Genomic DNA, 48,094 nt, shown 5'->3' on the forward strand with positions numbered 1-48,094 from the left:
CCGCCCCCACCAGTCATCACCAGATAAAATTGGGATAAAACAATGAACCGTAGGGGCGGGTTCACCAACCATCTATGGAAAAAATTAATAATCTCCTAAACCCGCCCCCACCAGTCATCACCAGATAAAATTGGGATAAAACAATGAACCGTAGGGGCGGGTTCACCAACCATCTATGAAAAAAATTAATAATTTCGTAAACCCGCCCCCACCCGATCGCAAATACAAATCTACCCTTAATTTATGGGATAAAATGTTGATGTAAAATTGGGCGTTGGAGGGCGGGTTTATCAGATTGTTTGATTTGTGTTAAAGATTTCGGTGAACCCGCCCCTACAGAGATTGCGGTTTTCAATATTCCCATTTACGTTTCTGTTTCTGTTTCAAATCCCACACCTTCATACAAAAGTGCGATCGGCAAATCAAACTCAATGCTTGATAAAGTGATAATCTCCCCAGCCGTGTAAGAATAGTACAGCCACATTCTCCCCTCTCCCCGACAGTAACGCTCAACAAAAATCTTTTGTGAATCAATCAAGATATACTCTTGCAAAGTCGGAATTTTTAGGTAACAAGTGAATTTTTCATCCCGATCTTTAGCACTTGTACTGGGAGAAAGAACTTCCACAATGATTTTAGGATTCTGAATGAAGTTGCGGGAATTTAAGTCTTGAGGGTCGCAACTGACTATCACGTCGGGGTAGTAGTAACGGCTTTGAAAACTGACTTGCAATTTCACATCTGACACGTTCATCCGACAGCCTCTGGAACGTATATGTGGGCGCAATGCAGTGTAAAAGTTGAGTGCCAGATCGTTATGGGGAATTGTACTGCCTGTCATGGCAAAAACTTCGCCGTTGACATATTCGTGGCGAATCTCTTGTTGAGCTTCCCATTCGAGATATTCCTCAACCGTCATTTTTTGTGGTTCTTGCGGAATGGCTATCATAACAAAATTTTTTGTAATGTTACTTTGATTGTAGCATGAGGCCTGGGACAATTGTCAGAAAAACCATAGGTCAAAAATCCCCTTCATCTACTTGGAATACCGTCAATCCCAAGCTTCTCCACATATCAACAACTTGCTGGCGATCGTCTAACACAAATTTAATGTTATACTTCCCATCAATATGCTGCCGATAGAATTCCTCCTTAATCAGAGAATCCTTCCTCATATCTCCCGTTTTCCGCATATAAAGAGCAGCATAATTGACATCGTACTGCTGCAACCATTTTTCAGTTTGAGGCTGACAATCATCTGTGCGGCCCGACACTACAATAATATTAGCGCTGGTTTGCCACTTGCGAACGGTATCTAAAACTGGCGGATTGGGCAAATCGCGATCGCACGTAGAAGCATCAAAAGGATTTCTGCCGTTGAGAAGCGCTAATGTGCCGTCCATATCCACAATAATTGCATCCCGCAAATCCGGGTTATATTCCGGCGGCACAACGGGAACCCGCACGTACTTATTGTACATCTTCACAATCACATCTTTGCCCACCGAATTAAGTCTTTTCAAATCCCGTTTAATACATTCCTCAACCGGAACTTGCAGGAAAGAATCATTAACTTCGACAACAGCTTTACCTTTAACCAACTCCTTGATATGCTCGATGTGAGGTCCAAAATTAGTATCATCAACAATGACGTGCTTGCCGCTTTCCAAAGCCATCAAAATAATCGTATCTCTCAACTGCACAATAAACTTTTCGTTCGCCGGCGACCAATGAGAAGCGTGAGCCATTTCTCGCAGCAAATCTTTATTCGTGCGAACCCATCTAGCAGGTTCAGACAGCAGCAATTCCCTAGCAAATTGAGATTTTCCCGAAGCAGGCAAACCGACAAGGACAATAACTCTTTTCATGCTAATTAATACTTGGTAATTTCGTTCGGTTGCTGAGCGAAGTAGAAACAATTTATTTTACAAACCTAAATGGATGTAATCTAAGCCCAATAATTCCTCCATCTTATTGATAGTAACATCGCGGAGAGCTTCTTTCACTCCCGCAACTCTGCCGGCGCGCAAGGAAAACAAAATCCCGGAATACGGCAAATGTTTCACAGCTAAGGCAAAATCTTTCTGAACTTCAATATGTTTGTGCTGTCGGTAAACCTCCTCGATTTCTTCAACCAAACATTGATATTTTTCCTTAACTTTTTGATACAACTCAGTCCACTCAGGAAAATAAGCTAAAAACTCTTCTCCTTCATTAGTTATAACAATCTCGATCATCCTGCGGGTCGAAAACCCTTCGCGCAGATGGGAAATTGCGACATATTGCGGAGACTTTACTTTAACTCGGTTGAAGTTAGCATCGCAGATAATATACCCTTCCGAATTCATCGGATCTAAATGTTGAGCCGCTTCGATAACTTCTTTCCAGCTAGTTAAAGGATAGGATGCGACCAATTCCCAGCCGTATTTATTAGCCCAAATACTCGGATCGGTTTCTAGCAGCGTTTGAGTGTTGCGAACCCCGTGCAGCACGATTTGATTGTTTGGCTGCTGGACAACTATTCTATTGTAAGGCGTCATCAACTCAAAGATAAAACACTGGTCGGTTTCTTGTGGCAATTGATATCCCAATTCTTGCCAAACTTTCCAAAAAAGCTCTGCAAAAGTGAATCCAAAACCGTTAACTTCGCCGGCGGCGTCGGGAGTGCCGCTAGATTGCACTCTCCATTCTCCCTTGTAAAAATACAGTACAGTCAAAGAACCGTCTAGTTTTTGGTAAACTTTGGCATTTGTCCAATCAATTGCAGCGGCGTGAATTTCTCCGTAATTAAAAAATTTGTCGTAGGGATAAGAAACTATCTGCCAATCTTGAGATGAATCTAAAATAATGCCTCGGCACTGCTGGACTATTTTTTCGCCCAAGGGAGATTCTATCTGCGAGTATTTCAGACATACTAAATCGGGATATTGGCGGTGGCGGGTAACTTTGATATGATAAGTTTCGGACAAGGTTTCCAATCCGTACTGGCGCAAATACTCTTGCAGTTCCACAATCGACTCCTAAATTGCTCGCCTTCTCTATATTATATATAGCAATCCTTGCAGGAGTCGTAAATTTTTTACCCCACCCCAGCCGTCCCCTTAGTAAGGGGAGGGAGTAAAAAATTCACAAATGATTTAGCATCGCTATATGACTTCATATTCTGGCAACTTTGTCAAGACAGTAAAAAAACATTTTTCCCGGAAAAGCGAGTGTTAATTTTGTATTTTGAATTATGGTTGTACATAGGTGAATGCGGTTCGCCGCCCAACTAAACTCTTGGAATATTGAGGGAAAAGACCGTGAAGAAGAAATTATTACTTTTGGCTGCTTCGGCTGGTGTATTGACTGCTTTAGTACCTCTCTCCGTTGTTTTTGGATCTTCGCAATTGTCGCAGCGACAATCGGGAACAACACAAATTGCTCGAGGAGACACTGCGGTTCCGGTAAGTGAAATTTTGCCAAAGTTAAAAGGCAAAACGCAAGTGCCTATTTTTATTCCCAGCAGGATTCCGCTTTCCCAAAAAATGTACTATCCAACTACAGCACAAGCAAACAGCTATGCTATTTCTATCGACTATACAGCAGATTGCGGCGGTACGACTGCTTGCACTTTTGGGTCTATTCAAGGTCAAAAAGGCGGGAAGTTTACTACAAAACTAGAAGGGGTAACTAAGACGTTAAAAAATGTCAAACTTGCGGGCGGACTGAACGGAGTTTTTCATAACGGTTGTGGGGCTTACTGCACGGCAACTCTTCAGTGGAAAAATCAGGGTTTTATGTATACCGTCGCTATTAAGAACGGACGAGAACCTGATTTAATTTTAATAGCAAATTCTGCTATTCAAGCTGGGAAGCGTTAAGTTTTGGTAAGGGCGGGCAAAGATTATTTAAATTTCTCCAACTCCTCTTTCCAAAGCTGGCGAAGCAAGACAAAATGGTTGTGATGTCTACAGGGAAATCAGGATGAGGGGAAGATGGCTATTTGCGGCGATTTTTGCTGGTGTGGTGACTGCTTTTACGATTCCCTACCCTTCGGGAACCCCTGCGGGGAAGGGGATAGCTTCGCTTCACGCACTTTTGACGCCAAACTCAGCGTTAGCAAGGACTCAACTCCCGATTACAGAAATCCGCTGGTTTAATTTTTCCCCTGAAGATAGCTGGCAACCGATACAATTTATTGTACCCGATCGCCACACTGCAAAATCTGGCGGCGGCGGTAAGTTGCGGTTGTACGATGTTCATATTGCCAAGATGTTTGAGATTTCTCATTTTCTGTGCGATCGCGATCGTGCTTCTGAAGGTTACAATTGGTCTTATCAAGCGGAAAATGGCAATATTGAGATGGGACGCTTCAAAATTAGCTGCAATCTTGCCCGTTCCACAGCCAAAGCTTACGGCTTAGGTAAACCTGAAATTACAGTGATTCGCCGCAGCTTCAACCAGAAAAATAGTCGCCCTTCTTTTGCGCTAGAAAAATACTCTATTCCAACTTTGAAGATAGCTAAAAATAGAGTTTTGCAGTGGAGAAATTTTGTGCAAGAGTTTCCCCCACTCCCCGATAATCCAGGTACAAACCAAGCTAACAGTATTTTTCCTGCGAGTAACATCTTTCGGCAAATCAAAGGCAAAACGCGAGTGCCTGTTTTTCTTCCGAGTAGACTTCCTTTATCAGACATTCAGCAAGTTGATTTTGATGTGCAAGCGGGGGCCCACGGTTACATTGTGGGAATGTATTTAGGCAAAGGATGCCGTGCCGGAGCCTGTTATTTCGGCACAATCGAAGCTAAAAGAAATGAACCGTTTTCGCCTCCTTCGCGATTGCCGCAGGATACTTACAGAAGCGTTGAATTGGCCGGCGGATTCAGGGGAATTTATTTCAATAGTTGCGGTGCTTACTGCACTGCTTTTGTTGAGTGGCAAAGGCTGGGGGTGCTGTACCGAATCACCAGGAAAAACGCACGCCAGCAAGAAGTTATCCAGATAGCAAATTCTGCACTTCAAGCAGGACAGCGTTAATACCATTTTAGATTTTAGATTTTAGATTTTAGATTTGGTAATGGCTATCACTAGACTCCTATTGCATTCATTTGCAAACAATCTAGAAATTATCTGCGTTTATCTGTGTTTATCTGCCTTGCATCTGCGCTAGATCGATCGAAGATATATGCAATAAGTCTACTTTTTATGCTAAGCTGTTTGGTGGCTTGAGAAGTACGATCGCACTTTCGATCGCCCTTTTCCCCTCGCCACTACATTTCTCTCCCCAAATCCCCCAACCTTTGAGCTAATTCTTTCTCGCTGCCGCTAAGCTAACTCCTCATGTCAACCAGGTTCATCCGGCTCGACCCTAAGTAAATCGTACATCGCCGGCAGCCTTTGCTTCGGAATGTCGATCGCCCCCATGCCAGCGACTCCCAATGCTGGATGGGAAACATCATCAAGAATCACTGCTACGGGCAGTCCTACCATTTTAGATTTTAGATTTTAGATTTTAGATTGGCAATGGCTTATTATGTAAAGGTTTGGAGCTTGCCTACCGTTGCATCCTTTTTTCAAACAGGCGGTCAAAATCTGGTATGTCTATTTTATCGCCCGAATTATCCCAACCAGCAATTAAAGTCCCCACCTGCGGTACGCTAGATCAGGTGAATATATTGGCTGATTTCAAGCTATCCTCCGATCGATCTTATGTCCCCAACCACATCTGCCCCTTCCCGAACCGTTCGCATCGGTTCCCGCAAAAGCCAACTCGCTCTCGTGCAAACCCACTGGGTGCAAGAACAGCTACAGAAACACTTCCCGCAACACACTTTTGAAGTCCACACCATGTCCACCCAAGGGGACATAATTCTTGATGTCGCCCTCGCTAAAATTGGCGATAAAGGACTTTTCACCAAAGAATTAGAAACGGGAATGATTAACAATGAAACGGACTTTGCCGTTCATTCCCTCAAAGATTTGCCTACCAATTTACCCGAAGGTTTAATTTTAGGATGCGTCACCGAACGGGAAAATCCCGCTGACGCCCTGGTAGTTCACTCCAAGCACAAAGACAAGCAACTAGACACCCTGCCTGAAGGTTCAGTAATCGGCACTTCTTCCCTGCGGCGGCTGGCTCAACTTCGCCATCATTTCCCTCATTTTGAATTTAAAGATATTCGCGGCAATCTCAATACTAGACTCGCTAAATTAGATGAGGGCGGTTACGACGCGATTATTTTAGCAGTTGCGGGATTGGAAAGATTGGGAATGGGCGATCGCATCCACCAAATTATCCCTGCTGAAATCTCCCTTCACGCCGTCGGACAAGGTGCTTTGGGCATCGAATGCCGCGCCGGAGACACAGAAATCATGGCACTGATTAAAGCTCTCGAACACTCGGAAACAGCCCAAAGATGTTATGCTGAACGCGCATTTCTGCGGGAATTAGAAGGCGGCTGTCAAGTGCCGATCGGCGTCAATACCAAAATAGAAAACGGTCAATTAACCTTAACCGGAATGGTATCGAGTCTCGACGGCAAGCAATTCGTCAAAGATAGTGTTTCCGGCGCCGCCGAGACTGCTGAAATGATCGGAATTGACCTCGCTCACCGCCTGCGCCAACAGGGTGCTAGTGCAATTTTGGAGGAAATATTTGTCCAAGTTCAACGTGGTTCATAAAACCGCTCCGCATCTCTTTGTTAATGCTTTTAGACGCGATATATCGCCTTTTGTAAAATAAAAATAACAGGCGGTTTGCTTTGGCAAAACAGGTAGAGTAGCAGTCTGATTGTAGATTTTTGATGGGATTTTAGGTAGGACTTGCGCGATAGATTTCAAAAATATCTAACTAATTTAGGACGATCCGCACGAGTGTTGAGCAACCCGGTTTCTGATGTAAGTCTCGCTGTATAGCCCAAGATTTATGGTAAAAACCGGTTTTTTTCGTAAGTCCTATAATTATTAACATCCCCATCCACAATCTACAATCAAACATCCAAAATTAATCAGCAATTTATTTCAGGTAAAAGTCAAATATGAGCGCTAGAGAAATTCAATTAAAGCTGGAATTGAAAAAGGTTCAGCAACTCTATAGCAAAATGCAAGCAGACCAACAAGCTTTGCAGAAGCAATTGAAAGAGTTCAAAACTCAAGCCGGAAGTTTTTCGGATGTAGTCGAGCAAGTCTTGCCGTCCGTAGTTTCAATTTACGTCATGGATTGGGATACAGAAGAAGAGATTTCTTCAGGAAGCGGGTTCTTTGTATCGCCGGACATAATTGTCACGAACTATCACGTTGTAGAAGATATTGCCGATGAAGATTACTTCTATGAAGAAGATGAAATCGAACAGGTTTTAGTCGAAACTCACGACGGAAAATTGAGATTGGCAGAGGTGGTGTTTACTGGTAATGCCGAAGAAGATTTAGCATTACTCTTAATTAGCGATTTTACCTTCGACCCGAACACAGGCGAACAAGTGGACTCTCCCCAAGAATATCCTCCCCTAGAGTTGTCTTTTGATGTGAAAGTGGGAGATAGAGTAATTGCTGTAGGCAATCCTTTGGGGCAGTTTGCTTCAACTGTAACTCAAGGTATTGTGAGTGCAATTCGCGAACCAGAGGAATATGAAGAAGGCGACGATGAAGAAGATGTTGCTGAGGTGAAGGTGTTGCAAACTGATGCGGCGATTAATCCTGGAAATTCCGGCGGGCCGTTGATTAATATGGCCGGTCAAGTGGTTGGGGTGAATACGTGGGGATTGGAAGATGCCGACAGTATTAATTTGGCGATCGCCTCTGAAGCTCTGGATGATTTTCTAGCGGGATTTGAAGAAACTTTTGAGGAGGATTCTCAGAATTAGTCGGGAGTTGTCGGTAGATTTTATCCCACATTTAACCACCAATGTATGGGCTGGTTCGCCTAGATATTTGACATCACCGACAAATGATAAAAACCCGCCCATACCCCACCCAGAAATTAAAAATTAATTGTATTTAACGGTGGGGGAAATGGTCGATCGGGGTTATTGGTAGGGTGGGGGCGGGTTTATCAAGATTATCGGTGGGTGGCAAATATTTTGGTGAACCCGCCCCTACAGATTTTATTCAATATTTATCATAAAATCGATCGCTCTTTTGTTCGCCGCAGAGCGCCGCCGATAAACACGGATGGAAAAATGGATCTCGCATTCTTGAGTAAAGTGCGATCGCAGCAGCAACTCAGATTTATAGTTGTTTTTGAAAGACGCGTTAATATTGTGCCGCTCGCCATTTAAACTTAATCTAGACTAACAATCTCAAGGAACACAAAAAAATAATGCGTATTTTATTTGTATCCGCCGAAGCATCACCCCTCGCCAAAGTGGGCGGTATGGGCGATGTCGTCGGCGCTTTGCCGAAATTTCTGCGGCGCATGGGCCACGATGTCCGCATCTTCATGCCCTACTACGGTTTCATCCCCGACAAAATGGACGTTCCCAAAAAACCTGTTTGGGATGGGTCTGCCATGTTCCAAAGCTTCTCGGTGTTTGAAACTGTTTTGCCTGGAACCGATGTACCTTTATACTTATTACAACATCCATCTTTCTTGCCGCGCCGCGTTTACGGCGGTGTAGATGAAGATTGGAGGTTCACTTTCTTTGCCAATGCTGCTGCTGAATTTGCCTGGAATCATTGGAAGCCCCAAATTATCCACTGTCACGACTGGCATACGGGGATGATACCTGTTTGGATGAGCCAAGACCCCGATATCAGCACGGTTTTTACTATTCACAATTTAGCTTATCAAGGGCCCTGGCGCTGGCGTTTGGAGCAGATGACTTGGTGTCCTTGGTATATGCAAGGTCACAATACAATGGCTGCCGCAGTACAGTTTGCCGATCGAGTAAATACAGTTTCGCCGACTTACGCCGATCAAATTAAAACCCCAGCTTACGGGGAAACTTTGGAAGGCTTGCTTTCTTACATAGGCGGCAAAGTTTCGGGCATTTTGAACGGAATTGATACAGAATCTTACAACCCAGAAACTGACAAGTACCTCCATCAACAATTCAGTGTCGATACTATTGAAAAGCGCCCAGCTAACAAAATTGCCCTGCAAGAAGAAGTCGGTTTGGAAGTGAATAAAGGTGCCTTTTTAATGGGCATGGTGACGCGGCTGGTAGAACAGAAGGGGCTGGATTTGATAATTCAAATGCTCGATCGGTTCATGGCCTATACCGACGCTCAATTTATTGTACTCGGAACGGGCGATCGCTACTACGAAACCCAACTTTGGCAAATGACAGCCCGCTATCCAGGCCGGATGTCCACCCAATTACTCTACAACGAAGCCCTCTCCCGCCGCGTTTACGCAGGCTGCGACACCTTCCTGATGCCCAGCCGTTTCGAGCCCTGCGGCATCAGCCAAATGCTAGCCCTCCGCTACGGGTGCGTGCCAATGGTTCGCCGCACCGGCGGTTTAGTCGATACCGTTTCCCACCACAACCCGATCGACAATACCGGTACCGGTTACTGTTTCGATCGCTACGAACCCCTCGATTTGTTCACCTGCATGATCAGAACTTGGGAAGGTTTCCGCTACAAAGATAAGTGGAGAGAACTGCAACAGCGCGGCATGAGAGAAGATTTTAGCTGGGATATTTCGGCCCGGAAATACATCAACTTGTACAGCGATATTTTGGGACTGCCACCTGAAGGAACCGCACCGGAACCAGAGGCAGAATTGATCGTTGGTAAAGGTTAATCTTCGTAAGGTGCGTCAGTCGCTGTTTGATTCAACTTACATATTGCACCCTTCTCAAAAACGGGCTCTCCGGCCCGTTCCACAAAAGATAAATTTTCTCGCTTCACAGGCCGGAAAGCCTGTTCCTAAAAGGCTAATTGAGAATGGTGCAACATATGAGATTCAACTGAACCGAAGGGCGGGCTGACGCACCCTACAGCTTAGTCAGCAGTCAGTCAATCAATTTTAGATTTTAGATTTTAGATTAAAGAATTGAAGCATTGACGCCACGGATAAATTCGGGGGCTTGTATCCTGGATGCTTTCAGTCGGTTTTTGATTCAATTTAGTCGATCGACTGACTACTGACTACGGACTACGGACTACTGACTACTGAGAAATTAATCAACGAAATTAATCAACAAATAAATCGAGAGGTAAATGACCGTAAGTGCCAGTAACTCCACCTTCCGAGGAAGATTGACACGAAATCAAAACGCCCCGGTAAGTTCCGGGATAGCCATCAACATAATACGACCCCTTCAAAGTATTGAACTTAATATAAACCGAACCAGCAAAGGTCGAGACAGCATTGGGATCTAAAACAGCTTGATATCCCAAAGCTTTCAAATAAGCTTCTAAAGCTAAAAACCCCTCCTCCGTCGAAGAAGCGCACACTCCCAACATTTGATAATCCGACAAACTTGCTACCAGCAAAATCGCTTGACGCAGCGCCTGTTTTTCCAGAGGCGATGCTACAGATTGCATATCCAGACAAGTGAAATCTTTGAGGATTTGCTGTGCTTCTTCAACAGTTAGGGTAGTCGGGTTTTGAGTAGACATGAATTGCTCTGAATATTTCCCAAAATTACGATCGACCATCGGGCACTCGTCAACGAATTTCTGTCATTGCAACCCTCAATCGACGGCGGTAACACTTGCACAAGTCTTGATTATAGCCCATTGTGGACTCTGGCAATCAATTCGGGCGATCGTCTTCGAGGGCTTGCCCAACGCCGGAAGCGCACAAAAAAGCTAGTAGTTTTTACCCCCGTTTTCAAGTTTAGATCAGTCCGCGTTTTTTCAGCTTTGCTAGCGCATCTTCAGCCGCATTTTTCTCAGCATCTTTTTTGCTTTTGCCTTTACCTTCTCCATAGAGTTTCTCTGCAACATAAACTTTAGCGAGAAATTCCGGCTTGTGGGGTGTGCCTCCTGCTTGGAGTGTCACGTATTTGGGGGGAGTCGTGTCACCGTTGGATTGTACCCATTCCTGAAAGCGATTTTTCGAGTCTACAGTCGATCGAGTTTCCACCACATTTTCGGGAACCGAATCAAACATTTGTTGCACAAAGTTGCGAACTTTGTCCATGTCTTGCGTGTCGAGATAGTAAGCGCCAATAAATGCTTCAAAAGTGCTGCTGAGCAAATTAGGATTAGTAATCCCACCTTCTCGATAAGCTCCTTTTCCGAGCCGCATTTTTAAGTCTAAACCTATTTCAGTAGCAAATCGGGCTAATTGTTTTTCATCTACTAATGCAGAACGCCGGCGAGTCAGTTGATCCTCTCCCATTTCTGGATGACGCTGATAGAGATATTCGCCGCTGAGAAAAGTCAGCAAAGCATCGCCGAGAAATTCTAAGCGTTCGTTGTCTTCTTCGCGGAATGTGGGGTTTTCGTTGACGTAGGAACGATGGGTTAGTGCTTGGCGCAGCAGTTTTTCATTTTTGAATTCGGGAAGGGTCATTTGTATTTCTTTTGTTGGATTAGTTAATTGCATGGGAGGTGGGAATGTTTATTTTTTTTTTGGAGTGGGGTGTTATTATGTGGACATGAAAGAGCCGCAGATGGCGGTTGGTTTGGAGAATCTAGTTTATCAAATAAACTGGATTTTTGCTATCTGCGGCGGGGTGAATGTCTAGGAAGTTTAGGCAGTCAGTTTGTAAGTCTCGATCGACTTTGGCAATTCATCGACAAAGTAAAATCCATCCGCAAGCTTTTTGAGATTGTGACTATCATTACCTTTGCGGGCAACAATTATTACCTTCTTCCCCTTTTCATGCAGCTTGCGAATCAAAATTTCACCGTAGCCGTCTCCAGACACAATAATAAATGTGTGTGGGTATAGGCTACTTGACGCCTCGCTGTAGCACTCGCCAAACAAATTAAAGTCTACAGCACCTGTGATTTTTACCGGTTCATGAACAAATTCAAAATCTAGACAGCGTAAAGTTTCTTTTGCTTCCTTATTTTGTTTTTCCCAATTGTTGTAAACTTTGCGGTTGACGACACATCCCAGTCCACTAGCAAAGAGTAATAAATCTTTGGCTAGTTTGTAATGAGAGATATTCTGATAATCCCAATAAATGGAAACTAAAGGCTGAGACTGGCTTTTTTGTTTGCCTGTGGTTCGATGATTGTCTGTCATTGGAGCGTTCCTAAAAAAGGGTGAGCAGACAGCATCAATAAATTACCCATCTAGCACGAAGTATTGTTTTTGGGTTAGCTCAAAAATGAGATCGCCCATTTAACAAATGGCTCTAGTAACAAACTATGAATTTAGTTTGTAGTTGTTTGGTTAGCGTCTCAGCGATACGATGTGTAAACTTCGGCTAGGGGTTCTAAAAACCCGTTGATATACACATTTAAACAAATGTTGTGCCAGCCGAAATAAACCCATCATCCTCGCTGAGACGACTTAACCAACACTCCTTGCTTTTGAATGAGGGTGTTTATCTCAGCTATACTAATTTGATGCTTGCACATTAATTTTAAAATGTCAATGGGTGATCTGATTTATTTTTTGAGCTTGATTTTATGAACGGGACTTATGCGATCCGACAAAAGAAACCGGGTTTTTTATCGAATCTGCGGGATGCAGCGAAGTATTTTCGCAAAAAAACCCGGTTTCTGGCGAATTGTGGGTAAGTCTCAATTCTCAGCTATAGTCTATTAGGGGAAATATTACACCAAATGGGATGATACCATAATCCTAAAACAGTGTAATTTTTACCCTATGTTGCGAACTTGCAGAACGTCGCGACGCGACAAATGGTTTAGCTGGCTGAGTGAGTCAATGGAAGCTTGGGATTTTTGCCGTCGGTGGTTCCACGCCACACAAGAAGAAGAAAAAGCCAGAGGCTGCAAAGCGCGTTGCAACCTGCTTCTGGTAAAGGTTTTAGGCGTTAATATTGATGCCGTCAAGCGGTGGGGGCCGAGTTTTGAAAAAATGCCAGACCACCACAAGCGTACCTTGTCATACGCTGACACGCTGCGAGAGATGATAGAGGTTGCTGGCAAAAATGAAGATTTTTTGGAGGAGGTACTAGAAAGAATCAAAAACAAATCTAAGAAAATAGGGTAATATTTACACTAAGTTGCTGGTGTCAAGCGGGCTGGGTGTTGTATTTTTTGGATGTAGCACTCAACTAGCAAAAGCCTTTAATCACTGTGACACAAAGTTTTTTATCCAATTCCAGCAGCGACGCCATTCAACTTCCCGCCTCCTTGCTAACTCCCGACGCAGCAAATCCTGAGAAAGAACCCCTCAAACATCTGCTGATAGGTTCTCCCCAAGCTGTCAGGAGTACAATTTACCTACTCCACGCGCGCGGGTACGCTGAGGTTGGTGTCTGGAGTCCCCTGCTACCAACTGCTAAAAGTGGTGAGGTGATGAGTATTTTTGTGAAATACCTTCGCATCTAATAGATTCAGATTGCATGGTGCCCCGGAATTATGCTGTGTGCAAAACAATTAGGGTTTGCTCTTCCGGGGCACTCCAGGCGGAGTGTCACTAGATTTTTGCTATTTTATATTAACTAAAAATTATTTTTCAGACATCCTTCGACCCACGCGCCCTGACCTCAGAAACCCGGTTTCTACGAGATTTTGCGACGAGTCACAAAAAATACAAGAAGAAACCGGGTTTCTCGCCTCCGATGCGCCAGCCCCTCTCCCTGCGGGCCCATCCCGCTGAGTTCCGGCATTTAAACAGTAAATGTAAAAATATGTTGCAAACTTTATACTGCTGTGTTAAGTTTAGTTACATAAGGTTGAAATTAAACGAGGTTTATGGTCATGGAAAACAAAGACGCAAAAGTTGGCTTCACTGAGTTTGCTGAAACCTGGAACGGCCGTTTGGCAATGTTGGGCTTCGTTATCGGCCTCGCTACCGAATACATCACCGGTCAAGGCATTCTCTCTCAAATCGGTTTGATGTAATCAGCTCTTCTGCACACAATAGCTGAAATTCAGTCGATCGACCCCATCACAAGTGTACTCATCCCCCCCGCTAATAAGTCCCCTTCACTTCACACGGAAGGGGATTAGTGCATTTTTTCTCCAAAAATCCCACAGAGGGCACAAACAAAAATCTTTTCAGTCTCAATATTTATCGCGAGACTAGCTCCAGCAAACTAAGCAATTTCTACAGAATCAAAAATCCTCAATTTAGGAGTCAAACTCGCCACCTTCACCAAACCATCGCGTTTGTGATTCCGCACGCTGTTACCTAAAATCATCTCCGACAGATCCGGCATTTCCTGCCAGCAGTGCGAGCAGAACCAATAAACGCGATTGTGGCGAGCGTGGCGGAGCAATTTAGAGGAGCAACAAGGGCAACTATTCATGATATTTTAAACCTTTTTTGAAGATATGGAGCGATAACCCAATCATTAGAGAGATTCACTAAAGCCTGCACATCTCAATTCCAGGCACAACAATCAAAAATCTCTTTCACTCACAGCTTTGAGCGTCGCGCAAGTAGCACTTTTGGAGGCCCAACAGTAACACCACAATCAAAAGCTGAACACTCCAGGGAGCCCAAGAGAAACCCCAAATAAAACAACCCAGCCCGGCCCAAGCCACAAGAACAAAAATATCTTGAGAGGTTTGCCAGTAAACCCAGACGGCTGCCAGAGAAACTATTAGTAGCAAAATGTAAGCTGAGGGCATAGTCGTCTTCTCCCAATGTGTCTGCCAAAAGTCAGGAGCGATCCCTGACGTTCTGCTTAAACATAAAACTAAAACCTGAAGAACTTATGAAGACGAGTGAGTTGTTACAAAAAGTAAAATAATCCTGTCAGCTTATATTTTGCGGATAAATCCACAGGAATACTGAGTTCATGGCTGAGGCAGAATTCGGTTAAATGGACGAACTACCAATAGGGATTTAGGCATCCCTAATTGGTATCAATTTCACCCCAATACCGACAGGATGGAAACTGATACCGGACTGAGGTTTTGAGTCTTAAGCTGACCGGATCAAAGGTGCGGGGTCTAAATTGCTACATATATCCTGTCCGATCGCCCTGATTCGATCTAAGGAACCATACCAAAAAACCATGTTTTTTTAACTCTCTTTGCCTGCAAAACTACTGCTTGGAAAGCTGCACAATTCAAGGCGGGCGATCGATCTATTCTTGCTCCCAGCCCAAAGCCTCAGCGACCTGAGCCGCCAAAAACATCGGTTCAAAAGGCTTAGCAATCACGCTCACCACCCCCAAATCAGCGAACATCCGCCTGTCCCCAGCCAGAGCCTTAGCTGTCAATAAAATTACCGGAATGTGCTGCGTAGCATTATTAGCTTGTAACTGTAGAAAAGTAGTAGGCCCGTCTTGGTCGGGCATCATCACGTCCAATAGAATCGCATCAGGCTGTTCGGCAAGAGCCTTAGCAACGCCCTCGCGGCCCGAACTCGCTGTCATGACTTCCCAGCCCCCCACGAGCTCAAGACTGACTTGAGCTACTTCCCGAATATCTTCCGCATCGTCAATAACCAAGATGCGCTTGGCAGTCAAAATTAACATTTTTTTATGAATGAGAACTGATCGTAGATTAGAGGTTAAATGTGAATATTTTGTAAAGCAAATTATCTTACCCGATCGGACTTTACAGTAAAATTTCAAAACTGTATAGCAAATGTTGAAGGAACAAGGAACAAGGAACAAGGAAGTTACCATTGAGCGACAGGGTTTCACCTAAGAACATCCTAACCGTCTGGCGCGGTTGCCGTACAATATCCCACCCAAAAAAAGCCGCTTTTCGATCTCAAATTGTGCTTTTGGCCCGCAGTCCCCAAACTTCTGAAAAGGCTGAGATTGTTTGATCGAGTCATCGACAAACAATCTGCACAAAATCATTAACTTTGGTTACACCTGGGTAGAAATTAACTTTCAGTTGCCAGCCCCTCCCGCAAGAAGTGGCAGACTTATGAAAAAAGTGCTGCCCTCCCCCACAACACTCTCCACCCACATCCGCCCCCCGTGCTGCTGCACGATACTGCGACAAATAGCCAGCCCCAAACCAGTTCCTCCTTTCTGGCGAGAATCAGAAGCATCAACTTGTTGAAAGCGTTCAAAGACCATCTCCAGCTTGTCTGGCGGAATACCCCGCCCTTGGTCTTTCACAGAAATCACGATGTACCACGAGCTCGAAACTGGCATATGCGGAGGCCGGGCGGCAGGCTCAGGAGACAACAAAGACGGAGACGACACCGACTTGTGGGCTGCTTTTTCGGCCAAATCCAGATTGTGGGTCAACTCCCCGCTCAGCCAAACCGTAGAGCCGGAGGGAGAAAATTTTATAGCATTACTGAGTAAATTTGTCAAGGCTTGAATTAGCCGATCGGGAACAGCTTGCAATTGCGCCCCCACAGGCTTCACCGACAGAGTAACTCCCGCCGGCTTCGCCATTCCCTGCATCTCGTCAGCCGCCTGCAACATCAGCTCAGCCACATTGCAAGTTTGTTTGATAGCAGTGCTGTAACTCGACTCCATCCGCTCTAAATCTAGGATGTCGTTGACCAAGCGCACCAAACGGTCAGTATTACTGACAGCAATCTCCAGCATCCGCTTAGCTTTCTGGGGGTAAGCGTCCAGCAGGCCGCTGTTGAGGAGGCCGAGGGCGCCGTGAATCGAGGTCATCGGCGTCCGCAGTTCGTGGCTGACAACAGAGATGAATTCATCTTTCATGCGCTCGACGGCAAGCTGCTCCGTGATATCTTTAAAAGTCACTACAGCTCCAATAATTTCGCCTTGTTCTCGCATCGGAGCGACAACGTACTCAACCGGAAAACTGCTGCCGTCTCGCCGCCAAAAAATCTCATCGGTGACGCGCCGCGCCTCTCCGTCTTCCAAGGTGGCTAAAATTTGAGAACTTACCCGGTTCGGAAGCCGTTTGCCCGCCTGCTGTGCGGCGCAGTGGGGGACAAGTTCAGAGCCTGAATTGATGTCTGTTGCAGGTGACAGTTGCTCGATCGCCCTTGAGCATTCTTGCTGTGCACGGTGTAAGCTTTCATAAAGCGGTCGATCGATCAATTGCTTCGATTCGCACCCAGCCATTCTCACCGCCGCAGGATTGACAAAAGTTACTTTTCCCTGTTTGTTCAACCCGCAAATTCCTTCTCCTGCGGAGAACAAAATCATTTCTGTTTGGTGGCGGAGTTGTTCAAACGCTTTTTCGACTCGCTTGCTGTCACTGATGTCGCGAGAGATTGTCGAAACGCCCGTTACCGCTCCAGTAGCGTCTTTAATCGGAGAAATCGTGAGGGAGACATCTATCTGTTGGCCATCTTTCCGCAAGTGTACGGTTTCGTAATGGTCGATGGTGGCTCCAGCTCTAATATTTTCCAATATTTGAGGCATTTCCTTGGGGCGTTCGGGTATGGCTAAAATCTCTATAGACTTCCCCTTGATTTCCGCCGCACAGTAGCCATAAATCTTCTCTGCTCCTGTGTTCCAGCTCTGAATTGTCCCGGTGAGGGTTTTGCTGACGATGCCGTCGTCGGAAGACTCGACAATCGACGCTAAGCGGACGAGTTCGTCTCTAGCTTGCTTGTATTCGGTGATGTCGCGGCCCAAAATCACGATACTTTTGCGTCTGCCGTCGGGGTGAAATACGGGTACTTTAATCACGTCGTAGATTTTCACAGTACCGTTTGAGCGGGGAATCATTTCTTCCCCCCTAGAAAGCTTACCTTTTTCCCACGCTTCTCGATCGCTCACCTCGCAAGCCTGTAGCGCCTCGCGGTAAAAACTGCTGAGTTCTCCTAGCTGAAAATCTTTAAGGCCGCGGTAGTCTATTTGTTCTAGCTCGAACACTTCCAATATCGCTTGATTTGCCTCCTGCCACCTGCCTTCGCCATCTTTGAAGCAGACAATATCTGGCATGGCATTCATCAGCAAGTCGAGATAGGAGTTTTCTCGCAGTGCAGTTTCTACCTCGGCCCGCTTGGCGATTTCCCGTTGCAGGTTTTCGTTTGCCGTTTGCAGCGAGTCCTTTAACAAACTTTCTGTAAAAGTCCTTTCTTTAATTATTTCCTGAAGTCTGTGGAGTTCTAGCGACAGCCGCCTGCGGGCCAACAAATTCTCTACCCGCAAGTGCAGTTGGGCGGGTTCTGCTGGACTTGCTATCAAATCGTCTATTCTGCGTTCGAGTTGTTTGGCCGGCAGTGAAAACGGCCGATCGAAAAGACCAGGCGTTTGGGATTTACTAACAAGCAAAAACGGTAAAAATATCGGCTCGGCGGCAGTTTTTAATCCTTCTACCAGCGGCCCGATGCGATCGAAAGAGGCCTCGTCGAGAATGCACAAGTCAAAACCGATTTGGGCAATGGGAAATTCGGAGTTTGGATTTAAAGCGCGATCGAGTAAAATCACCTCATGCTCGGTGTTGAGGTGGGCGATCGGCAAATTAAGTTGTTGGTGGCGATCGACCAATAGTAAAATGCGGCTCATTAGTTTGTTAATTTCCCCATGACTAATGATATGATTTCCGGTAAAATAACTATTACAATAAGGTTTGTAATGATGACTTTATTCCTCTTTTTTGTGAGTAATGAATTCCTCATTACAGACATATTTGATAGTCCTATATCGACCGGAGGCGAGCAAAATTATCAAGGCATTAGGCAGCCAGAGTAGAATCTCCTATTTGATATAATTTGATAATTATTTAATTGTTTGTTGGTTCAAAAAATCACTAATGACTAATGACTAATTCAGGGGGCGGGTTATATTTATTTGAGTTAGCAGTTCTATGAAATCTGGTGAAACCCGCCCCTACAGCCTAATGACTAATGACTTTTTACGGCATTCCGATCGGAATCAAAGAATCGAACGGCATACAGGTAGAGTAACGACTCCCATCCGATAAAACCGCAATCAGCCTCACCTGCCAGTCGGGCATAATCTGCAAATCCGCCCAGGGCACTGCTACCTCCAAACATTTATCCACTCCCACTTGGGCGCGGCTAATGCGGGGCTGCCACCGATCTCCCTCTTCTGCTTCCTGAAACCAAATCGATTTCGTCAGCAAATTAATCTCTAACTGATGGTGGTATCTATAGTTTAGCGGTGCTTCGTCAGGCAAACCGGACAGCGGAATCAGACTGTTGTGCATCGTGCGATCGGGATAAAACCAGAACAAATTTAACTGCTGCGGGCAATCAATTCCCGGCCGCACCCCTACCTTGAAGTCGGCGCGAATGTAAAAATTCAAGTGGTCAACCCCGTACCAAAGGCGCTGAATGGCCGAACTCCGGTGCATCGTACCCCTTGCTCCCCCAACTTCAATCCGGCCGGCTTTGTCCCAATCCTGTTCGTTGCCGATACCGTCAATCACCGGGTGAATAAAGCTCAGCGGCAGGTGGTCGCCTTGAACAGAGTGCACCTCTACTTGCCGCCGCACTTCCGGGGGTACCGGCTCGCCGAGAGCTTCGTAAATACCCGCTACGTGTTCGCGAAATAGCTGGTCGAACATGGCATCTTGGTTCGACGTGTGGCCTTCGCCAAACCACCAGAACCAGTCGGAACCTTCGGCCGCATACAGCGCTTCCCAAGCTTCTGGGTTGCTTTCTTCTGTGGCCTCTGGATGGTTGGCCAGCATTTGTCTGGCGGGCCCTAACAAGTCCCAAGCGCGATTTTTCGCGGGATCGCCGATCCAAGTTGTGAGAGAACCGTCCACCCAGGAACCGGTGTGCAGTTGGGCTGCGGGAATTGTTTCGGTTGCTGGGAATTTGTCGAGAAATTCTGAGACGGTGACTAATTTGATATCTGGATTGTCGCTGAGAGTTTGATAGAGGGATTCTAAGAACGGTTTGCCGTCTTGGGGATAGAATTCCCAGCAATTTTCGCCGTCTAGGGCGATCGTCACTAACCAGGGATTTTCTAAAGCTGTTTGGCCGTCCGACTGTCGGTGTTTGAGAGTTCTGCCGATCGCTTCTAAGTGTCCCACTAAATCTGATGCTGCTTTTTTCGGTTCCATCGAACCGTAGGTAAACCCGATCAAGTCGGACAATCTGTGGTCTCTAAATACTATAGCTAAATCGCCGTCAGGAGTTTCTAAACGGTAAGGGCGATATAAAAATTCTGGTTCGCAGACATTCCCTGTCGCGTCGCGGTTGAAAAAGTGTTTAATTGTCCACCCCAATACTGCTTCGTCCGAGACAATCCATTTAAAGCCTTGTTTGGCAATGTAGGGCAAAATTTCCGGGCTGACTGCTTGTTCCGACGGCCACAAACCGCGCGGTTGGCAATCAAACCGGTCTTCATACATTTCCCAGGCTTTTCTCAGGTGTCGGGGAATATCTTCTTCCCACTGAAACCTGTGTTGTGGCAGCGTCATGTTTGGAATAGCTATGCGGCCGCCGTTGGTGTCGGCAAGCAGCGGTAAAATCGGGTGCGTGTAGGGGGTTGTGGAGACTTCCAACTGTCCCTCAGTTTGCATTTTACGGTGCTGGGGAATGATGCGAGCGAGGATTTCTTTTTGTTTTGAGTAGATGTTTTTTCTGTCTGCCCAACTAAAATTTTGTCCTTGTTTCAGCCACCCTGCAATATCGGGATCGTCCCAAAACATCGGGTCAATCCAAGCTAAATTGTGCCACGCCAGCAAGTCGCTAAAATCCTGCAATTTCCAGTTTGCCAAACACCACTGAATGCCTTTTTCCTGCCGCTGAGTGTAGAGTTTATCGTAGCGGGGGTGCGGCTGAATCAGGGTGTGGTAATTGGCGTCAAAGAAGTGTTCTAAAATGAACTCTTGTTCTTCGATATTTAAAGTTTCTGCTGACTTTAATGTCACCGCCAAGTAAGGGTCTAATGCTCTGTCTGCGATGCAGTCTTCTATCTGCAAAATCAAGGAGGGAACCAAGTTGACGGTTTGATGAAGCTTGGGATATTTTGCCAGGAGGAGCACTAAATCCAAGTAGTCTTTGACTCCGTGCAAGCGCACCCAAGGCAGTCGGTACTGAGCTGCTCCTGCGCTAGCTGATACTCTGGATTTGTAGAGCGGTTGGTGTTGGTGCCAAATGAAGGCTACATAAAGGGGATGAGACATTACTCTAGTCCTTAGTCATTGGTCAGTGGTCATCGATCAGTAGTCCTTAGTCCTCAGTCATTGGTCATCGGTCATTGGTCATTGGTCAGTAATATGATTGATTAGCCATTAGTTACTTTAATTTGCGGTGCTGCTGAATCCAAGTATGATTTTGCCTGATGAGGTAATTCTAAGCTTACGCTGTCAGCGGTGGGCGATCGCGGGGGGATTGCCCCTACAAATTTCCTACCCCAATTCAGCAGCGCCTAATTTGCTTGTAACTGATGACTTCAGACTAATGAATAAATTTAGTCGTTAATTTCCTAATGACTACTAACTAATGACTAATGACTGATGACTAATTACATTACCTGTTCAACTTCGGCAATTTCTGGGATAGCCTCGCGCAGGCGACGTTCAATCCCCATTCTCAGAGTCATTGTGGAACTGGGGCAAGAGCCGCAAGCTCCTTGCAGTCTCAGGTGTACCACTGGGCCGTCGATTTCTACGAGTTCGACGTTGCCACCGTCGGATATCAGGTAGGGGCGCATTTCATCGAGAACTGTTTCGACGTTATCTCTGGTTAGTGCTAGTGTCATATTTCGCCTCTGTGATGATTTTTTGCAGGTGATGAAAGTTCGATTTGACTCAAGGACAGCATTCTCAACCGCGCGAGATTCAAGAAACCGGGTTTTTCGATAAAATACTTCGGCACTCAGGTGAGCCCGCGGCAGGAAACCCGGTTTCTGTCACGCTGATGCTCGCTCCCAATTAGCTCTCTCGTTCGATCGTAGCGTTACTTGCCGCCAAATCAAGTTGATTCTGATACGTTAACCAAAAAAACCCTTTTATTTAAGAAATTGGGTTTTTGAGGGCGCTACACTACTGCTGGTTCTAGCAGTTTGACATTGGAGTAGTTGAACTCGGTTGTTGTCAATTGACCTTTTTCTTTGGCTCGAACTACTTGCTTTGTCATGACATAATAGTCGCCTATCTTCTCAAAGGTATCTTCAAATTCGAGTTCTTTGATGATTTCGTCTGTTTGGGGGTTGCGGAAAACGGCATCGTAGTGCGTAGCCAAAGAACCTTCGGGTGTCTCTAAGCTTTTGTGCGTGTCAATTACGAAAGCCATGCGGCCCATCACCCGGCTGACTTGACAAATTGAGAGACCTCGGATTTTATAATTCGATCCCATTGAGTCGCCTTGTACCAAGATGTCCACAGCGTCGGTGCTATCCTTCTCGCCCAGGGTAAAGCTATTTTTGCCGTGAGATTTTTCAAATGTCGATCGTTTGCGGTGGGTGACAATATCGCGCATTTGGGTGTAGACGCTTTGCTGCACTTCCTCATCTTCAATGCCGCTGACTTCCACGCTCATGTCTGGTTTGATGGAAACATGACCCGTATATACTTCGTCGCCCTGTTTGAGTTCAATATCGGCACTGTAACCGGGAAAATTGGCATCCCAGGTATAGCGGTGTTCGTAAGCAGCGCGAAACAAATCGCGAGCGTTGGCTTGCTCTGTCATAAATCCCTCTTTCTCTTGACACCCATCTAGTTTAGCTTAACCGCGAGAAGCCCTACATTCACTGGGTAGGAGAGTTACCCGCACCCCCAAGAAGCGATCGCTTCTTGGGGGTGCGGCTGGGCTGGCAATTAGGGCGCAACAAGAATTTACCGCAAAAGTGGGTCTAAAGCCCCGTCCTTCTAGGACGGCTTTAATTTCTACAATTTGTAAATAATTGTTAAATAGGTAGATTTTGTGGGTAAAAGTTGCAGTAAAAATAATGATAAACTATTCCAATGATAGTATTAGAGTTTAAGTCGAAAGGCAAAGCGGAGCAATATCGGATCATGGACGAAATGATTCGGAGGGTTCAATTTGTCCGAAACAAAACTCTTAGACATTGGATAGACAATCAAGGAATTAAGCTGGTAGACCTATACAAACAGTGTGCCATTATGGCGAAAGAGTTTGAATGGGCAGGCAAGCTTAACTCGACGGCACGTCAAGCTTCGGCGGAGCGTGCCATTTTTGCTATAGGGCGTTTTTTTGCTAATTGCAAAGCAAAGAAACCAGGGAAAAAGGGATTCCCGCAGTTCAAAAAACACACTCGTTCCGTTGAGTACAAACAATCGGGTTGGTCACTTTCTGCCGACAAAAGATGTTTAACATTTAAAGACGGCTTCGCTGCTGGGAAGTTCAAGTTGGTTGGTAGTCGGGATTTGTATTTCTACGCGCCAAACGAGATTAAACGAATCAGAGTCGTGCGTCGTGCCGACGGATACTACGCTCAATTTTGTATCAATGTGGAACGGAAAGAGGAAGCTATTTCCACTGGTAAAGCCATTGGAATAGATGTCGGATTAAACCATTTTTATACTGATAGCGATGGCGAAACAGTTCCTAATCCTCGGTATCTCCGCAAAAGCGAAAAAGCTCTGAAGAGATCGCAGAAGCGAGTTTCTCGCAAAAAGAAAGGTTCTAAAAATAGAAAAAAAGCGATCGACAAGTTAGGAAGAAAACACCTGAACGTCAGTCGACAGCGAAAAGACTTCGCCATTAAGACGGCGTTGTGCGCGGTCAAATCTAACGATTTTGTAGCCTGCGAAGACCTTCAGGTGCGGAACATGGTTAAGAACCATAAACTCGCTAAATCAATTAGCGATGCTGCGTGGTCACAGTTTGCTCAATGGTTGGAATACTTTGGAAAAGTGTACGGCAAAACAGTTATTGCTGTTGCTCCTCAGTACACATCTCAGGAATGTTCACACTGTGGCAACCTGGTTAAAAAAACTCTGTCAACTCGAACCCATATTTGTGGTTGTGGTGTGGTGTTAGATCGCGACCATAATGCCGGAAAAAACATTTTGGCAAAGGGATTGAAGCAGGCAGGAATCAATTTAAATACGGTGGGGCACACCGAAATTTACGCTGGGGGACAGACCGATCTCTACTCGCTGATGGTAGCCAAACAGAGATAAGTTCGACTGGACGATCCAAGAATCCCTGCGCCTTTAGGCAAGGGAGTGTCAATTTCTCTATCGGTTGCTATGATTTGAAGAGAAAGTCCCAAAATGCCTGGTTATTGAGAGCGCGATGGGTCGATCGCCACACACCAATCTTAGTTATGGGTTATGTTGAAAAAACTTGTGTCCGCTTTTTAGGGGTTGCACCCGCAGGCAACTATTAGATTCCCCCCCTTAATAAAATGCTAGAAACTGTCTACAAACACTTAGAAACATTGCAGGAACAAGCTAGGGAATTGCCACACCCGCAACAGGCAATTTTCACAAAAATTTTGGAGAATTTATCTAAATCTTTGCAGGAAATAGCAGCAGTTCGCCTGTTTGAAAGCGCGAGATATAACGAAGCAAAGCTGGTTGAAATCGAAAAAAGTAATCGCCTCTTGGAACGAACTGTTGCCCAGCAAGCATCGCAAATCAGACAGCTACAGGAGCAGTTGGAAAAACAAATCAGCCAGCACCGCAGGGACAATCAAGGATTAATTAAAAGCGAAGCCAAACTGCAAGCTATGCTGCGAAATTCTCCCGATCTAATTAGCATTGTCGGCTCCGACGGGCGAGTCCGATACCACAGCGGATCTCTACAGCGACTTTTGGGTTACAACCCAGAAGAAAGAATTGGCAAGTTTCACGGCGAGTTAATCCATCCAGACGATTTGCTAGCTTGGCAGACGTATTTTGGTAAGTTGTTAGAATCTCCAGGAATTGGGGGGGCAATCGAATATCGGAAACGCCACGCTGACGGTTCTTGGATATACGTGGAGTCGATAGGTAACAGTTTGCTGTACGATTCTAGCGTGCAGGCAATTATAATTAATTCGCGGGAAATAGGGGAACGAAAGCAAGCGGAAGTCGCTGTCCGAGAGTCGGAACTGCACTACAGAGTTATGTCGCAAATTACTTCGGATTTTGCCTATTCTTTTAAGGGACTTCCCGATGGCAAGTTCGCCTGCGAGTGGGCGACAGAAGCTTTTGAGCGCTGCACGGGTCGCGTTCCTGAAGAATTAGAATCGTTTGGTTGGTGGAACTCCGAACTCGTTCATCCCGACGACAGGGAAATGTTAATTAAACAGTTAGAAGGCTGTACTTTCAGCCGCACTGGAGCTAATGAGTATCGCATTATTAATCAAAAAGGCGAGGTGCGCTGGGTGCGGGACTACTGGCAAGTGGTGTGGGACAAAACTGCTGAACGGGTTGTCCGGTTGTGGGGCGCTTGTCAGGAAATTACGGATCGCAAGCAAGTAGAATTGAAACTGCAACTCGTCAACCAAGTTTTGCAAGCCCAGATAGCATCGGCGCCGCTGGCGATTAACTGTACCAGCAATGACGGCAATACCGTTGTTTGGAACCGCGCAGCCGAACAACTTTTTGGCTGGGCTGGGGCTGAGGTTTTAGGGAAACCTTTACCGAATATTCCTGAAGGCAAAAAGCAAGATTTTTACGCGCTGCTAAAGTCTGCGTCTAATGGCAAACCGCAAAATGGTTTGGAAGTATCTTTGTTGAAAAAAGACGGTAGTTCGATCGATGTTTGGCTTTGGGCAGCACCTGTGCGAGATGCTGGCGGCCAGACTGTCGGCAGTATCAACATATTTTCTAATCTTTCAGAACGCAAGCGCATAGAGGAAGAGCGCCACAAACTAGCAGCGATGAAAGATATGGAAGAACCTTTTTGGGCGCGCTATGTCAGCCCTCCAAAAACTCCGAAAAAAAAGGGTGGCGGGTAATTCTCTCAAGCACAAGTTACAAGCATTAAAAGTGCGAAAGTGCAATCTTATGCTTGCAGGGTAAGAGGATCTCAATCATGCTTGACAAAAGCACTTGAGAATTGCTTGGGTGGAGGGGAGATATTATTCCCTGCCCCTCCCATTTAGATATGTACGTGCGGATTTCTCCGCATACAGAGCCCGATGTTGTCAGCTTTCGCTTTTGCTCATGTGAATATAATCGTGATAGATGAGAGTGAACCGCTAGAAGGTTGTTTATTTTCGAGTTACTATGGTTTCGGTCTACATGATGTAGATTAACTCTTTCATCGCCTAGCATTTTTAAGCCATATTCCCCACATTTATGGTTTTGCCGTTTTAAGGATTTAGAGGTTTCGCCGTCATAAAGTTTGCTGTTACGCTTACTCCAGTAAGCTATATCTCCGTCGTAGGGTGATTTTTCCCCTTTGAGGTTCAATGGCACTGAAAAAGTGACCCCAAAAAAATCTGGGTTCTTCAGGAGTTAATATGCTAAGGAATGAGTATTAAATAACTTCCACAAGTTTGTGGGACGGGCGTCGGGCCCGTCCTTTTTGGAGGGGCTTTCAGGCCCCTCCCACAATAACAATTAAAATTGTAAGTTATTTAATTCGCGCTCCTTAAAAACTGTCGGGAGTATTGCTATCTGGGAAATTAAATTTATATTTCGCAACATTAACGGGATGCTGTCTCGATACAGCTAATGCTATTATTTGCAACTCAAAATAGACGCTTTTACTGAATCTTTAAGATAGAGCGACAACAGCGAGTCTTTTTTAAATTTTTGATAAAGAACGGGGTACTCGGCGTCAAAAGGATAATTTTTTATGTATAAAATAAAAAACTTAGTTGGGATTAATTGGAGGATTGTCAGAAAAAATCTTTGTATATTATATGATCGAAAGTAAGGATTGATAGTCAATTGTTCACCTACAAATTAAGAATTTCATGGATATTCAATTAATTAATATCGGTTTTGGTAACATTGTGTCGGCTAATCGAGTGATTGCCATTGTCAGTCCCGAGTCAGCGCCCATTAAACGGATTATTACTGATGCACGGGAGCGGGGACAACTGGTTGACGCTACTTACGGCCGCCGCACGAGAGCGGTAATTATTACAGATTCGAGTCACGTCATCCTCTCGGCGATTCAGCCGGAAACTGTTGCTAATCGTTTTGCGATCGGCAAAGACGGTCAAGGTCGGGATGATTGAGGTTTGTCAGTTGCAATTTGAGCGCTTACGGTCTAAAGTAAGCGGAAACTTAAATTGTTACACGTTTTTGTTGTAAACATGAAATCTGGTAAATTAATTGTTCTGACGGGGCCTAGCGGTGTGGGGAAAGGCACCTTAGTACGATCGCTCCTCAATCGCCATTCCGAATTATATCTTTCGGTATCGGTGACAACTCGTGAGCCCCGCGAGGGAGAAATTGAGGGAAAGCATTATTATTTTGTCAGCCGCAGCCGCTTTGAACAAATGGTTGAGGTTGGAGATTTGGCCGAATGGGCCCAGTTTGCCGGTAATTTTTACGGTACTCCTTATTTTGGTCTCAAACAAGGAATCGGTGAGGGAAAATCGGTAATCCTGGAAATTGAGCTGGAAGGGGCAAGGCAAATTAGGAATAATTTTCCAGAGGCGCTGCGAATTTTTATTTTACCTCCTTCTTGGGAAGAGTTGGAGCGGCGGTTGCGGAGTCGGGGTCAAGATTCCGAAACGGCGATCGCCCGTCGGTTGGTGCGGGCTAAAGAGGAAATTGAAGCTGCAGGAGAATTCGATTTCCAAGTTGTTAATGACGATTTGGAAGTTGCTTTGAAAAAGCTAGAATCAATACTTAATTTGGTTTAGCTTTCAGGTAACTAATGATTAATTACCCATTTCTCCGTCCTGGCTAAAACTTCGCTACTTTGTTTGATAGCAACACAAACTTTTAAATTCAATTCCAGAATACTCAGTGAAGGCGAAATTTTTCTCAAGGGTTCAATTTCGCGAGCAGAACAGCCCAACATTTCCATATAAGCTAGCGTCCAGCCAATAGCTGCAATGTCCCCTACATTGCCTTCTCCGGCGCAAAGGTAACAACCCAATTCGCCCTCTGGCCCACACTCAGGACACACCCAATTGCCCACTTGTGAATAAAGTAAATTTGTGCGGGAGGCGGATGCGATTGTTAATGCTTTAATATGATTTTGAACTACTTGTTTAAAACCTCGGTTTTGGTCGCTGCGGTGGTCGGAATTACCGGGCGATCGCCCGATTGCTACTGCTTGCTGTTGTGGGGAAGCAACAGAGGCTGTTTGCTTCTCCCTGGTTACTCTAGATTCGCCTAGGTTCGCAGTTAGCTGAATACCGTAGTCTTTCGAGTCTTCAGTCTGAGAGTGGTTGAGTGCGCTGGAGGAATCGGGTTCGGAAGTTGTGAAGGATTGTTCTATGCGATCGGCAAAATCTTGCATTGAGAGGTGATGTTCGATCGCCAAAGACCAAGTTCTTTTATGTCTGAGGTCGCCGTATTTTCTGGCTTCTTCCTCAGTAATGCCGATCGCCGCAGCCTCTTGGCGCAGCACATTAATCGAAGTCATTGTATCTGATATCATTAGTTTGTTTGCAGTTAAAATTACGATCGCCCGCTCAGCCTACAAATAAATTACCTTAGATATAGTACAATAGTCCGGACTATTTTTAGATGGTCTTCTGAAATCCGTGATTTTCCGTTATGAAGGAGATTGCACAATCGCCCTGAAACCCTGATTTTACGCTTGGCAATCACACACTGTCCGAAGCATTGATAGTAGCCTAAATCTCAAATCTCAAATCTCAAATCTCAAATTGGATGACTTCAATTCTTCCCGATACAGCTTTATCTGTTGCTGGACTAACATCATACCTGCAAGACTTGTTGGAGGGCGATCGCAACCTGCAATCAATTTGGCTGACAGGCGAGGTGTCGAACGTTTCGCACCACCCCAGCGGCTGCTTTTTCACTCTGTGCGACACCGACAAAAGCGCTGCTATTCGCTGCGTGGTGTGGAATTCTCAGCGGCAAAAATTGGTGCAAATGCCCGCAAAAGGCGAACAGTTGCTGGTTTTGGGAAGCATCCGGGTTTACAAAAATCGCGGCGAGTACCAGTTGACGGTTGTGCAATCGCTGCCGGCTGGGGAAGGATTGCAGGCTTTGCGGTTGCAGCAATTGCGATCGCGTTTGGATGCTGAGGGTTTCTTCGATCCCGCCCGAAAGCGCCCGATTCCCGCACACCCGCAAATTGTGGCCGTGGTGACATCCGATACTGGCGCTGCTTGGGGAGACATTCAGCGCACTCTCGCCCAAAGATATCCAGGTTTGCGGGTGTTGCTGTCGCCGACAGGAGTGCAGGGAGAATTGGCTGCTGCTGCTATTGCTAGGGCGATCGCCCGGGTAGAATTGGACGGTAGGGCTGATGCGATCGTTTTAGCGCGGGGCGGCGGTTCTGCGGAAGATTTGGCTTGTTTTAATGATGAGAGAGTTGTCAGGGCGATCGCCAATTGTGCGATTCCAATTATTACAGGCATCGGACACGAAAGAGATGAAACTCTCGCGGATTTAGTAGCAGATAAACGAGCCCACACTCCGACTGCGGCGGCGGCTCAAGCTGTACCAATTTTAGCAGATATTTACTTTGAACACAAGCAGCGAACGGTCAATTTAGCAAACGCTGTGCGGGCCAGATTTCAGGCAGAAGAAGAGCATTTGCAACAGTTACAAAATCGATTAAAACGTTTGCCTGCGACATCCCGAACTTTGCGGCAAGCAACTGGTAAACTGGAGGTATTGCAAGAAAAGTTATCCGCACTGAATCCGGCGGCGGTTTTGCAAAGGGGTTATGCGGCGGTAATCCAAAGTGACGGTACGATCGTCCGCACAACTGACGGTTTGGAATTGGGAGAGGAATTGACTGTGAGGTTGAGTCGGGGCCGGCTGAAAGTTAAGATTGTAGAAGTATTGGATGCGGAAGAAAAGTTATGATTGATTCGCAGTTGCGCCAGTCTGACTGGAATTATGAGGAAACGGTCGATCGAATTGAAGCAATTATCGATCGGGTGGAATCGGGAGAGTTGCCCCTAGAGGAGGTTTTCGAGCAGTTTGGGGTGGCTGTAGAGTGTTGGCAGCAGTGCGAAAGCTTTTTGGCGCGGGGGAAGGAACAGATGGATTTGTCGATCGAGCTTTTGGCTGCAGAACCCGATTTTTAACCGGAGATAAACTCGGATTAATGTGGATAAAAGAGCGCCTTTTGCCGAAATCCAGACAGGGAATTAATTCCCTGTCTCCTCGCAAAAATCTTCGCTATGAGGAGTGTTAAACTGATAATACTCAATCCGGGTTCGCTACCCCCTTTCTTATTACCCAACGCCGAAGAAAAATAGACATTCTTTACCTTAAAAATATGGCAATTTTTTAGTCACATTCATCTTCCGATGTTGATTGATACTCCAAAAGCTTTTCCCCTCGGATTATACACAAATGGCGCGTAACTTTTGCAGCATCCAATCCGCGACTTAATACAGGATAACAGCATCTCAATCACCCTTGACAAAAAGACTCAAAAGAATCTAATATATTGTCAGCAAAACAATAACGAATAATTAGAATCCGAGCATCACTATCCATAGCTGCCCTTTTCATTTTTTGTCTAAAACTACATTTGTAAGTCGGTTCACGATTGAAGGCATTGAGCGCGAGCCGTCGCAGGACACCTAAATTCTGGGGACTGTGGAAAAAGCGAATCCGGCAGGCATCTTCAGCAAAGGTAGAATCTAAAACCCAATGAGCCTCATTTTCAATCCCCCAATGTTTTCGGATAGCTCGACCTAAAAGTAAAGTTGAGCATCACTATCTAAAGAAGTTAGAAATGAAAAATAAATAAGTTGATGAGTTATCGGTTATAATGAAAAAAGTGTGAAATGACAATTTTCAATCCTACAGAGAACAACTCACAACTGATTTTTATACTTAAGTATTCTAATTTACTTTTAACTCCAGGTCTTAGTCTAATTCAATTGAGTCAAAACTTCAAAAAGTTGGTAGTGCTTTTTTGTAAAGGCAGGAGAAAAATAGTAAAATAGAGCGACGATCGTGAAAGAGGAATGATGGAATGAAATTGGATTTAAATTGCCCAACGTGTGGTTATGACGACCTCATAAAAAATGGGAGAACGCACAGAGGAAAACAGAACCATAAATCTCGAAACTGTGGAAGACAGTTTGTCGAAGATACACAGCGGAAACCAAAAGACAAAAACACCATCGCATTGGTGAATTTATTGTTGCTGGAAAGAATCTCCTTAGCCGGAATAGTAAGAGCAGTAGGTGTGTCAGCAAGCTGGCTCCAAAATTATGTCAACAAATATTATCAACAGGTAGAGCAGAAAGCAGAAGTAGTGCCAAAAGAAAAAGGCAAGCTGACGGTTCAAATGGACGAGTTGTGGTCATTTGTGGACAATAAAGAGAACAAGCAATGGGTCTGGCTCGCCATAGATGCTCGAACCAGAGAAATCATCGGATGTGAGACAGGAGACCGTTCGCGGACATCAGCTTTCGCAACTGTGGGATTCATTACCAGGGGTATAGAAGCAGTGCGCCTCCAGTGTATGCGGATATGTGGGAGGCCTTTGAAAAGGTAGTGCCAAGCAAAAGGCATTTTGCAGTAGGAAAGGAGACGGGATTAACGAGTTATATTGAAAGACTCAACAACACGTTAAGACTTGTGAATATCAAGGTTAGTGAGAAAGACATTATCATTCTCAAAGAAGCTATAGAATCATATTGGGGCAATTGGGAACTTCATCCACGAATACAACCAACAAATTAGAAAAAAAATGGGAATTGGATAATCAGAGAGATTGTTTGCCTCTGTTCTTTACAAAAAACACTACCGTTTTTGGATTGGTTTCTATGGTAAATCTTGGGTAATTGGACTAGAATTTTGTCAAGATATGATTGCGAAATTAATGAGAAATCGGCGAAATAAGTTACCATTTTTCCAGAAGTGTATCAAGGCCATGTCCTTGATTTTATCAAGTTTTTGACGGGGTTGTCACCCAGTCAGTTAATAAAGTTTATCAAACTGGTAGATAGGTGGCTGATAATTTCAAAAATACTATGCAAATAGTTTTTGACGAATACTTGCCCAAATCGAATTATCGAGGCGCACCCCAACCGGAGTAATTCATTAAGTTATTTATTTTTCATTCCTTAGCAGGTTCGATGCTCTGTTTAGGCTTTAAATTTGTTTAAATCTCGTTAACTTAACTCTGGCCGCCCAGAAAAGACAGGCAAACCATCCTGAAATACCAGCAATTCTCCTGGCTGAATTTTAGTCCAAACTTCGTTATCAGTCAGCGGAAAGGTGGCAATAACAGCCACGCGATCGCCCTCATTGGTCAATTCCCGAAAATCGACTGTTACATCTTCGTCGATCGAGTGAGCGCTAGCAAAAGGTGCTTGTCGCACAATATAATGCAGATTAGTAGAACAGTGGGTGAACAAGTGTTCTCCATCCGAAAGTAAATAATTAAAAATTCCGTGTTCTGCCAAACTTTTAGTAATTTCCTCCAGTACCGGGTAAATTTCCGCTAAAGCAGGCTTACTTTGAGGAAAAGTAGAGCGCAGCTTTTCTAATATCAAACAGAATGCTTTTTCGCTGTCAGTTTTGCCAACCGGTTTGTAGACTCCGGCACATTCTGGATAAAAACTTTCAAGATTTCCGTTGTGAGCAAACACCCAATAACGTCCCCACAGTTCCCGAATAAAAGGGTGGCAGTTTTCCAGAGCAATTTCGCCTTGAGTAGCTTTGCGGATGTGAGCAATGACGTTAGTTGAATGAATGGGATAGCGGCGCACTACTTCTGCAACCGGAGAAGCAATCGCAGGTTTAGAGTCTATAAAAAGGCGACATCCCAAACCTTCAAAGAAAGCAATTCCCCAACCGTCTTGATGAACGTCTGTTCTGCCACCTCTTGCAGAAAAACCCTCAAAAGAAAAGCAAATATCTGTTGGAACATTGCAGTTCATTCCCAGTAATTGGCACATAGCTTTTAATTTTTTGGAATTTGGATAGATGTCGCAGCTATTGGCAGCTACAGATTGGCCATACTACTATTATAGTATGAATTAATTTAGCATAATAAAAAAACAAAATAATTTTTTATTTTCAACCGTCATGCTACTTAAAATAAAAAAAATGCGGGAAGCCAAGCTATCCCGTTCGTTAAGCGGGCCCGTTGCGGTAGGGAATCGCCCAAAATTCAATCGCGTTTCCCGGAGAACAGTCTTCATCGTTCCATTTGTCCTGCAATTTTGTTAATTAAATTTATGTGAAATTCACTTTTGCGGGGGAAAGTCTGAAAGTTGTTTGATATCCTTCAAAACTATTTGAGGCTTCCCTTTGTACTGTTCTACCTTCCCACTGACATACACATATCCCCGTCCCAGACCCGCATAACGCTTCTCGATTAGCCGCTTCAATGGAGTTCTTTCATCAGTTTGAGCATCCGGTATCCACAAATCTAATTTATGATATACCGAACCAGCATAAATTAGAGCGCTACCGCCCATCCATTTAGTAATTCCCGCCTGCAAATCGCAGAAAATAGTAATAGATTTAGCTTTCTCAGAAGCAGCTAATATTTTCGGATAGTGCAACATCAAAGAAAGCGCTCCTGCAGTTGCTTCCGACAACCGAAACTCTTCAACAATCGAGCCTCGCATCGACCACCAAGGCAGTAAATTAGCATAGTTGCGAGAGGGGATTTTGGCATTGATAATCGGATTCCAAATCATCAGATTGTAAGCTTTTGCTGCCGATTCTGCCTCAGTCATTTGTCGGTGATACAATCTGGAGCGCCCGTATTTGACAAAGTATGGACTCCAGCCTTCTTCAATCAGTTTAAGATTGTAATTTTCTCCATCTTTATGTATGTAACAGAGGAGACGCCCGTAGTTGTCGCGGTGTTTTTCCACCGCAACTTCTATTGGGTCATCTGTATCAAATTCTATGTCAATTTGAGCAAGTCCGCCATGTGCTGTGGCGAAGTATTTTTTAGCCATTTCCGAAGCTGCTTTGCCCGCCGCAGTTACAGGTTTGGATCCTCCCGGATGACTTTCTTCTGTATCGACGCAAATCAGGCGCAGAGACTCGTTTTTGCCGTTGAAAGAAATTTTGATGCTGTCACCATCAACTACTTTAGTTATTTGCAGGTTCGGAATTCTGGTTGCCATATTTTGAACCCTGTTGCACTTGAGATTTCATGCAGATATCGGTTGAATTATACACGATTTCGCTGTCAATAGCAACTGTAATTTTTGTTGTTTGTATTAATATTTGTCAAGTGTGGCGTATTTTATCAAGTCGGGGAAAAAATCGCGAAAATCTGATTCTAAGCGCTGATAGTTAGCTGTCAAATCTTCTCTGCCGCTTGCCAAGTTATTTGTCCGCTTGAGTCGCGCCGACATTCTTGTAAGAGTGATGCCGATTTGGGCAATTTCTTGATAAGATGAAAGCAAGTCGCGGGCAATTATTGTTGGTAGCACCCGCTGGAGAGATTCAGGTAATATATCGCGGTTGTCTTGCAGGATTTTATAAACATCCTGAGAAAAATCTCGGAGCGGAATTTCTGAATATTCCCGCCAATTTTTAGCTAAGAAGTGGTCGTAAAACACGTCAATCAAAACTCCAGCAAACCTGCGCCTGTGAGAAGAAACAAGGCTTTTACTCGATCGCACTATTGGGTGAGAGTCCGTGTAGCTATCTACTTTGCGGTGCAAATCGATGCCTTTTCTAATTTCATCGGAATAAAGGTTGACAGCCGTTCCTTTGACCAAATCTCCTAAGAGGTTGCCAATCAAGGATTCTGGCGTGCCTTTTGATAAGAATAGATGAGCCAAATAATTCATTAACTACACAACTGCATAACCTGTATGAGGTCTGACATCGGCGGGATGAAAACCTAAAACAATGGAATCCTTGGAAATTCCAGCCGCTACAAGTTCTTTTGTCACGCCGTATTCTGTCTCATCTCGCTGTACCCAAATCTTATCATCAATAATATCTATATGAACCAAACAGCCGTGAATTCGTTTGGCTTTATCCCAGCCTAAAGTAACTAGCAGGTAACAATCAGATTTTTCATCAAACACGGCTTTACAAATTATATCGCCATGAGAGTAAGGAATTTTTGTGTAAGGTTCGAGAACTGTTTTAATGGTGGTTCTAAAGTTAGCTAAAGTATCCATTTTACGATCGCCTCTTGATTTGGGTCGAATACAATCAGCTTGAGCTTTTCATCTTCAATCATTAATTGACCGATCGGTTCTTCAAATAGAGATTCATAGGTGATATCGCGAACAGCCAGATAAAGCGTATGTTCTGGATAAGTTCTCTGAAGCACAGATCGATAGATAGTAAATTGTCCGATCGCCTCTCTCAAGTCCTGCATTTCTGAATCGCTGACAAAGCTTTTGACTTCCACAGCAATTTTCTGTTCTCCTCGTTCTGCCGCCAGCACCTGTTTTGCTCCCAGGTCCACATACATATCTTTTTTCCCCCATTTCAGATGGAGAGGATCGTGAGTAATTATCCACCCATCATTAATCAGAGATTTTTTAACTGTATTGTGATACAGGTCTAAAGCAGGCATAGAACAACACGAGCAATATAAGACTTCACGGTTATATAATAGCAAATTATTATGCAATTATCTTAAACCGCAACTACAAGGAGAAAGAATAATGGCTGTTCTGGAATGTGTAAAACCGGGTGCTAAACTCGGTCAAATTATTCTTGCCGTCGATCTGACTGTTGCCGGTGCTGTCGATCGCATTTTAGCAAAAATTCAAGACTTAGGATATGACCCAGAAATCCGTCATATCAACTATCCCTCTGGAGTTCACGTCTTGGCAATTCTCAAAGACGAACAGCATTCTGAAGCAGTCGATGATGACTACTTGTTAGAAGAGTGGCTGCAAGTAAAGTCGGAAATCAATCCCGATGCAGTTCATTTGTGGCGCGGTAAATAAACCAATTAACAATTAAACCGCAGATAAACGCAGATAAACGCAGATGAGCTGATGGGCATTTCATCTGCGTTCATCCGCGTTAATCAGCTAAAATCTGCGGTTGCACACCCCTACGCACCACCGCGCAACTTATCCAAAACCGTCCGATCTTCCAAAGTCGAAGTATCCCCAGAAACCTCTTGTCCCGCAGCCAAAGAACGCAGCAAACGCCGCATAATCTTCCCGCTGCGAGTCTTCGGCAAAGCATCAGTAAATCGAATTTCGCCGGGACGGGCGATCGCCCCAATTTCCTTAACAACGTGCTGCTTCAACTCAGACGCCAATTCATCGCTAGGTTGCTGCGAGTTGTCCAGCGTGACAAAAGCCACAATATCCTCACCTTTAATCTCATCCGGTTTACCAACAACCGCAGCTTCCGCCACCGCTGGATGCGATACCAAAGCTGACTCGACTTCCATTGTGCCGAGTCGGTGTCCGGCCACATTAATTACATCATCAACGCGGCCCATTACCCAGAAATAACCGTCTTTGTCCTTGTGCGCGCCGTCCCCTGCAAAGTACACAAATTCCCCATCTTTTGGGTGCAAATATTCCCAATAAGTGCGGCGGAAGCGATCGGGATCGTTGTAAAGTGTACGCATCATTCCCGGCCAAGGATGTTTCACAACTAAATAACCGCCGCTTTCGTTAGTGACTGGTTCCCCATCTTGGTCAACAACATCGACCACAATTCCGGGGAAAGGTAGGGTTGCAGAACCGGGTTTTGTAGGAATTGCACCGGGCAAAGCGGTAATCATAATTCCCCCGGTTTCTGTTTGCCACCAAGTATCGACGATCGGACAATTCGAGTTGCCAATTACTCGTTGATACCACATCCAAGCTTCAGGATTGATCGGTTCGCCGACGGTTCCTAACAATCGTAAAGACGATAAATTGCGCGCGTTGGGCAAGTGTTCGCCCATTTTCATGAATGTTCTGATGGCGGTGGGTGCAGTGTAGAAAACGGTGACGCCGTATTTTTCAATTACATCCCAAAAACAGCCAGGATTTGAAGGGCGAGGAGCACCTTCATACATTAAAGTTGTCGCACCGTTGGACAGCGGGCCGTAGACTATGTAACTGTGGCCTGTAATCCAGCCGACATCAGCGGTGCACCAGTAGACATCGGTATCTTGGAGGTCGAATATCCACTTGGTTGTCATGTGGGTGTAAAGGTTGTAGCCACCTGTGGTGTGGACGACTCCTTTCGGTTTGCCGGTACTGCCCGAAGTGTAGAGTACGAACAGCATATCTTCGCTGTCCATCGGTTCGGCGGGGCAGTCGGCGGAGGCGTCTTTTTGCAAGTCGTGCCACCAAAGATCGCGCCCCGGTTCCATGTGTACTTCCTGTTTGGTGCGCTGAACTACGAGAACGTTGGTAACGCTTGGTGTGGCATTATTTGCTAATGCTTTGTCTACTTGTGTTTTGAGGCCGACGGCGGTATCTTTGCGGAAGCCACCGTCTGCGGTGATGACGAGTTTTGCTTCGCCGTCGTTGAGTCGATCGCGCAAAGCTTCTGCACTAAAACCGCCAAAAACTACGCTGTGTACTGCACCGATTCTGGCGCAGGCTAGCATGGCGATCGCAGCTTCGGGAATCATGGGCATATAAATGCCGACGCGATCGCCCTTTTGAACTCCCAATTCTTTGATGACGTTCGCCATTTGGCAGACTTCGCGGTGGAGTTGGGCGTAGGTGAGGGTGCGCGAGTCTCCGGGTTCGCCTTCCCAAATCAGGGCGGCTTTATTTTTGCGCCAAGTGGTTAAGTGGCGATCGAGACAATTGTAAGAAATGTTAATTTTGCCGTTGACAAACCATTTAGCAAAAGGCGGTTGCCAGTCGAGCACGGTATCCCAGTTTTGGAACCAGTGCAATTCTTGGGCCGCAAGTTCTGCCCAGAATGCTTGGGGGTCAGCTTTGGCTTTGTCGTAGAGGGCTTGGTATTCTTCTAGGCTTTTGATGTGAGCTTTTTGGGAGAATTCAGCGGGCGGCTGAAATAGCCGTTTTTCATGCAGAATTGACTCGATCGTATCTTGTGACATTGCTGTTAGTTTTTAGTTCAGTTACTCTTTTTAGCTATTGTGTGCATAAGTTGGGACAAAAGTATGTTTATTTTCCTTAAGACTTGGGGGAATTTGGTCAATGTTGAAGCTGCATGAGAAATTACAGCACGGGCAAATTGTAAATTCTATCTTGGTACTCATTATCAAATGATGCTTTATAAATTAGAAGCAGTAATTCAATATTTTGACCTATACTCAGCTTGGAATTCAGGATGAAAATTCCTGGAACATGGCAATTTTGCTCTAAATGCTCTGTTAAATGAACGGGCATAGAGCGGCGGTTGTTGGTAACAAGAATGAAATTGTGGTTCTCGCACCCAATAATAATTTCTGGATCGAGAGTCCCTTTAGAAGGTGCTGTTAGTTCTCCCACTGCTAGAACAACTAGATCGGGATTGCGCCTGCGAATTTGGTTAACATACGCAGGATCGACATTTTCGTCAAAGAGATACTGGATTGGCATCAGCTTTGCTCCTTGCCTCTCTTTCTGCTTTAAATTTGCGAAGTTTTTCTGTCACTGGAGGAGGATTGCGAGTTTGTTCTTCTCGCATTTTTTCTCCCCACTCCAGCCATTCGGTTATGTATTTACCGACTGCTTCTTTGTTGTGCAGGTAATACAAAATTGTCGCGTAAACTTGTTCGAGAGTGAGGGATGTATAAACGTTAGCAATTTCTTCGGGAGTTCGAGCGCGAAACAGGTATTCATAGAGAATGGTTTCGATGCCAATGCGGGAACCTTTGAGCCGAATATCATCTGGTCTGAGGAAGTTGAAATAGTCTTCTAGTTGCATAGCTGGTTCGGGGTGATATCTGGTATGATTGTATCACATGAATAGAAGATTTTTTGAGTTTTATGATGTTAACAAACAGTCCTGGACGCATGGGAGCCAGAAACCGGGTTTTTCGCCTAATCTGCTGCCTCCAATGCGTCTTTTCGTAAAAAACCCGGTTTCTAAACACTCGTGCATAAGTCCTATTTTATTAGACCTCTTGCAAAAGTCCTTTTCATAAATTTATTGGACGGGCTCTCCGGCCCATCCCACAAGAGTTATTTTTTTTGTGGGATGGGCCGGAGAGCCCGTCCTAGTTATTTTTGCAAGAGGTCTATTAAAATGCTTTTATAATTGACATTAACAGCCGATCGCACAAAAGCCATGACCCAAAATTGGGAAGCCAGCCAACTCTCTCTAAATGACGTTCGCCGCCTTCTCAAATTGGAAAGACAAATAGGAGGCTCTTTTGCTGAATTTTTATCTATGGAACCTCTGACGGATTTTGAACAGCAGGAATTATTGCTAATCGGCAATCACTTTTGGCGTCATCTAGAAGCAGGGAAAGTTTCTGCAAAACTGGTTAAATTTTTAGTGCTTTCACCGTTAATGAGATTAGCAGGATTTTTTGATATTCCGATCGTGCTGACAATGGAAGATAGCATCCCCATTGAGGTTGAGGATGCGGATACTTTAATTAAAGGGCGCTTGGATATTTTAGCGGTAAATCAGCCGGATGCAGAGCTCGCGGCGGCACAGTTTTGGATTTTGGTAGTCGAGGCGAAAAATAGCGCGTTAGCGAAGCCCTCGAAGAGGATCGATCCTTGGGCCGGTTTGCCGCAATTGCTGACTTATGCTTATAAAAGTTTGCAGCAGCAATCGTCTGTTTGGGGATTGACAACGAATGGACGTAACTATCAGTTTGTGTATCTGACGCGGGGCAATCCTTGTACTTATCAGATTTTACCGGAATTGAATTTGATTGACAAAGAGCGATCGCTCTTGTTGGCGCAAGTGTTGAAAGCGATTTGCAAGTTGCAGAATGTGCAGTTGCAGTTGGCTTAATCTCTGCAGTTAAAATCTGTGCTTACCCCTACTGCCTTGACAGATATTCTTTACCAATTTAGGCCTAATCGCCTTCTATCGTCGATGCCAACTGTTGTTGATTTATGTTGGGAACTGCTGGGAAAGTTAGAAATCAAGATTTGTTAAAAAACTGCTAGAGGTAGTGACACCAGACAAATTGTTATATACAATAATAAACGGTTAAACCCTGCAACTGAAGGTAAGAAAGTGTCTGAACTTAGACAAAATTTAATTACCAGAGATTGGGTAATCATCGCCACCGAACGGGCGACAAGACCGGATCAATTCGCCAACAAAAAAAAGTGGGCGGCAGTAGTGCCACCGCACCGTGCCGATTGCCCGTTTTGCGTGGGAAATGAGGAAGACGGAACCTTAGAAACTTGCCGTTTGGGCGATTCCCTACGGGATAGCTTCGCTTCACGCACTGAGTGGAAAGTCAGGGCAATTCGCAACAAATATCCCGCCCTCTCCCCGACAGCAGAATGGATGAGGATATCATCGGGAATTCACCGCACGATGGCGGGAATCGGCTTTCATGAAGTAATTGTAGAACATCCGCGACACGATTTGACGACAGCTTTGTTGAGTGTAGAAGAAGTTAAAAACATACTTTTAGTATACCGCAAGCGCTATGTAGAAATCAGAAAAAATCCCTACATTGAAACAATTATTATCTTCAAAAATCACGGGGAAACTGCTGGAACTTCTCTCGAACACCCCCACTCGCAGATAGCAGCGACGCCCGTTGTACCTAGCCAATTTCGCAGCCGCATCGACGAAGCTATTAGATATTTTGACGACACGGGAGAATGTCTGTTTTGCCGGACTTTGGAAGATGAATTAGCGGCGAAGGAAAGAGTCATTTGTGAGAGCGAACATTTTGTCGCTTTTATCCCTTACGCTGCACTTTCACCCTTTCACACTTGGATTTTTCCGCGCCGGCATTCCTCTTCGTTTGATGAAATTAGCGATCTGGAACTTAGGGATCTTGCTTATATTTTGAAAACTGTACTAGCTAAGCTTTATTACGGATTGAACAATCCTGATTACAACTATAATATTCGATCGGTGCCGATCGCCGAAGGGGGAACAAAATACTTTCACTGGTATATCGCAATTATTCCCAGAGTCACCAAGCAAGCTGGATTTGAGTTGGGCAGCGGGATGTTTATCAATACTGCTTTGCCCGAAGAAAGTGCAGCGTTTTTGCGATCGATCGAAATTCCTAGCGACAGTAATTTCTCCCCCATCTAAAGTATCCTACATCACAATAGGTCAAGTTTACTTAAACTGGGGGTGGAAATGCACCCAGCTATTCTGAGTTGCGAGTCTGCGTTGAGGGAGGAAATTGATATTATTTGAGATTTGAGATTAAAGAATTGGGCATAACGCACGATCTAATGGTTTAGATCGCCGGCATAAAGTTGGATTCTTTTTTTAAACTGGTATAACTTACGCTCTCAAGTTATGAACGTACAAATACTTGTGGATTTTACCAAACTCACAATAAACTTTCGACATATTGCCAGCCGTCGTCACTAAAAGTAGCTCTCAACATATCTCTAATTTTGGCATCGATCGATAATATTCCCTCACCCGACTCAACATTCTCGCCGATTTCGCAACTGTCATCAGACAGATGTTCTTGGATGTGGGCCAGAGTATCGGCGAAATTAGCCAGAAAATAATGTTCGTGCACCCACGCTGTCGGATCTGGTATTGCTGCACTCCCAAAAGCTCGATCGACTAAATCTTTTTTGGCAACATCGTCAGTCAGGTTTTTCATGTTGAGTTCGATTTACGTAAAACTGGTAACGTATCCCATTTTAAGCTTAATTGTCAACAGGATCGCGATCCCGATCGACCACAGCAGTGACAAATTTGTGTAGTTTGTGCGATCGCGATCCTAATTTTTCTGTCGCTCGCGTGTTATCATATTACCTCAAACTCGGTGGTCAATAATGTTCACATCGAGCAGAATACACTTGGGAATCATTCCGTGAACTCCTTTTTGAGGATTGTTGACAGCCTGCGTAATCCGAAAATTTACCGCTAGGGAACACAAAACATAAGCATCTTCCTCTTGGAAACCCGCAAACTTTTGCAACCAATAAACCGTCTGTTTTACCGCCATCTCAAACGCTTCATCTAATGTTCTACCAAATCCCAAAATCACAATATGAGTGGGCGTTTCTGCAAACGGAAATATCAGAAATAAATCCTTGCGTAAGATGATTTGAATAGTCCCGTTCATCGAAGTTTCAATCGCAGTACCGTCAACTTCGCCATCTCCTTGTGCCGAATGTCCGTCGCCGACGGACAGTAAACCGCCGCGCAGAAAAACAGGTAAAAATAACCGTGTTCCTGGTTGGAGTTCCTGATTGTCCATATTGCCGCCGTAGCGCCCTGGAGGAATAGAAGAACGGTTGATTTCTGCATTGGCAACGCCGATAATGCCAAAAAAAGGATGCAGGGGAATCCGAATGCCGCTACCTGCGGGAAATTCAGCAGTTTTTTGCTCTAAATCTAGCGGAATAAATCGCAATTTAGGTTCGGGGAAATACTCAGGTAAAGAACCCCATCCGGCGCGAATTGCATTAAATCCTACTGGTAAACTCGGGTAAACATCCTCAATGTGAATTTCTAAAACGTCTCCCGGTTCGGCATTGTTAACATAAATCGGGCCTGTCAGCAAGTGGGGCCCGGGGCCAACTTTGCGGTTGGGAGGCAAATTCTGACAAATATCTAAAAATTCGGGCGTGAGAAATTCGGGCGGGGCCTTGTCAGCAACATAATATCCTGAATAGGTTTCGATATCGATGCGATCGCCCGAATCGACAGTTAAAGCAGGTTCGATATTCGGAGAAAAACCGCCCAAGTGTACGGTTTTGCAGTTGGCTTTGAGAAGGTGGCGAGTCATGGGATTTTAGATTTTAGATTTTAGATTTTAGATTGAAGGAAGGGTGTTAAGAATGTTATATCGCAAGTCTCAATTATTTTTGAGAATTTTTTTTATGAACCGCAGAGGGCGCAGAGGGCGCAGAGAAAGAGAATTGAGAGCTCAGAAGATGTGAACAAATGGTTGAAGTTTGTTAGATGTGAGATATTTTACTAAGTTCTTAACTTTTTGATAATGTTGGTAGTTTAAAATTTAAAGTTGGTGGCGCGGGTTTATATGTATTTGGGGGGGAGTTCTGTTTGGCTGGTGCCCCCCCTAGAACTAATGACCGAAAGCATCCAGGATACAAGCCCCGGATTCATCGCTGGAGAAATAAAAAACCTGTATCCGATAAAGGAGCCCCCGAATTTATCCGTGGGCTCGCCTCTAAAATCTAAAATCTAAAATCTAAAATCGATTGACTTATGACTTATGTTAACGCCTTTGCCTAATAAAGTAGAAATATCTCAAGGTTATTCTCGCAATCCCTGGTTTTTTGCAGTTTTGATTTTGATTGTCCTATTGCTGGGTTTCATCATGCAATCTTACCTTAACAAACCTCAGCTTTTAACCGATCCTTTTCTGCAATTGCCAACAGCAAACTCGGTGCGAGTTGTCTGGTTTACTGAGTTTGCTGGTACTCGCAACACTGTTGCTTACGGCGAAAATTTGAGTCAAATTGCGGCGGCAAATACTGCGAAGCTAAGCCGCACTCGCGAAGACAAAGACTCGCGCATTTCCGATGAAGTCAAACAAAGCATAATTGACAGCAATCCAATTGTCCGCGACATCTGGCGACACGAAGCAGAAGTCCCCAATTTAATGCCCGGTGCTCGCATTCCTTATCGAGTCACCAGCGAAAGGAAAGACGGCGCATCTGTCAGCAGCAAAGTTTTCACTCTTTCTCCCACACCAGCAGCAGGAAAGCCGCTCAAAATCCTCCTCACTTCCGACCATCAATTGATGCCGATGACAGCAGCAAATCTCCAGAAAGTAGCCGAAACAATTGGGAGAGTTGACGCGGTTTTCATGGCTGGGGATTTAATTAATATACCCGATCGCGCTTCCGAATGGTTTGACGATTACCGAGGCCGCGCCTTCTTTCCCTCTCTGCAAGGTCGCGCCTTTTCCGAACTCGACAAAAACGGTATCAAAACAGTTTACAGCGGCGGCGAACTGATCCAACACGCGCCTTTATTTCCGGTGATTGGGAACCATGAAATCATGGGTAGGTTTTCCACTACCAGCACACTAAACGACCAGTTTAACGATCCTTTCCCCCGCACTGCTGCAGAGAAAATATACCCATACCCAACTCAAAAATCTGGGGTGACAGATAAAGATGTTTGGTTAAAAAACAATAGTTTTAATAGCGACACTTACAACGAGATTTTCAATTTACCGGGACTAAAAAATTACTATGCTGTGACTTTTGGGGACGTGCGGTTAGTGACTTTGTATGTTACGAATATCTGGCGGACTCCGAATTTAGATCCTGGTGCGAGAGGCAGGTATCGGGAACGGGACGAAGATTTTAATCATCCCGAAAAATGGGGATACGGACAGCATATTTTTGAGCCGATTGTCAAGGGCAGCGCTCAATATAATTGGCTGCAACAAGAGTTAAAAAGCTCGGAATTCCAGCATGCAAAATATAAAATTGTGATGTTTCACCACCCGCCGCATTCTCTGGGTGACAATATTGTACCTGCTTATACCGATCCAGTGCAAATAGTCGATCGCGCTCTCGATGGCGAGATTAAAATGGTGCGTTACGAGTATCCGAAACAGCAAGATTATCTGATTCGGGATGTAGTGCCGCTATTAGAAACAGCCGGGGTGCAGTTGGTATTTTACGGACATTCGCACTTGTGGAATCGGTTTGTAAGTTCCAGCGGAATGCACTTTTTGGAGACTTCTAATGTGGGCAACAGTTACGGTGCTTTTGTGGGGGAAAAGCGCCGATTTGTGCCGCCGGCATATCGGGAAGATTACAGCGCTATTGGAGACCCGAACGGATTGGAACCTGTGGTGCCGACTGTTGCGCCTTTGTTGGGGAAAGATGGGCGGCCGCTGCCGTATATTGATAGCAACGATATTACGGCTTTTACTATTTTTGATACGGGGGAGGGTACGGTTAGCAGCTACTATTTTGATACGCGGAAACCGGAGTCGGAAGTGGTGAAGTTTGATGAGTTTAAGTGCGAAAGGTAAAGGCACGGCATTGCTGTGTCCCTACAGATATCTGAGTCAACTGAGATGTTGCACTATTCTCAATTACCTGTTTAGGAACAGGCAAGATGCCTGTTCCACAAGAAAATTGAGTTTTGTGGAACAGGCATCTTGCCTGTTCTTGAAAATGGTGCAAGATGTAAAATTAAACTGAGATGTTGCACTATTCTTAATTACCTGTTTAGGAACGGGCCTCTTGCCCGTTCCACAAGAAAGAAATTCATTCTTTGTGGAACAGGCATCTTGCCTGTTCTTAACAATGGTGCAATATCTAAGATTAAACCTTTCTCAATTAGCTGTTTAGCAACGGGCAAGATGCCCGTTCCACAAGAAAGAAATTCATTCTTTGTGGAACAGGCATCTTGCCTGTTCCTAACAAAGGTGCAAAATGTAAGATTAAACCTTCTCTTTCGCAGGCGGAACCAAACCGGTTTTATTCAAACCCGCATCAATCTGCCTCAGCAATTTAAAATCGTCTTCGGGTAAGGAATTAACAGGCGAGTGTTTTTCCAGAAATGAGAATGCTTGCCGAAATTCACGCGGCCGGGAGTCGATCGCACTATCGAAATGACAAGGTACAATCCTGTGAAAGTCCCAACTCGCCACTTTATCCACCCAATCGAGAGTTTCCCTCGGCGCGCGGTTGAGAATCAAAGTCTGCAAAATCGGCGCCACAAACAACCGCCCTCCTCCCCGCAAAGCCTCAAAACATCGCACCCAATCTCTTTTCCACTTGAACGGATACAACCCGAAATAAGCTTTTCTAGAGCGTTCTGGCGCGAGGCGCGCGCTGGCAAATACCTCCGACCACGGCGGCACTTCCAGCACGCTGGGGCTAAAATACATGGCAAATAAGGCGATTCTCTGCCACCCTTTGCGCCGATTTTCCTGGGTGTCTGCCACAATGTCCGAGGCGCTTTCTTTGGCGTGAAACAGCAGCGGGTACGAGTCGAGTTGGACGATCGCGGGCGGATTTTCGGGAATGGATACCACGGAATCTGTTAACATCAGCGTGCGCGAGATCCTGTGAAATAACGCAACTTCGGCAAATTTGCCCAAACCGAGGTCGAGGGGGCCCAGAATTGCCCAGTCAAATTGATCGGCTAAGGGCGTGTTGCTGCTGTCTGAGGGCAGTACAGACGTGCGTTTGGCGGGCAAACCCAGCCAACTCAGCGGCAAATTCACCGGGAAACTCCACTGCTGCGGGGCGACAAACACCTGCGCTTCGGGAAAACACCTCGCAAAGGGGCCGACAAAAACTTTGTGCTCGATGCCGGAAACCGTTGTCAGCAGGATATACTTCACCTCGCCGTGCTCTGCTACTAACTCTTTTACCAAGCGGATGCACTCAGGAGTCGGTGCCACGGGGGCGTAGACGAGAAGGCCTTCGGGTTCTAGTTTAATTACTGTCATCCGAATCGGGACGACAACGTAAAAAATGCCTTGTAGCTGGTCAAAAGTCCAGATTGTATCCTTGACTATTTCCTTGCGGATGGTGCGCCGCTTGCTGTAGGGATAGAGGGGGACGACCGGCCAAAATGCCCAAGAATAGTCCCGATAATCAATCTGTGCTGGTGTTGGTATGCCTTCGCCCTCTGCCACTGGTGCGACTCCTTGCCGATTTTTTTTGTACGTGCGTGCGATCGAACTATTGTTAGTTATAGATTAAGTTATCCCCTTTATCAATCGGCGGTTGAAACCGCTGTCGAGAGTCAAACGAAGTCTGCCTCTGCGGACTAAGAGATCGAGAATGAATTTTTAGCTAGCTTGTCCTGATACAATGATAAGCTCGCAAAAATTTCTCAGCTTAGTAGATATGACTCAAAACTACCGCATCACTCTTTTACCAGGAGACGGCATCGGCCCTGAAATTATCGCTGTGGCGGTAGATGTCCTGAAACTTGTCGGTCAACAATTGGACATCGGCTTTGAATTTCAAGAAGCTTTAATGGGCGGGGCTGCTATTGACGCAACAGGCAATCCGCTGCCAGAAGAAACACTCTTAAAATGCCGCAACTGCGATGCTGTATTGTTAGCAGCAATTGGCGGTTACAAGTGGGATAATTTGCCCCGCGAACAGCGCCCGGAAACAGGATTGTTGGGACTGCGCGCCGGATTGGGATTGTTTGCAAATTTGCGTCCTGCGACTATTTTACCGCAATTGGTTGATGCTTCTAGTTTGAAACGGGAAGTTGTCGAAGGCGTGGATATTATGGTAATCCGCGAACTCACAGGCGGCATTTATTTCGGCAAACCGAAAGGTATTTTTGAGACGGAAACAGGCGAAAAACGCGGTGTTAATACGATGGCTTACACCGAGTCGGAAATTGACAGAATCGGGCGAGTCGCTTTTGAGACGGCCTCTAAGCGGGGCAAAAGGCTGTGTTCCGTTGATAAAGCGAATGTTTTGGATGTTTCGCAACTGTGGCGCGATCGTATTATTGCCCTTTCTTCAGAATACCCTGATGTCGAACTTTCTCACCTCTACGTTGACAACGCAGCCATGCAGTTAATTCGGTGGCCGAAACAGTTCGATACGATTGTCACCGGCAATTTATTCGGCGACATTCTTTCCGATGCGGCGGCGATGCTAACTGGTAGTATTGGGATGCTGCCTTCTGCTAGTTTGGGAGCAAGCGGGCCGGGAGTTTTTGAACCCGTGCACGGTTCCGCACCGGACATCGCCGGACAAGATAAAGCCAATCCGATAGCCCAAGTTTTGAGTGCGGCAATGATGCTGCGCTACGCCTTCAATCAACCGGAAGCTGCTAATAAAATCGAGCAAGCAGTTGTCGAAGTTTTGGATCGAGGTTATCGCACTGGTGATATCATGTCTGAAGGCATGAAACTCGTCGGCTGTCGGGCGATGGGCGATGCTTTAATTGAAGTTTTGCAAGCTTAATCGAATGGTTTGGTAGGGGCGGGTTCACCAACAATAATTATCGAAAATCAACAATCTCATAAACCCGCCCCCACCTCACCCATAACACTGGTGATATAATATCAGAAGGCATGAAACTTGTCGGCTGTCGGGCAATGGGCGATGCTTTAATTGAAGTTCTGCAAGCTTAATCGAATGGTTTGGTAGGGGCGGGTTCACCAACAATAATTATCGAAAATCAACAATCTCATAAACCC

General features: G+C 45.2%; 45 protein-coding genes and 2 pseudogenes. 20 read left to right on the forward strand and 27 right to left on the reverse strand.

What is annotated here, in order from left to right; all coding sequences use genetic code 11:
- Positions 1-364 precede the first annotated feature (364 nt).
- The 3 genes from QUA50_RS00055 to QUA50_RS00065 all read right to left on the reverse strand — a co-directional run bounded on the left by QUA50_RS00055 (position 365) and on the right by QUA50_RS00065 (position 3,011).
- Positions 365-949, reverse strand: coding sequence for a Uma2 family endonuclease (locus QUA50_RS00055; RefSeq protein WP_333258994.1), 585 nt, complete (start codon positions 947-949; stop codon positions 365-367).
- A gap of 70 nt (positions 950-1,019) precedes the next feature.
- Positions 1,020-1,868 (reverse strand): phosphatase domain-containing protein, encoded by an 849-nt coding sequence (locus QUA50_RS00060; RefSeq protein ID WP_333258992.1) that lies wholly within the window; start codon positions 1,866-1,868, stop codon positions 1,020-1,022.
- A gap of 57 nt (positions 1,869-1,925) precedes the next feature.
- Positions 1,926-3,011, reverse strand: coding sequence for a T4 RnlA family RNA ligase (locus QUA50_RS00065; protein ID WP_333258990.1), 1,086 nt, complete (start codon positions 3,009-3,011; stop codon positions 1,926-1,928).
- A gap of 291 nt (positions 3,012-3,302) precedes the next feature.
- Between QUA50_RS00065 and QUA50_RS00070 the strand changes: the two genes are divergently transcribed.
- Together QUA50_RS00070 and QUA50_RS00075 are read left to right on the forward strand one after the other, a co-directional pair.
- Positions 3,303-3,863, forward strand: coding sequence for a hypothetical protein (locus QUA50_RS00070; RefSeq protein WP_333258988.1), 561 nt, complete (start codon positions 3,303-3,305; stop codon positions 3,861-3,863).
- Positions 3,864-3,966: 103 nt separating this feature from the next.
- Complete coding sequence (locus tag QUA50_RS00075; protein WP_333258986.1) at positions 3,967-5,019, forward strand: hypothetical protein; 1,053 nt, start codon at positions 3,967-3,969, stop codon at positions 5,017-5,019.
- A 306-nt stretch (positions 5,020-5,325) separates the two neighbouring features.
- On the opposite strand, the gene QUA50_RS00080 is transcribed toward QUA50_RS00075, so the two are convergent.
- The gene (locus tag QUA50_RS00080) at positions 5,326-5,472 is read right to left on the reverse strand and encodes a hypothetical protein (protein WP_333258984.1); all 147 of its coding nucleotides are present in this window, start codon (positions 5,470-5,472) and stop codon (positions 5,326-5,328) included.
- Positions 5,473-5,691: 219 nt separating this feature from the next.
- Here QUA50_RS00080 and hemC point away from each other — a divergent pair, with 219 nt between their 5' ends.
- From hemC to glgA, 3 genes are all read left to right on the forward strand, one after another.
- Entirely contained in the window at positions 5,692-6,663 is a 972-nt protein-coding gene (gene hemC / locus QUA50_RS00085; RefSeq protein WP_333258982.1) for a hydroxymethylbilane synthase, read from the forward strand.
- A 356-nt stretch (positions 6,664-7,019) separates the two neighbouring features.
- Positions 7,020-7,844 carry a S1C family serine protease gene (locus QUA50_RS00090; protein WP_333258980.1) on the forward strand — a complete coding sequence of 275 codons (825 nt, stop codon included), beginning with the start codon at positions 7,020-7,022 and terminating at the stop codon, positions 7,842-7,844.
- 455 nt (positions 7,845-8,299) lie between these two features.
- Complete coding sequence (gene glgA / locus QUA50_RS00095) at positions 8,300-9,727, forward strand: glycogen synthase GlgA (protein ID WP_333258978.1); 1,428 nt, start codon at positions 8,300-8,302, stop codon at positions 9,725-9,727.
- A 392-nt stretch (positions 9,728-10,119) separates the two neighbouring features.
- Here glgA and QUA50_RS00100 read toward each other — a convergent pair whose 3' ends face one another.
- The 3 genes from QUA50_RS00100 to QUA50_RS00110 all read right to left on the reverse strand — a co-directional run bounded on the left by QUA50_RS00100 (position 10,120) and on the right by QUA50_RS00110 (position 12,130).
- Positions 10,120-10,548, reverse strand: coding sequence for a DUF1824 family protein (locus QUA50_RS00100; protein WP_333258976.1), 429 nt, complete (start codon positions 10,546-10,548; stop codon positions 10,120-10,122).
- Between the two features lie 220 nt (positions 10,549-10,768).
- Positions 10,769-11,449 carry a ribonuclease III gene (gene rnc / locus QUA50_RS00105; RefSeq protein WP_333258974.1) on the reverse strand — a complete coding sequence of 227 codons (681 nt, stop codon included), beginning with the start codon at positions 11,447-11,449 and terminating at the stop codon, positions 10,769-10,771.
- 180 nt (positions 11,450-11,629) lie between these two features.
- Positions 11,630-12,130 (reverse strand): NYN domain-containing protein, encoded by a 501-nt coding sequence (locus QUA50_RS00110; protein WP_333258972.1) that lies wholly within the window; start codon positions 12,128-12,130, stop codon positions 11,630-11,632.
- Positions 12,131-12,718: 588 nt separating this feature from the next.
- Here QUA50_RS00110 and QUA50_RS00115 point away from each other — a divergent pair.
- The 3 genes from QUA50_RS00115 to QUA50_RS00125 all read left to right on the forward strand — a co-directional run bounded on the left by QUA50_RS00115 (position 12,719) and on the right by QUA50_RS00125 (position 13,923).
- A complete protein-coding gene (locus QUA50_RS00115) occupies positions 12,719-13,066 on the forward strand; it encodes a hypothetical protein (RefSeq protein ID WP_333258970.1) in 348 nt (115 codons plus the stop codon).
- Positions 13,067-13,152: 86 nt separating this feature from the next.
- Positions 13,153-13,407: a hypothetical protein gene (locus tag QUA50_RS00120; protein ID WP_015176458.1), complete on the forward strand. Its 255-nt coding sequence runs from the start codon at positions 13,153-13,155 to the stop codon at positions 13,405-13,407.
- A gap of 372 nt (positions 13,408-13,779) precedes the next feature.
- Positions 13,780-13,923: a chlorophyll a/b-binding protein gene (locus QUA50_RS00125; protein ID WP_096831166.1), complete on the forward strand. Its 144-nt coding sequence runs from the start codon at positions 13,780-13,782 to the stop codon at positions 13,921-13,923.
- Positions 13,924-14,117: 194 nt separating this feature from the next.
- On the opposite strand, the gene QUA50_RS00130 is transcribed toward QUA50_RS00125, so the two are convergent.
- The 7 genes from QUA50_RS00130 to QUA50_RS00160 all read right to left on the reverse strand — a co-directional run bounded on the left by QUA50_RS00130 (position 14,118) and on the right by QUA50_RS00160 (position 22,540).
- Positions 14,118-14,330 carry a hypothetical protein gene (locus QUA50_RS00130; RefSeq protein WP_333258968.1) on the reverse strand — a complete coding sequence of 71 codons (213 nt, stop codon included), beginning with the start codon at positions 14,328-14,330 and terminating at the stop codon, positions 14,118-14,120.
- A 106-nt stretch (positions 14,331-14,436) separates the two neighbouring features.
- The gene (locus tag QUA50_RS00135; protein ID WP_190655558.1) at positions 14,437-14,655 is read right to left on the reverse strand and encodes a hypothetical protein; all 219 of its coding nucleotides are present in this window, start codon (positions 14,653-14,655) and stop codon (positions 14,437-14,439) included.
- A 461-nt stretch (positions 14,656-15,116) separates the two neighbouring features.
- Complete coding sequence (locus QUA50_RS00140; RefSeq protein ID WP_333246266.1) at positions 15,117-15,509, reverse strand: response regulator; 393 nt, start codon at positions 15,507-15,509, stop codon at positions 15,117-15,119.
- Positions 15,510-15,875: 366 nt separating this feature from the next.
- Positions 15,876-18,437, reverse strand: coding sequence for a PAS domain S-box protein (locus QUA50_RS00145; protein ID WP_333258965.1), 2,562 nt, complete (start codon positions 18,435-18,437; stop codon positions 15,876-15,878).
- A 349-nt stretch (positions 18,438-18,786) separates the two neighbouring features.
- Positions 18,787-21,033, reverse strand: coding sequence for a glycoside hydrolase (locus QUA50_RS00150; RefSeq protein ID WP_333258963.1), 2,247 nt, complete (start codon positions 21,031-21,033; stop codon positions 18,787-18,789).
- 341 nt (positions 21,034-21,374) lie between these two features.
- Positions 21,375-21,611, reverse strand: a complete 237-nt coding sequence (locus QUA50_RS00155) for a NifU family protein (RefSeq protein WP_006632519.1) — start codon at positions 21,609-21,611, stop codon at positions 21,375-21,377.
- A 278-nt stretch (positions 21,612-21,889) separates the two neighbouring features.
- A complete protein-coding gene (locus tag QUA50_RS00160) occupies positions 21,890-22,540 on the reverse strand; it encodes a DUF3386 domain-containing protein (protein WP_333038699.1) in 651 nt (216 codons plus the stop codon).
- A gap of 275 nt (positions 22,541-22,815) precedes the next feature.
- Between QUA50_RS00160 and QUA50_RS00165 the strand changes: the two genes are divergently transcribed.
- The 4 genes from QUA50_RS00165 (at position 22,816) to gmk (ending at position 27,629) form a co-directional block, all read left to right on the forward strand.
- Positions 22,816-23,997, forward strand: coding sequence for a transposase (locus tag QUA50_RS00165; protein ID WP_333258961.1), 1,182 nt, complete (start codon positions 22,816-22,818; stop codon positions 23,995-23,997).
- 227 nt (positions 23,998-24,224) lie between these two features.
- Positions 24,225-25,763, forward strand: a complete 1,539-nt coding sequence (locus QUA50_RS00170; RefSeq protein WP_333258959.1) for a PAS domain S-box protein — start codon at positions 24,225-24,227, stop codon at positions 25,761-25,763.
- 966 nt (positions 25,764-26,729) lie between these two features.
- Positions 26,730-26,996 (forward strand): extracellular matrix/biofilm regulator RemA, encoded by a 267-nt coding sequence (gene remA, locus QUA50_RS00175; protein WP_172193250.1) that lies wholly within the window; start codon positions 26,730-26,732, stop codon positions 26,994-26,996.
- A gap of 78 nt (positions 26,997-27,074) precedes the next feature.
- Positions 27,075-27,629 (forward strand): guanylate kinase, encoded by a 555-nt coding sequence (gmk, locus tag QUA50_RS00180; RefSeq protein WP_333258958.1) that lies wholly within the window; start codon positions 27,075-27,077, stop codon positions 27,627-27,629.
- Between the two features lie 11 nt (positions 27,630-27,640).
- On the opposite strand, the gene QUA50_RS00185 is transcribed toward gmk, so the two are convergent.
- Positions 27,641-28,375: a hypothetical protein gene (locus QUA50_RS00185; protein ID WP_333258956.1), complete on the reverse strand. Its 735-nt coding sequence runs from the start codon at positions 28,373-28,375 to the stop codon at positions 27,641-27,643.
- A gap of 236 nt (positions 28,376-28,611) precedes the next feature.
- On the opposite strand from QUA50_RS00185, the gene xseA reads away from it, so the two are divergent.
- Both xseA and xseB read left to right on the forward strand, forming a co-directional pair.
- On the forward strand, positions 28,612-29,781 hold the full coding sequence (xseA, locus tag QUA50_RS00190; protein ID WP_333258954.1) for an exodeoxyribonuclease VII large subunit: 1,170 nt from the start codon (positions 28,612-28,614) through the stop codon (positions 29,779-29,781).
- On the forward strand, positions 29,778-30,005 hold the full coding sequence (gene xseB / locus QUA50_RS00195) for an exodeoxyribonuclease VII small subunit (protein WP_190740787.1): 228 nt from the start codon (positions 29,778-29,780) through the stop codon (positions 30,003-30,005). The genes xseA and xseB overlap by 4 nt, the downstream gene beginning before the upstream one ends.
- A gap of 498 nt (positions 30,006-30,503) precedes the next feature.
- Here the strand turns inward: xseB and QUA50_RS29175 are convergent.
- Positions 30,504-30,630, reverse strand: a pseudogene (locus QUA50_RS29175) (ISAs1 family transposase); the annotation flags it as partial.
- Between the two features lie 277 nt (positions 30,631-30,907).
- Here QUA50_RS29175 and QUA50_RS00200 point away from each other — a divergent pair.
- Positions 30,908-31,570: pseudogene (locus QUA50_RS00200) on the forward strand (IS1 family transposase).
- A gap of 484 nt (positions 31,571-32,054) precedes the next feature.
- Here QUA50_RS00200 and QUA50_RS00205 read toward each other — a convergent pair.
- The 5 genes from QUA50_RS00205 to QUA50_RS00225 form a co-directional block, all read right to left on the reverse strand.
- Positions 32,055-32,843, reverse strand: a complete 789-nt coding sequence (locus tag QUA50_RS00205; protein ID WP_333258952.1) for a class II glutamine amidotransferase — start codon at positions 32,841-32,843, stop codon at positions 32,055-32,057.
- A 291-nt stretch (positions 32,844-33,134) separates the two neighbouring features.
- Positions 33,135-34,031, reverse strand: a complete 897-nt coding sequence (locus QUA50_RS00210; RefSeq protein ID WP_333258950.1) for a thermonuclease family protein — start codon at positions 34,029-34,031, stop codon at positions 33,135-33,137.
- A 96-nt stretch (positions 34,032-34,127) separates the two neighbouring features.
- On the reverse strand, positions 34,128-34,706 hold the full coding sequence (locus QUA50_RS00215; protein ID WP_333258947.1) for an ACP phosphodiesterase: 579 nt from the start codon (positions 34,704-34,706) through the stop codon (positions 34,128-34,130).
- A 3-nt stretch (positions 34,707-34,709) separates the two neighbouring features.
- Positions 34,710-35,045 (reverse strand): XisI protein, encoded by a 336-nt coding sequence (locus QUA50_RS00220; RefSeq protein WP_190740648.1) that lies wholly within the window; start codon positions 35,043-35,045, stop codon positions 34,710-34,712.
- A complete protein-coding gene (locus tag QUA50_RS00225; protein ID WP_333202090.1) occupies positions 35,033-35,449 on the reverse strand; it encodes an element excision factor XisH family protein in 417 nt (138 codons plus the stop codon). The genes QUA50_RS00220 and QUA50_RS00225 overlap by 13 nt, the downstream gene beginning before the upstream one ends.
- A 91-nt stretch (positions 35,450-35,540) precedes the next feature.
- Between QUA50_RS00225 and QUA50_RS00230 the strand changes: the two genes are divergently transcribed.
- Complete coding sequence (locus QUA50_RS00230; RefSeq protein ID WP_333258945.1) at positions 35,541-35,828, forward strand: hypothetical protein; 288 nt, start codon at positions 35,541-35,543, stop codon at positions 35,826-35,828.
- 110 nt (positions 35,829-35,938) lie between these two features.
- Here the strand turns inward: QUA50_RS00230 and acs are convergent, their stop codons facing one another.
- The 3 genes from acs to QUA50_RS00245 all read right to left on the reverse strand — a co-directional run bounded on the left by acs (position 35,939) and on the right by QUA50_RS00245 (position 38,721).
- The gene (gene acs / locus QUA50_RS00235) at positions 35,939-37,909 is read right to left on the reverse strand and encodes an acetate--CoA ligase (RefSeq protein WP_333258944.1); all 1,971 of its coding nucleotides are present in this window, start codon (positions 37,907-37,909) and stop codon (positions 35,939-35,941) included.
- A 121-nt stretch (positions 37,910-38,030) separates the two neighbouring features.
- Complete coding sequence (locus tag QUA50_RS00240) at positions 38,031-38,393, reverse strand: DUF5615 family PIN-like protein (protein ID WP_333258941.1); 363 nt, start codon at positions 38,391-38,393, stop codon at positions 38,031-38,033.
- Positions 38,371-38,721 carry a DUF433 domain-containing protein gene (locus tag QUA50_RS00245; protein WP_333258940.1) on the reverse strand — a complete coding sequence of 117 codons (351 nt, stop codon included), beginning with the start codon at positions 38,719-38,721 and terminating at the stop codon, positions 38,371-38,373. Before QUA50_RS00245 ends, QUA50_RS00240 begins: the two co-directional genes overlap by 23 nt.
- A 333-nt stretch (positions 38,722-39,054) precedes the next feature.
- Between QUA50_RS00245 and QUA50_RS00250 the strand changes: the two genes are divergently transcribed.
- Both QUA50_RS00250 and galT read left to right on the forward strand, forming a co-directional pair.
- Positions 39,055-39,765, forward strand: coding sequence for a restriction endonuclease subunit R (locus QUA50_RS00250; protein WP_333258937.1), 711 nt, complete (start codon positions 39,055-39,057; stop codon positions 39,763-39,765).
- Positions 39,766-39,993: 228 nt separating this feature from the next.
- The gene (gene galT / locus QUA50_RS00255) at positions 39,994-41,040 is read left to right on the forward strand and encodes a galactose-1-phosphate uridylyltransferase (RefSeq protein ID WP_333258935.1); all 1,047 of its coding nucleotides are present in this window, start codon (positions 39,994-39,996) and stop codon (positions 41,038-41,040) included.
- 247 nt (positions 41,041-41,287) lie between these two features.
- On the opposite strand, the gene QUA50_RS00260 is transcribed toward galT, so the two are convergent.
- Both QUA50_RS00260 and QUA50_RS00265 read right to left on the reverse strand, forming a co-directional pair.
- Positions 41,288-41,572, reverse strand: a complete 285-nt coding sequence (locus QUA50_RS00260; RefSeq protein WP_333258933.1) for a hypothetical protein — start codon at positions 41,570-41,572, stop codon at positions 41,288-41,290.
- A gap of 156 nt (positions 41,573-41,728) precedes the next feature.
- Positions 41,729-42,706, reverse strand: a complete 978-nt coding sequence (locus tag QUA50_RS00265) for an acetamidase/formamidase family protein (RefSeq protein ID WP_333258931.1) — start codon at positions 42,704-42,706, stop codon at positions 41,729-41,731.
- Positions 42,707-43,156: 450 nt separating this feature from the next.
- On the opposite strand from QUA50_RS00265, the gene QUA50_RS00270 reads away from it, so the two are divergent.
- Complete coding sequence (locus QUA50_RS00270; RefSeq protein WP_333258929.1) at positions 43,157-44,938, forward strand: metallophosphoesterase; 1,782 nt, start codon at positions 43,157-43,159, stop codon at positions 44,936-44,938.
- 414 nt (positions 44,939-45,352) lie between these two features.
- Here the strand turns inward: QUA50_RS00270 and QUA50_RS00275 are convergent, their stop codons facing one another.
- Entirely contained in the window at positions 45,353-46,558 is a 1,206-nt protein-coding gene (locus QUA50_RS00275) for a DUF4336 domain-containing protein (RefSeq protein ID WP_333258927.1), read from the reverse strand.
- A gap of 214 nt (positions 46,559-46,772) precedes the next feature.
- Between QUA50_RS00275 and leuB the strand changes: the two genes are divergently transcribed.
- Positions 46,773-47,858: a 3-isopropylmalate dehydrogenase gene (leuB, locus tag QUA50_RS00280; protein ID WP_333258925.1), complete on the forward strand. Its 1,086-nt coding sequence runs from the start codon at positions 46,773-46,775 to the stop codon at positions 47,856-47,858.
- The last annotated feature ends 236 nt before the right edge of the window (positions 47,859-48,094 follow it).

This window comes from Microcoleus sp. M2_D5 (assembly GCF_036701935.1).
Lineage (GTDB): Bacteria > Cyanobacteriota > Cyanobacteriia > Cyanobacteriales > Microcoleaceae > Microcoleus.

Excerpts from the sequence above, each read along its gene's own strand:
- QUA50_RS00060 (WP_333258992.1), bottom strand. The coding sequence starts at position 1,868 with ATGAAAAGAGTTATTGTCCTTGTCGGTTTGCCTGCTTCGGGAAAATCT.
- QUA50_RS00100 (WP_333258976.1), bottom strand. The coding sequence starts at position 10,548 with ATGTCTACTCAAAACCCGACTACCCTAACTGTTGAAGAAGCACAGCAA.
- QUA50_RS00115 (WP_333258970.1), top strand. The coding sequence starts at position 12,719 with ATGTTGCGAACTTGCAGAACGTCGCGACGCGACAAATGGTTTAGCTGG.
- QUA50_RS00125 (WP_096831166.1), top strand. The coding sequence starts at position 13,780 with ATGGAAAACAAAGACGCAAAAGTTGGCTTCACTGAGTTTGCTGAAACC.
- acs (WP_333258944.1), bottom strand. The coding sequence starts at position 37,909 with ATGTCACAAGATACGATCGAGTCAATTCTGCATGAAAAACGGCTATTT.
- QUA50_RS00240 (WP_333258941.1), bottom strand. The coding sequence starts at position 38,393 with ATGCCAATCCAGTATCTCTTTGACGAAAATGTCGATCCTGCGTATGTT.
- QUA50_RS00205 (WP_333258952.1), bottom strand. The coding sequence starts at position 32,843 with ATGTGCCAATTACTGGGAATGAACTGCAATGTTCCAACAGATATTTGC.
- QUA50_RS00270 (WP_333258929.1), top strand. The coding sequence starts at position 43,157 with ATGTTAACGCCTTTGCCTAATAAAGTAGAAATATCTCAAGGTTATTCT.
- QUA50_RS00160 (WP_333038699.1), bottom strand. The coding sequence starts at position 22,540 with ATGACAGAGCAAGCCAACGCTCGCGATTTGTTTCGCGCTGCTTACGAA.
- QUA50_RS00110 (WP_333258972.1), bottom strand. The coding sequence starts at position 12,130 with ATGACAGACAATCATCGAACCACAGGCAAACAAAAAAGCCAGTCTCAG.
- hemC (WP_333258982.1), top strand. The coding sequence starts at position 5,692 with ATGTCCCCAACCACATCTGCCCCTTCCCGAACCGTTCGCATCGGTTCC.
- QUA50_RS00155 (WP_006632519.1), bottom strand. The coding sequence starts at position 21,611 with ATGACACTAGCACTAACCAGAGATAACGTCGAAACAGTTCTCGATGAA.
- QUA50_RS00080 (WP_333258984.1), bottom strand. The coding sequence starts at position 5,472 with ATGGTAGGACTGCCCGTAGCAGTGATTCTTGATGATGTTTCCCATCCA.
- QUA50_RS00135 (WP_190655558.1), bottom strand. The coding sequence starts at position 14,655 with ATGCCCTCAGCTTACATTTTGCTACTAATAGTTTCTCTGGCAGCCGTC.
- QUA50_RS00170 (WP_333258959.1), top strand. The coding sequence starts at position 24,225 with ATGCTAGAAACTGTCTACAAACACTTAGAAACATTGCAGGAACAAGCT.
- QUA50_RS00245 (WP_333258940.1), bottom strand. The coding sequence starts at position 38,721 with ATGCAACTAGAAGACTATTTCAACTTCCTCAGACCAGATGATATTCGG.
- QUA50_RS00090 (WP_333258980.1), top strand. The coding sequence starts at position 7,020 with ATGAGCGCTAGAGAAATTCAATTAAAGCTGGAATTGAAAAAGGTTCAG.
- QUA50_RS00215 (WP_333258947.1), bottom strand. The coding sequence starts at position 34,706 with ATGAATTATTTGGCTCATCTATTCTTATCAAAAGGCACGCCAGAATCC.
- leuB (WP_333258925.1), top strand. The coding sequence starts at position 46,773 with ATGACTCAAAACTACCGCATCACTCTTTTACCAGGAGACGGCATCGGC.
- QUA50_RS00055 (WP_333258994.1), bottom strand. The coding sequence starts at position 949 with ATGATAGCCATTCCGCAAGAACCACAAAAAATGACGGTTGAGGAATAT.
- QUA50_RS00140 (WP_333246266.1), bottom strand. The coding sequence starts at position 15,509 with ATGTTAATTTTGACTGCCAAGCGCATCTTGGTTATTGACGATGCGGAA.
- QUA50_RS00185 (WP_333258956.1), bottom strand. The coding sequence starts at position 28,375 with ATGATATCAGATACAATGACTTCGATTAATGTGCTGCGCCAAGAGGCT.
- remA (WP_172193250.1), top strand. The coding sequence starts at position 26,730 with ATGGATATTCAATTAATTAATATCGGTTTTGGTAACATTGTGTCGGCT.
- QUA50_RS00260 (WP_333258933.1), bottom strand. The coding sequence starts at position 41,572 with ATGAAAAACCTGACTGACGATGTTGCCAAAAAAGATTTAGTCGATCGA.
- rnc (WP_333258974.1), bottom strand. The coding sequence starts at position 11,449 with ATGACCCTTCCCGAATTCAAAAATGAAAAACTGCTGCGCCAAGCACTA.
- QUA50_RS00210 (WP_333258950.1), bottom strand. The coding sequence starts at position 34,031 with ATGGCAACCAGAATTCCGAACCTGCAAATAACTAAAGTAGTTGATGGT.
- QUA50_RS00130 (WP_333258968.1), bottom strand. The coding sequence starts at position 14,330 with ATGAATAGTTGCCCTTGTTGCTCCTCTAAATTGCTCCGCCACGCTCGC.
- QUA50_RS00220 (WP_190740648.1), bottom strand. The coding sequence starts at position 35,045 with ATGGATACTTTAGCTAACTTTAGAACCACCATTAAAACAGTTCTCGAA.
- QUA50_RS00225 (WP_333202090.1), bottom strand. The coding sequence starts at position 35,449 with ATGCCTGCTTTAGACCTGTATCACAATACAGTTAAAAAATCTCTGATT.
- QUA50_RS00165 (WP_333258961.1), top strand. The coding sequence starts at position 22,816 with ATGATAGTATTAGAGTTTAAGTCGAAAGGCAAAGCGGAGCAATATCGG.
- QUA50_RS00145 (WP_333258965.1), bottom strand. The coding sequence starts at position 18,437 with ATGAGCCGCATTTTACTATTGGTCGATCGCCACCAACAACTTAATTTG.
- QUA50_RS00230 (WP_333258945.1), top strand. The coding sequence starts at position 35,541 with ATGGCTGTTCTGGAATGTGTAAAACCGGGTGCTAAACTCGGTCAAATT.
- QUA50_RS00150 (WP_333258963.1), bottom strand. The coding sequence starts at position 21,033 with ATGTCTCATCCCCTTTATGTAGCCTTCATTTGGCACCAACACCAACCG.
- glgA (WP_333258978.1), top strand. The coding sequence starts at position 8,300 with ATGCGTATTTTATTTGTATCCGCCGAAGCATCACCCCTCGCCAAAGTG.
- QUA50_RS00075 (WP_333258986.1), top strand. The coding sequence starts at position 3,967 with ATGAGGGGAAGATGGCTATTTGCGGCGATTTTTGCTGGTGTGGTGACT.
- gmk (WP_333258958.1), top strand. The coding sequence starts at position 27,075 with ATGAAATCTGGTAAATTAATTGTTCTGACGGGGCCTAGCGGTGTGGGG.
- xseB (WP_190740787.1), top strand. The coding sequence starts at position 29,778 with ATGATTGATTCGCAGTTGCGCCAGTCTGACTGGAATTATGAGGAAACG.
- xseA (WP_333258954.1), top strand. The coding sequence starts at position 28,612 with ATGACTTCAATTCTTCCCGATACAGCTTTATCTGTTGCTGGACTAACA.
- QUA50_RS00265 (WP_333258931.1), bottom strand. The coding sequence starts at position 42,706 with ATGACTCGCCACCTTCTCAAAGCCAACTGCAAAACCGTACACTTGGGC.